The organism is Clostridia bacterium (assembly GCA_035628995.1).
Lineage (GTDB): Bacteria > Bacillota > Clostridia > Lutisporales > Lutisporaceae > BRH-c25.
Genome location: DASPIR010000006.1, coordinates 1 through 57671, shown reverse-complemented (window position 1 = coordinate 57671; position 57671 = coordinate 1). Strand labels below are relative to the sequence as shown.

The following is a 57671-nucleotide window of genomic DNA, read 5'->3' as shown; positions in this document are numbered from 1 at the left end:
AAGGTAAAAAATAAATATACAAATTCGGAGTTTCCCAGGCACTATGTTTAGTTGGTTATTGATAGTAACCCCTTTTAAATCACTCTATTCCCAAAGTGAGTCTGCCAGTTATTATATAGGAGAGTTTTCGTGGTAACACTATGGTAATAACACAAAAAAACTTAAAGGTATATACTAATGCAAATTAAACAATTAACATGCGTTAAGCCATTGTAAAGTCAACATTTCTCAAGTAAACTAAAATTCAATAAACCAATCTAAAAACACCCATACTTACCTGGAAATCGTGTGACTGTTAACGCGGTCCGAGGGTTCGAATCCCTCTCTCTCCGCCATAAAAAGCAAGCAACTCTGAGGATTTTGTCCCCAGAGTTTTTTATATTTCTCAATTAAGTTCTTTTGTTCGGTGCTTGTTACACAAACTAATCAAGAACCGTCCCTTTAAGCATCCCCACTTCTCAGCCACAGCCTGAGCCTTGCACCTGAAGGACCGTGGGGTTCTATTGAAAAATAACTGAGCTGTTTTGTATGCTTCCAGTCAAAAATTTGCGATAAAACTGATGCAAAAGATGCTATGTGTGTAAGAGGTAATTGCAGAAAGGAGCACAAAGCAAAACAAAGTATAATTTTTGCAGAGTCAGATGCATGATCACCAAGATAAAAAGACACTCCCGGTTTTAGTGAACTGCTGGATATTGTCAAGGTTATTCTTCCACCCCTGTAAAACTGGCAGTCACCATAAATCAGTCTTGAAGCTCCGATTAAGGTCTGTGCCCATTCTTTCCCTCCTGATACCTCAATATAATCATATAGACTTTGTATGCTGCATTCCGGCAAAACTATGTAAGCTTTGTATTTACCGGTCTTTGCCCCTGCATACCCGAAAGACATTCCTAAATAATAAGGAAATCCATTGATATTTTTTAAATATTCCGGTTCATTATGTAAATGTTCATCAGTGATACAGAAAGAAAAGCATGTTTTTTTTATACGTCCTGCAAAATCTGCCATTCCAATGCCAGTCAGAAAATCATATAGTATGCGTGGTCTGAGCTTATTCATGTAAAATGTTCTGTCATCGCCCCTGGCTGCATAGCCTAAGCGAATTAAAGTATTAGGAGCGGGCGATTCATATGCGGCAGCAACAAACCTCTTCACGTTATCCGAAAGCCCGACTTCCCGGGCAATTCCATGAAGATTTTCTTCCAGTCTCTCCGACAGTTTTGAAGCGGGTATTTCCGGGGTCACATATAGGGCCCCGTACTTTCCGCTCAAAGCGTCCACTGACAGCTCGAAAGGTGAAAATAATCCATCTGAAATATTAAATTTGTTATGGTTGTTGTTTAGCAAATACTCTGTTCTATCATTTAATAAGCTTTCTATCATTGACCATGAAGGCATTACCATCAACAACTCCTTAATGGTGACTATTTACTAAGATATCCGTCAGTGGCACTTGCACCGAAATAACCTCCAGGGCCGGAGCTTTTCAATGAAACTGGGCTATCTGTCTTGCCTTTGTTTTTTGGCCCAAAAAGAACAAATTCATCTGTACCATATCCTAATCCTATAGAGCCATGCATAGCACGACCTTCAAAATCACTAAGACTGAGATAATCACCTGTATGGAATTTAGTCCAGTCACTTAGTCCGCATAACGAGCCTACGCCGGCAGATACTCCGATACCCGCTCCTGCATAGGTGAACATTGCAGTACTACCGGGAGCCCTCAGATTTTTAATTTCCAATGTGACTGCTTCTCCCGCAACAGGAGTTATACCAAGTCCACCACCCACGATAGTCCTAAATGCCCAATCCTTTGAGAATTGTTTCGGCATTCCTGCAGTGATGGTGCTTCCTTCAAAATTAAGCGTTTCAGGAGCAAGAACTCTTGCTGACACAGCAACTGCAAACTGTTCACTTGGTTTTATCCTGTCAGGATTATATTTCTGTGAGGCGGATTCATTAACGGGGAAAATTATGTTTCTATCATAAGCACCATAACCCTGCTCCTTGGAGTAGTACTTTCCTAAGCCGAAATCATAGGTAATTTTACTGAGCCATGTACCGGGCTTTGCTTCAACTATCCGGTAGGTCACAGCCATAACCGTGCCGTTTTCCATGGGTATATTCCTGACAATATTTTGTCTGGTATCTATATATTCACCCTTATATTTTGTCGCTGATTTACCTACAGGGTCAACCAGTGTCACAGGATTATTCAAAGCATAGGCGTAAACATTTAGCCCCTGAGGATTTTTAATCAGCTTCTCCGGCTCACTGTATATTGCGGGGTCTATGGATGCCCATCTTCCTACCAGGGGAATATAGTATCTTGCTCCAAAGTTCACAAGACCAAGCTCGTTATCTGTTTCCTTCCCATTGTAGCGATATCTGAAACTGCTGCATACGGTCGAATTCATTTCCTCACCGAAGGGTTTATAACGCAACACCCCAAGGCTATTTCCGCTTTTATCACAGATTGCGGAAGCACTTCCCAGGTGGTCTGCATGGATGTATTCTACAATGTTTCCCTTTGCATCAAGCTCTGCAATTCGCTTGTTCTCATCAAAAACATACAGACGGAAAGCACTCCAGCTAGTCTGACCGGCAGAATGCTCCAACACAACCCATCTTCCAATATACCTTGTTTCCGAGATTAGCTTGCCGGTGGATAGCTCTTTCACAAGTTTGCTGATTCTCTCACCTTCATAGTCATATGTAATCTCAATAACCTGGTCATTGTCAAATTGTTCAATTCTTGTCAGCCTGCCCTCGCAATCATAGAAGTAACTATCTTCAACAGCAGGGTTGGCACTTGTCGATCTTTTTTCCGAAAGTCGCCCCGCTTTATCAAATATGTACTCGCAGCCTCCTGCTGCAAAGTTTGCGGAAACAGTACCTGACGCTTGAGCATATTTATAGGCCCCTATACCGCCTAATTCTAGAATATCTCCTATGGGAGAGTATTTGTATGACAATGCCGGTGTGTTTAATGAGCTGAGCTTTTTCAACAATGCGGTATAATCTTTGGGCATAGTACCCAATTGGGAAACCTGAGCTTCTGTAAAGGATACAAGCCTATAAAGTGCGTCATAACCGTATATATCTGCATTATCCGAGCATTTGTCCAACCTGGCAATCAAGTTACCCTCTAAATCATGGTAATATTCGAGATCCTGCAATACGGAGTTCCCGGGATTATGGGTCTTAAGCCCTGAAAGCCAAAGGTTATTCTCGTCGTAATTAAATTCTGTAACAAGCCCGCTTCCGAATTCTACAAGCTTTCGCATTCCTCTTGCATCGTAATCAATGTTTTTGACCAGGGTATTTGTTTGTAAAGCACATACATACTCTATGGATTCAAGCAAGTTACCAGTGCCATGTTTGCTATATACAGAAATTCTGTCTTTTCCTCCGTTAAGCGAAGGATATATTGTACGTATAAGCCTGTCGGCAGAATCATATCTGAAATCAACACGGTATTCGGCTTTAACTCCTTCTTCATCCCAGGTTCTCAAATGCCTTGTAAGATGTCCTCTGGAATTGTAAGTAAATTCAGCCGTACCAAGAGCATCCCTAACACAGCTGAGCCTGCCAATAAGGTTAGTTCCCCTGGGGAAAGCAGTGCCTGAATCGATATAAGTATATTGTATCGGCGGTTCAGCAGAGTTTGAAAAGCTTTTTTCAATAATTCGGCCAACCTTGTCAAACTTCTGTATAACAACATTATCAAGACCATTGCATTCGAAAGCTTTAAGCCCCCGCACATCAAAAACAGCCCTAACTGCTCCTCCATGAATATGCTCAGCACGTAAACGGCGTCCAAGCAGGTCATACATATAATTAATTACAGGAGTGCCTGAAGGTCCGCCCTCTGGCTTAATCGCAGTCAGCAAGTTGAGGATGTCGTATTCATAAATCGTATGGATAGTGGAATTATCACTTCTCTGATAGACTTCTACAAGGTTTCCCCTGGTATCATAGACCATTTTTGTCGGAGTGGCATAATGAGAAGATGCACGAAACATATCTTCCCTATCATATTCCTCAACCTCAAAGCCCTTGTATTTCAATACACTTCGTCTCCCGTCAGGATGTACATAGGCTGTCTTCCGGTCAAGAGCATCTATTTTAGTTTTGTAGAATGCTGCCCCTCGTTTTACATCAGAATAATCCATATAATTATCAAAATACGGTACATATTTATCCATAATTCCGCCGCGGAAATTATAAGCGGTACAGCCGCTTACGGTAAATGTGCCATTTTCAGCTTCAAGCCTGTTTTGCAGCTGTCTGCCCCAGCCATCCATATACTCTGTATAATCATGAGTTCCAGGCAAATTTGCTTCTTCGCGCAAGCTTGTTTTCATGCAAATCGGCAATATTGAAGTATGGTACTCGTATTTAATAGTCGGAAAGGCTGTATTATCACCGGGTTTAATAATTTTAACCAGCCTGCCTAGGGCATCATACTCCATATAGGTAGAATTGCCGTTTGCATCGGTAGTAACAGCGCTTTTTGACACTCTGTAATTGAGTTTTGTTAATGTTGAATTGCCGGCGGGATCCTTTTTTGAAACATTACTAAGATGAAAAGCATCCCATTCGAAAAGTGTCTCATTCCCAAAGGCGTCAAGAGATCCGGATATATTTCCATAAGCAATACTGCCATTACCTAGCACGGCATATTTTAACCGGCGGGTGTTTACAAAATATCCGTAACCTTCAGGCAGAAAAACAACAGGCTTCCGGTCTAATGGCGGAAACTTTTCTAGTATCGGCAGTTTCGGTACTCTAATATCAATCGGAGGTTTGAATAATATCCTCTTCCTTTCCCCATACTCCATATATATATAACCTAATGCTGCCATATCAGGAGTGCCCCCCGGTAAATCACTGTATACCTTAAGGTATTGATCCTGTCGAAGAATTAATACTTCCTCCCTTGAAAGGTTACCTCTATCTACAAGTCCCCTAGCAAGTCCAGTATATGCGTTGCCGTCATAATAACGCCGGGTATCCTGAATAACCTTTCCATTTGACCTTGTCAGAATCCTAGCAACAGGAAGCACAATATGTGAAGCTTCCTTCTGCGCATATGCAGTCACAGTTGTTTTCATATCACATTTTTTGCATATTATTTTTAAAGCCCCGACCAAAGCATTTGTGAAGACTGCAGGTGCAACTGTTGCTGAAATGCTGCAAATATTTTCATACCCTGCTACATTGCTTCCTGATATCTTTATGTTGCTTGCTTCAAGCAGCGACATATTGCGTCCGAATATATCCACTTTATTATCCGTGGCTTTATTACTGCTTATTGATGCGTTGCCTCCTAATGACTGGGTCCTGTCCAAGTAAGCATTCGCTGCTGCAGTGTCATAGAATAACTCTAACTCCAGCGCTTCAGAGGCTGAACAAACAGGTTCAGGAATTGCGTTACCGGCAGCATCCCGCTGCGAAAGACCGTTAGCACCGAAGCAATCAGCTCCTGTATTAAAATCCCTGCATACAAAAGGTTCATAAATCCATTCTGCAATTCGATACGGGCGTGAAGTATCTTTTCCGGATATGGCCTGCCAATATGGAAGCCCCGCAAGGACTCTTTCCTTGGCTCGCAGCAGTGGATCTTGAGAACTGTTTTCTCCAAGATGATTCTTTGTAATAGTAATTCGTGTTTCACATGAAGGATCCGGAGTCCCTTCATCTCCAACCTTTTCTTCTTCAACTATTCCAAAACCAAGAAATTCACGTTTCTCTTTATCGTATTTTCCGTCATAGAATCGGTATTTTGTCTTTTCAATATGGGCTGTAATTGTATCCAGCCTTTGAATTTCATTGATAACATAGACTGAAAAAGGTATTCTTGTTGTCCACTCTCTACCATTGGCCCGAGCGGTTGAGGTATAGCTTATAGTGGTTTTTCCGCCCACTCCGTTATCTATACCTGTCAGCAAAAGGGGCTTCTTACCTGCTGTAATATCCATGAACCGTATGGGACATGCATTAGCACTCCACAGTATACCGGGCATTCCCGTACCTAGCATATCCCCTTTCCTTATAGAAGCTCGATTTGTGGTAAGGCTTACAGGGAAACCGTTCTCAGAGAAAATTATTTCATGTATCCCGCTCCATGACCATCCTCCCCGGTTTATCCAATATACTAATCTGTCAGCGTATATATAAACTGCGTCATCAAGACCATCACCATTAATATCCATGAACATAAGCCTTTGTGGCTCCCAATTCATACTGCTTTGGGCAAGAGCCTGACTGTTCTCCATCAATATTGGAGTCATTTGAAACAAAGCTCCCTGGGTGCAGCCAGCGCCTTTATTCAAGTAATACTCAATACGTCCATTCTGTACATGCACAATATCGGAAAGACCATCACCGTTGATATCAGCAAAAGTCCATTCCGGGTTCTGAAAGGATAGTCCCGGTATTGCAGGGGATGTGCCTCTATCCTCGTAGCTTCCGTCCGGCTTATTCAACCAGCATCTGAAGTATCCGTTTTCACATCTAAGCACATCCATTCCGCCTCTTCCTGAGACATCAACCACTCTGGAATTACCATCATTGAAATTGAAAGGCGGTGGATTGGTGAAGTTGCTTGTATTTCCCCATCTGAGATTGAGAGCCAGAATATCAGAATGAGTCGCATTATAGCTTGGGCTGTCAACTACAGCAGTACCGGTAAGAAGGTCTGCCGACATACGTCCCCTGACATCTGCCAGAAATGCATCCGGCTGCATAATAGAAATATTTGGTGATGATGCCATTGGCGTACCCGGTGCAAAATGCTTGTGGCCTTGTGGAAGAGCTGAGGCTTCCCTCCAGTTATTATTCAACCAAAAGGTATGATTTCCGGGCGTTGTGTTTATTATATCTGGAATTCCATTAGCCGTAAGGTCAACTAATTCAAAATCGCCCTGGGCAAAATCAATTTGTGGTGCACCTTCCAATGTACATAAGCTTGCCTGCGAAGTATCCAGGCTTGAATACTCAAAGGTTACAGGAGGCAAAGAAAGCATGTTGCCATTATCATCATAGCCTTCAACGGTAACTTTTTTTAATAAGGCAAACCCTGTGTGCGGATCTTCATCATATGAAACCAGATAGCTTCTGATCCGCCCGGTGAATTCGCTGCTGATGTCGGCAAAAACGTCTATTCTTGCCAATCGGAAACCTGTATATAGTGGAAATCCTGTCTTATAGGAGAGTTGCGCATCTTCTCTTGCCGGTCCGTTAGGGTCTGAATAATCATATGTAACTTGAATTTTGTGAAGCCATCCGGAGCCATGGGGATTATATTCTATCTTATCAAGATATAATTGTGAGGCCTGAAAGGATAGCCCCTGGGAAGGGGTAATAGTACGCATATCTCTACGGTAGGAGTATTTTATAACATTTCCGTTTGTATCCTCGATACGGCTTATAAGCCATGCAAAAACCTCTGAAGGGTTGGCAGGATTGTATAAGCGTTCTGAATCAGCTTCTCCGAACACATATAATCTTCCCATCCTGTCTCTTGCTTCCCAGGATACGCCATTGTAAGCTATTTTCATAAAATTCTTTTCAATTTTAGCCCGGTATTGTCCGTTTCCGCAAAAAACAAGTTCTTCACCTTGATACGAAAACACATCCTCGCTGTCATTATAAGTGGGAACACCTGTATCTGTTCTCCTGAATATTCGAGGAGTATCCAGATTCCATCCAAGCCCCGCAGCACCAAAGCCTGTTGTGCTGCTGTAATTAAGTCTCAAATCGGAGTTCAGACCTCCCCTGCCGGGTGGAGCCTGTATCGAAACGCTATAGCTCCCGCCACCCCTGCTCATGTCCACAGTCAGAGAATCTGACGATGCCATTGCTGCGCCTCCGCCCTGGGGAAGCGAAACAGCCGTACGGCCGACACCTGATTTATCTTCCAAATTCAACATCCTCCCTCTGATAATTTATTATTTATTAAACTGGCCGAACATTAAAGTAGTCATTTTATGTTAACACCTTGTAGTAACTTATGAACTATAATTATAGATAAAGCAAAACGCTACATAATCCAGTTTTGATATATCAAAGTCAGGGTTCTCATCCAGGTTTATCCTCAGCTTGAATGTTGCGCCTTGATTACCCTGAGGAGTGCTCGTAAGAAGCTTTAACCATGGAGTAGTCTCTACGTCAGTCAATACACTGTCGGTAAAAGAATTCAAAGGATTATCGGATGGACCGCTTTCAAGCATTTGCACAGTAACACTATTGTCCAATTCAAAGGCCTCAGTTGTGCAGACAACGTCAATAGCGTTTCCTGCTGAATTTGTGTATCGGTCACAGGTAATATGGAGACTTATATCCTGAAACGCAGGCTGCCCTTGCTTTGGAACAAAGGCCAAAGAAATACAGGTTAATGTAGGACTATTCCTTTGCTGTATTGGAATATCTATCTCCCTAAGCTGCAAAGAAGCAACTAAGTCCCTTGCAGTATACGGCTGCTGACCGGGAGCAAAATAATTGCCCATCATACCAAGCAGTAAAACTGAACTTCTGAGCAACCCTTGTCTTTGAGAAGCAATTAAATTTTCAAGAGCTGTGCTTTTAAAAATAGCGTATTTGAATCTAACTCCCAGTGATATGATGCTTGTGAAGTCAAGAGTCGGATTTTCAGATTTTTTGATTTCCAAAACCCAATTTTGTGCAAGTCCGTTGTATTCAAAGGGGGCAAGCACAGGTGAAGAAGATGCCGGTCTTATGCTGAAGTCACCGCTTGACTGCAATGTACCTGATAATTCCAACGTCTGTACAGGTTGGTACTTTGATACCAATTTCATTTGCATCCCCTGAGCATTAGAATAATCTATCCAGTCTGTTAAAAGTCCATCTTGTATTTTATTGATAGGGTCATGCATACGTACTACAGAATACGGTGAGTTTTTCAAACTGCCACTTATTTCAACCTGTGAACCCATATTCCCAACTATGCCGAACACCTCGACATCCTCTATCATCTGATGATATGAACCCTCACGAGAAAGATCCAGATCTTCGAGACTTATATCAAACTCCAGCTTGCCTCCATAGCGCTGAAACAGCTTGAACTGCATTGGATAATTTCTCTCCAGGTTGACAGTCGTTGTCAGGCTTTTTGAGTTCTCTCTGCCTTGATAATCATGAGTTGCGAAAAAGGATACCCAGTTTGACTGAATCAAGGCCAGCGCATCCCGAATATGCTGTCCCATTAAATAAGAGCTTTGTGAGGCAAGATTACCTATATTGCTCATATCTTTTGCCGTATCGTGAGGACTATAGTCATACTGTATGACATTCATCTGTTGACCGCTCATAAAATAATAAGCCTGTTGTGCCAGGTAAGTCATCCTCAATCCATTTTGCAGCCTATACTTTACCATGTCTCGCATTTCATCTGCTAGAGCAAACCATGTTGAATAATTGAATTCTCTCCCCGTTTCAAAAGCAAGAGAATTGCTGGCTATATCCTTTTTGAGTCCTGCGAGTACAAGACTTGACCTTGCAGCATCAAGAACCAGCTTCGACACCTCTGTATTCCTTTTTGAAAGATTGTATGAAATATTGAGTTCCTCAACTTGTCTTGCCAATTGTGATCTTTGGAAATCGTCATCAGTCGTCATACTAGTAAAATCAGTGAAATTAGGCATACTTTCACTTACAATGCTTACAAACATGGAAATGATTCCGGCAGTTAGCCTTAAATCGGCATATGATGAAAACTGATTATATGCATCAGTTGCATTTCTCAACCGTTCATAAGCATATTGCACAGTACTTACTGCAACATCATATTCAGCCGAAGTTTTATTGACATTAATAGTGGCAATATCCACTTCAGCCATAGCAGTTTGAAGCATAGCCTGAAGCTCTTGAATTCTCTGCATTGCATCCTCTGCATTTACGCGGAAATTAATATATTTCATCTCTGCGTCATCAAGGAGTGATGCAGCTTCTGTTGCCCTTTGGAAAACCCAGTCATATCTGATAGCGGGGACGAAATTCTCCGGATATCCAAGAGGATTTACCTGTGCATCTATGTTTTTGCAAATATCCACTGCTGTAATCCATATAAGCAATACAACAGGGTTATACTTTAGCTCATTATTCAAATACATGGTAGAAGGGACATAAATCTGGTTTGAAGAACCGAATTTATTGGAGAAAACATTCAGTAAAAGAGAATACGCATAGGACGCATTTCCCCTGTTGTACTCAGATGTCCCCCACTGCAAATATGTCCTTGCAATTCTAAGCCATAGAAATCTTCCGGCGCAAGTGGATACACTTTGGGAAGGAAGATAGTATGCAGCTTGTTGAAACGCAATAAATGCACTGCTATAACAACTATAATCCCAATCAGCCTTCCTAAGATATAACTCTCCCTTACAGGCAGGTATTACAAAACTTCGCAAATAATGCAACATATCCTCAACCGGATTTCCGGCAAAATTGCCGTCAATGATCTTTTTGATTTCAGTCCCCATCATTGCATCCATCATGTCACAGGCTACTGAAGCCCCTAGTAAGCAGAATAATCCAAACACCATGGGGCGCTCCTGCAGCTCATTTAAAGTACTTACAGGCTCAAAAGCATCTCCTGAAACCATAATTCTGTATATGGGGTATTTACCTTCGGGGACAGGCACCTGCGCCATTAAGCTGATTGAATTCATTGTATTCTGAATAAGATTCTCTGCCAGGGCATACTTGCTCAGAGCGAGATTAAACTCCTCATTGCCCAGGTATAAATGTGCTTCACTCAAGGCTTTAAATATTTCCAACATGCACTTCCTAAGATAATGGTAATTCACCCAACCGCTCAAATCATCAATTATCGGAAGTAAACGGCGCATTTCTGTCAGTGTTGTAAGATGTTCCATATATGGAAACTCAGAGGTGTATTGCAGAACATTTTCAACAGGGTTCTGCCATATATCAAGCTTCTGTGTATAAAAACGATAATAGATAGTGCTGGGGATATCGGTCTTGTCAATATAGGATGGAAGATTCATGCCTCTAACTGTTTGGACTAGTTCACTGCCGATTTCACCTGAACATAGATTATTATCATAGCAGTTTTGGACCAAAGCGATATTATCTCTTAAAGAACGCTGCAGGTAGTTTACCTGGGTAAATATTTCATCAATAGTCCCACTGGAAAGCTTTTTGCCCAAATCCCTGATTTTTTTGATACCATAGGTATTATAGAAATTAATCCTCATGCAATAGAATGGCAGCGCTACCTCAAACCCGGCAGAAGGAGTATCTGTCCACTCCAAGGAGCTATCGATGTAGCCGGTAACTGCCCATACATCTTTATGTCCGGCAAGACAATTCTTCTGTGTCATTCTTGTTTCCGGATTGCATGGATTATTACAGGGATCGTTGCAGGATGAATTACGTTGGGAAGTGCAAGCTTTGAGGCTTAACTTCCATGCAGAACATAAACTATTGAGTAACGTGCCTCCTGGAGAGAGGTCTCTCAGTAAATCCGTCATACGGGCTACTTCTGTAGAATACGAAGTAACAGTACTATTATCATCTTGACCTGTGGGCATTACTGTACCATAAAGATTAAAGGTGTTTTCCTTCCACTCTGTATATGGACCGGCAGCCGCAACAGGGTCTTCGGGTATCAGAGAATCCCAGATTTTTTCGAGTGGATCTCCAAAGAAATTAATATCTGAAAGATCAGGAATGATTGCAAGTACCATTTCTCCAAATTCTATTTTAGGGTCAGCAAACATGTTGTACTCCAGGACGTTTTTTATTTTCAATGCATTCGTCTTTTGGTTAAGCTTAACTTTTTTACCATCAACTGTTCCGTCAAAGAGTATCTCCATGTATAGCTCACCGCTGCTGCTATTATCAAACAAGAGCTCGCTGCTTATCTCAAAGGAGACATTCCCATTGGCATCCGGGCGGGCTGTGGCCAGAATAGGTTCATTCTCAGACCGATAACTAAAACCATCCCAGTTGTAAGATGACTCATGTTCCCGCTTTGAATGAATCCGCTCAACTTTTTCCCTCCACTTCAACGGTACACCTTCAAATTTCATTTTATCAATTATGCTGCCAAATGGTGGTTTCTCCTGGACAATGGAATGAATGTCAAGCGTTTCGCTCTCACACTTCAATAAAAGGTTTACCACAGCTGAACTATGCAATGGATGAGCATCACTTTCAGATTGAGACGGCCAAATGGTTTTAAACTTGGCATTGATAGTTACATATTCCCATGCTTCCTCTATAGCCTCAAGTATTTCCTTCAGCCTTTCCGCTTTTTCTCTCCAGCGCGACAAGTAGTCATACTGCAAAATACCGCCAGAGAAAGAAATTCCCTCTTCATCCAGAACTTCCTTAATGCTTATCACAATTTCCGTATACTTGGCCTGTGCTATCTTTTCCAGTGTAAATCCTTTTTTTACCAGGGCAGCCGCCAGAACTGTATTCATACCGTCAAAGGTTGAGAGAATTGCAGTATTTCTCACATTCAGTTGTGTTTTATTATCGACATTAAACTTACCTTTACGGGAATTAACAGGTGCAAAACATACTTCCTCAATCCTTGAGAACCCGGATTTTTTAATATATTCTTCTGCTTTGCTTCCCATTGCTTTGGAAAGCTCCTGAATATTGACTGCCTCTTTCTTTTTGGGTATCCTCGGGGGTAGGTTCACCTGCTTGCAATCGACAACCTCATACTTGCTATTAGAAGTGAGCGGAAACATTTTTTCGAATTTCTCTTTTGCATTTCCTTCGAGTTTTTCCAACACAAAGTTGTAAAGCTCAGAAGGATCAATGTGTTGAGATTCTTCAGCTATATTCAGAAAAACCTTAAGGTCAATGCCTAGAGCTTCTGACAAAGGCTTCCCATTAGCTTTTACAAGCTTTACAAACTCATCAAAGCTTCCTTGCTTTATTGAACCTCTAAATCCGGGAATTTTCTCAAGGGAGCTTGAAACGGTATTAAAGTCTTTTTCTACCGGTCTTTTTGGAATAATATGTGGCTCGTCTGCAGGCTTTTTTATCACATAATTATTTTTTATAAACTCAAACTTTTCTTCATGCATTGGGTTCAGTTTTTCATTGAGTATTATTTGAAGGAGATTCATGTTAAAGTCCTTATCAAGCTTGAACCAATATTCCATGAACTTTTTCAGTGACAATGCTTTACCTTCCAGTGAAGCTTTTAAAGCTGTTTTTGAAGGCCGTATGTACCATGAGATTTTATTTTCCAATGCATACTCTTCAAGCTTTTTAAGGTTCTGGTCAGATACTGATCCGGAATAACGAAATGCCACATGTATAACTTTGTCCTCAAAAGCTTTAAAATGCTTGGACAGATTGAAGTCATCAAGCGCCATATTTAATACCCCCCTTTATATTTTTTATAATATAACCGCGTATGGATATTTATTACAATTTTACTAAATTATATCATTGAAATAAATGGTTTTCTATATCAACTTATTCAAAGATTTATTCTCCTTGAATTTTAGGCATTAAAAAACCCGCCTTTATAGACGGGCTGGAATAAGTATCAAATCTAGAAACCCAAGCATTCTCCAACAAGTATTACTTTAATTCGGCCTTTAGTCATGGACGGTTGCAGAACCTCCGCAAGAAACCATACTGTCTTTGGGTATTATTTCAAGAACTTTTTTTAGCGCATCTTCTCTTGTCTCACAATAAAATCCTTCCATGGAGAAGATCAGCACACTAGAATATTTATATTAACATAACATTATTTACATAATAGCAATTTTTACTTCTCATAAACCTGTATTTATGGTAGAATTGTAATTGTCTCGCGTTTATTACGTTAACTTGCCAAATAGAAACATTTATAAAGTGGCTGTACGCGGGTACATTATATTTTATTATATTATATTTTATTTTATCTATGGGAGGAAAAAATACTATGAAAAATCTACTTAACATGTGGAAGCGTATAAGCTTAGTAAAACAAATAATCATTGGTTTGATTATTGGTATTATCTTAGCTTTAACAGTTCCGGAACAAGCAAAAGCAGTTGTTCTTTTAGGTTCTTTATTCGTAGGTGCATTAAAAGCACTTGCACCAGTACTAGTTTTCTTTATAGTTGGATCAGCTCTTGCCCAACACAAGAGTGGACATCAAACTAATATGAAGCCCATTGTTATGCTTTATGTTGTAGGAACATTCCTAGCAGGAGTTGTAGGTGTTCTTGCAAGCTTCATGTTCCCAATAACATTAACTCTTACAGCAGGCGTACAAGGTGTAGCTGCACCTAGCGGTATTGTAGAAGTTCTGAAGGATTTATTATTGAACTTAGTTGATAACCCAATAAAGGCAATTTATAATGCGAACTATATCGGTATACTAGCTTTTGCTATATTATTCGGTATCTCATTAAGAAATGCCGCTGATTCAACAAAGGCATTTATGTCAAATGTTGCTGATGCATTATCTGAAATGGTTAGAATTGTTATAAACTTTGCACCACTAGGAATCATGGGTCTGGTATTTGACTCAATAGCTACAAATGGTCTAGGAGCGTTACTATCCTATGGACAATTACTTCTTGTTCTAGTTGGCGGTATGGCATTCGTTGCATTTATTTTGAATCCAATCATTGTATTTGTAAAGATTCGTCAAAACCCATATCCACTTGTATTAAAGTGCTTAAAGGAAAGTGGTATTACAGCATTCTTCACACGTAGCTCAGCTGCAAACATTCCTGTAAACATGGGCTTGGCTGAAAGGTTAGGCTTGGATAAGGATACGTATTCAGTGTCTATTCCATTGGGAGCTACAGTTAATATGGCGGGTGCATCCGTTACTATTTCTGTATTGACACTTGCAGCAGCACATACTCTAGGCATTCAAGTAGACTTTATAACAGCAGTTATCCTATGTGTACTTTCAGCAGCAAGTGCTGCAGGTGCTTCAGGTGTAGCAGGTGGATCACTACTATTGATTCCTCTAACAGCAAGCTTATTTGGTATTCCAAATGACATTGCTATGCAAGTTGTTGGTGTAGGTTTCATCATAGGCGTTATACAAGACTCTTGCGAAACTGCTATAAACTCATCAACAGACATATTATTTACAGCAGCAGCTGAATTTGCTGAGTGGAAGAAGCAAGGGAAGAAGATAGATATCAACAAGTAGTAACTAAATTACGGTGTTGTTTTTAAGTGCGGGGACGGTTATTTTTGCTTTCAAGGTTGGCTTCTGGAAGCAAGAATAACCGTCCCTGCTGCTTTTTATTTATTATTGGAATAAAAGAAAATGGAGTATATAATTATATTAATATTCTACTTTTTTAAGGAGTAAACTAAAATGGATTATAGCGTTTTCGATATTATAGGGCCGAGGATGATTGGGCCTTCCAGCTCTCATACCGCTGGAGCGGCCAGACTGGGAAAGGTAGCAAGAAGAATCAGTGGAAATGATGTAGCTAAGGTTACTTTTGTGCTCTACGGTTCTTTTGCCAAAACCTATAAGGGGCATGGCACCGACAGGGCGCTGCTGGCAGGGATCATGGACATGGAGCCCAATGACCCGGACCTAGGTAAGTCTATGGATTTTGCCAAGGCGACCGGCTTGGACTATGAGTTTGTAGTTAATGATGCCGACCCTCCCCATCCTAATACCGTGAAAATGGTGGTAACCAGCAGCAGTGGCAAGATAACAGAAGTGGTGGGTTGTTCCATCGGGGGCGGTAATATCCGGGTGATACAAATCAACGGATTGAATGTGGAGTTTACCGGCGAGTATCCTACATTGGTTATCCGGCATTTTGACCGGCCGGGTGTTATAGCGGAAGTGACCAGTCTTATGGTTCAATTCAATATCAATATTGCCTTTATGCGGGTTTTCAGACAGAGTAAGGGGCAGGATGCCTTCATGATTATTGAAACTGATAATAACATTCCAAAGAAAGTGATTTCCCAGGTTAGGGCTTTGGGTGATGAAATTCAAGATGTATATTTAGTAGAAGCATTATAGCGAAAAGAGGAAGATGCGGATGAGTATCAATTTTACAAGTGGTTCGGAACTCTTGGGCATGTGCAATAAAAGCAATATCAAGATATATGAAATGATGCTGGTGCGAGAGGTCTATATATCGCAAAGAAACAAGGATTTGATTATAAGTGAAATGAAGGAAAACCTGGAGGTAATGAAAAAAGCCATAGAGAGAGGTTTGACTGAGGACATTCGCTCTGTCAGCGGCTTGACCGGAGGAGATGCAAAAAAGCTTAGGCACTATTATGAAAAGGAGCAGATGGTTGCCGGACAGGATTTGAACAAGGCAGTAGCAGCTGCCATGGCTGTATTGGAGGTTAATGCTGCCATGGGGCAGATTGTTGCTGCACCGACAGCCGGATCCAGCGGGATTCTGCCGGGGTCAATCATTACGACAGCTGAACGTTTTGGGAAAAAGGACGAGGATATCATCAATGCCTTATTCACGGCAGCAGCGGTCGGGTATTTGATTACCAGAAATGCTACTGTTGCGGGTGCTGAAGGGGGTTGCCAGGCAGAAACCGGTGCAGCAGCGGCCATGGCGGCAGCGGCCATCGTTGAGATGCTGGGAGGGACTCCTGCACAAGCTTTGGATGCAGCGGCAATGGCTATAAAGAACATTTTAGGCTTGGTATGCGATCCCATTGCAGGGCTGGTTGAGGCACCCTGCATTAAGAGGAATGCCATCGGGACTGCGAATGCTCTTATTTCTGCAGACTTGGCATTAGCAGGCATTACAAGCATAATTCCTTTCGATGAAGTGGTGGAAGCCATGCTGAAGGTGGGGAAATCCCTGCCATGTGAGCTTAGAGAGACAGGTACGGGCGGGTTAGCCTCAACACCCACGGGAAAGCAAATCCATGAAAGGATTTTCGGTAAATCCTGAGCGGATTCCAAGGAAATAATGCTTTTGCATAATATCAAATGAAGCAAGTTAGTTTATCTAACTTGCTTTTTTAAAATTATTTTTTGTAGCAAATAATATCTCTAATTAATACTATGGTAATGATTTCATATTATAGGAGTGAAAACGATAAATGATTAAAAAAGATGACTTTGTAACAGGTTTTGTCCCAAATCACAACCATGGTTCTGTTGATTATACATCTGTTGAAGTTGGGCATGTGCATCAATGTCTCGATGTGACCTCCCCTCCGCTAATAATTAAGGAAGGCTGCCATATCCACCATACGGAAGGATGTGTAGTATTCGAAAATGGTCACGCGCATCACTATAGGGCAGACTCCGGGTCTGCAATTCCCGTTGGCAATGGTATGCATGTTCATTATTATGACTTTTACACATCAGAAAATCTGGGGCATCGTCACCATGTGGTCGGGGTGGATCAACCGGCGCCAGGTAATCTGTAGGAAGTGAATACTTTCTTTGTGGACAAAAACTAAATATTCTGAAAACTCCGTTGCATTTCTGATCTTTTGTGATATAATAGAATTAAGAAGGATGAATGCATCAAGTAGATGTAGAACATCTTTCTGGCAGGCTCTAATTCAACTAATGTGCAACTTTCCCAGTCTATTGTGATTCGTTTAGTTTCGAATTTTGAAAAGGAGTTCATGTAGTTAGTAAATTAGTTTAGAGTTTGGCTGATAAGATCTTTGGTTAAAAAAGGAATGAGGTAATTAACACTTGGTAGATTCAAATGGTATTTCCGTTGAATTAGAGCTTGTTTTTTAAAGTGGTTTGTTTTGAACTCAAAACAAACCACTTTTGCATTTGGTAAGGTATAATATAAATATGTATAAGCGGTCAGATAATACCGAAAGCATAAGAGGATAATCGAGAATCGGAGGTCTACAATGAAGTATAGAGTAGTAGCAAAACAATATAACAGCAGAAAATGTCTGGTATAAAAATGCCTATACATAAAATTGCAGATTTTAATGAACAGAATGAAGAATGGAAGGTAGCGCTATCGGATAAAGATCCTGTTGAAATAGAAATCTAACTGCCAGTATGAATTGGTATTTTCTTTTTTCTTATGGATATACTTCTAAAATGCAACTAAATGAGGAGGGTTATGATGAAGAGTCAAGTTGTTAAGCCGTCTATTTTGCCCGGTTTTATGGAATTATTGCCATATCAGCAGATATCGTTCAATAATATGCTTGATACAATAAGAAGAAACTTTGAAAAATGTGGTTTTTTGCCTATCGATACGCCTATTATTGAAAAGTCGGAAATATTACTGGCAAAAGGGGGCGGTGAAACAGAAAAGCAAATCTATAGATTTAATAAAGGCGATAATGATTTATCCTTGAGATTTGATTTGACAGTACCATTGGCAAGGTATGTTTCCCAATATTTATCATCGCTGACTTTTCCTTTCCGCAGATATCAGATCGGTAAAGTATTTAGGGGCGAAAGAAACCAAAAAGGACGATTCCGTGAGTTTTACCAATGTGATATTGACATTATTGGTAATGGAAAGCTTAGTATTATAAACGATGCAGAGATTCCAAGCATCATTTATTCGACATTTAAGGATCTGGGATTTGACTCGTTTTCAATCCATTTGAATAATAGAAAAGTACTAAACGGTTTTTTCGACTCCCTTGGTGTTGCTAATAAGGCAGAGGTTTTAAGGGTCATCGACAAAATAGATAAGATTGGTCTTGAGTCGATGAAAAAGGAACTGGCCGATATATGTGAAAACGAGCTGGCAGTTGAAAGAATTATTGAATTTGTGAGCATTCAAGGCAGCAATCAATCTATTTTAGAAGCATTATGCCGGCTTGATATAGAGAGCGAAATGTTTAGGGAGGGAATTGATGAATTATCAAAGGTAGTTCGTTTTATTAGCCTCTTTGGTGTACCCGAAAAGAACTATAAAATAGATTTAAAAATAGCCAGGGGGTTGGATTATTACACTGGCACAGTATATGAAACAATTTTAGATGATTATCCCGGCATCGGATCCGTATGCTCTGGCGGGCGATATGATAATCTGGCAGAGTACTATACTGACCAGAAGCTGCCGGGAGTGGGCATATCAATTGGGTTGACAAGATTATTCTATCAGCTGAGGGAAGCGGGCCTTCTTTTGGATAAGGATGTCTCTTCTCTGACTAAGGTTTTAATTGTTCCAATGAACGATGATTTGGAGCATGCAATAACAACTGCAAACCATTTAAGGGCAGAGAGCATCATTGCAGAAGTATATATGGAGGATGCAAAGACTTCCAAGAAGCTTGCATATGCCGACAAACTAGGAATTCCTTATGTTGTTTTAATAGGAGATGAAGAGATTAATAGTAAATTGCTGACCCTTAAGGATATGAGAGTGGGTGAACAGAATAAGTTATCTCTTGCAGATGTAATAAAACATATCAAATTAGGATAATTAACTTAATGAATATTATCTATTGTTTGATATTAAGCGATTATATCATTGAAATTTCCATATGGATAGTGATGTATGCAATAGAAAATAATGTATGTTAAAGCATAAATAATATTACGACAATATCCGACATATTATACAACATATAATATGAAGGGGGTTGCAAATGTTTAAGAAGTTTACAGTAAAAGCAAAGGGAAATCAAAGTAAGGTACATCAGGATAATGAGACGCTCACAAAGATGCTGCCATTGATTGAAGGTTTGAAGCAGGGAAAAAAATTATATGCAGAGGAAAATGTATTAGGTAGTGGAGAAATATCTGATGCCTGGAATAAAATGGTGGATACAGTGTTCGCAGATAAAAGCAAAAGCATTCTCGCTGTAAACAATATGCTGGGCTTTATAACGGACATGACTTATGTCAAAGATATGGTGAACGAAGTAAGGGCACAAAATGAAGCCTTGCATACAATGTCTGCCAGCAGTGAAGAAATGAGTGCATCAATTGATGATGTGGCAAGCCGGTCACAAAGTGTAGCTGTCTTGGTCAGTGATTCTGTTGGGTTAGTAACCACTGGCAACAACAATATGAAGAATGCCTTTACGTATATACAGCAGTCCTTTGAATCAGTAAAAACTATTAGTAAGGACGTGGATGACCTTGCAGAGAACATGAAACGCACCGAAGAGATAGTTGATATAATCAAAGGAGTAGCAGAGCAGACAAATCTTCTGGCATTGAATGCTGCAATTGAAGCGGCAAGAGCAGGGGAGCAGGGTAAAGGCTTTGCTGTTGTCGCAGGCGAAGTTAAGAAGCTTGCAGAGCATACGAAGGAGTCTGTAGGAAGCATCCAGAGTAATATAGGAAGCTTAAGAAGCAAATTGTCTGAGGTTGTAATGCGTACGGATAAGACAGCTTCTGAGCTTGAGAGCGGAAAGAAGCTCGTGAATGAAGTAATTATATACAATAACCAAGTTGTCAATGCAGTGCAGAAAGTAAATGATGAGATTATGCAGATTGCTGCGAATACACAAGAGCAAACAGCAGCTACAGAGGAATTGGCTCAAAGAGTAGGGGAATCATCACAAGCTGCAGACAATCTAATGGTAGAGTGCAATAAAACCGGATCAGGTATTTTTAAACTCAGTCAGATAAACAACGAGTTGAGGTTAGGCATGCTCAGCTACGGGAATGCCCTATCGGAATGTGAAATGCTGGAGATATGCAAAACGGATCATCTTATGTGGAGATGGCGTGTTTATAACATGATAATGGGTTATGAGAAAATTGATATCGATACAATTGGTACTCATATTGGCTGCAGGCTGGGCAAATGGTACTACAGTGTGGACAAAGACCTGCTTGGTCAGAATGGCATATTCAAGTCAATAGAAAGGCCGCATATTGAGCTGCACCAATTGGCTAAGGAAGCAGCAATTGCTTATTCTCAAAATGATATAACAGGGGCAGAGAAATCTTTGAATAAGATGAATGAATGCTCAAGCATGGTAGTTCAAGCTCTGGATAAACTGAAAGAGCATGTTGGGAAGAATAAGTAATATAATATAGAATAAGTATAAGAGGGTTCATCCATATCGATGAACTCTTTTTTACATAGTATCAGGGGTTTTTTCTAAAGAGAGGCCATGCATCTCAAAAGCACCCCTATTATTCACTTATTGCCTTGCATGATTGGCGAATGATAAATTTTGTTTCAAGCAACGTCCGGTGCTCTGGGTTCTTTTCCTCAATTAAATCAAATAACACAGTTGCAGAGACCTTTCCCAGCTGTTGTATCGGAACATCAATAGTAGTCAGCCCGGGGTTCATAATTGCGGCATATTCATAATTATTATGACCAAACAGAGATATATCATCGGGAATTTTTAAATTAAGCTTTCTGATGGCTTTATAAGCGCCAATTGCTTTAACATCGTCCGTAGCAAAAACAGCAGTCGGAGGATTGGGTTTCTGCAACATATTTAATGTAGCCTCATAAGCATCATTTGTAGTATATTGACCATTTTCAACAAGAGAATAATCAATAGGCAGTCCGGCTTCCTTGTGAGCAACGATGTACCCTTCAAGCCTATCCTTGCTTACAACGTATTTTAGAGGAGCATGTATACAACCTATTCTTTTGTGACCTAGTTTTATAAGGTAATTGACTGCATCTTTACAATCATTGAGATTATCCGTGTCAACAGAGTAAACTTCACTTTCAAGTCTTTCATCAAGGACACGTCCTACTACCACAAAGGGTATTTTAATTTGATTCAGCTTTTCTATCAGTCTGTCATTTATTCTTGAACTGAGAAGTATAAGTCCTTGGATGACCTTGCTCTCAATCATTGACAGGCATTTTTCTATTTCCTTATCTTCTGTAAGGGAACTATTAAGAATGATATCATAGTTTTTTTCCTCGGATACTTCGCCAATAGCCTGTATGATCAAGCTAAAGTATGGATTATTAAAAGCTTGCTGTAGAGAACGTGTGGAGACTATACCTATTGCATTGAATGCGCCGCTGCCCAAGCTTTGTGCGATTCTATTCGGTTTGAAATTAAGCTTTGTTATGGCATTCATAACATTTTCCCTCGTTTTGTCGTTGACATTGGAAGCATTGTTTATTACTCTTGAAACTGTTGATATGGATACTTCTGCCAGTTTAGCAACATCTCTGATTGTTGCGCTCATTTTTATCATCTCCAAACATTATCTGCCATCTTACATTTTCCAAGTTTTATCTCGAAAACGCATTACAACATTTATTACTATTATACAATTATAATTCTGATATCGGTAAACGTCAATATTATGTGGAACCGGTTTCATATAATATAAAAAAAATATAAATGGTGATTATGGGAATGGGCGTAAAATGGAGGAAATAAGAGATAACATTCCAATATTTGAAATTTATAATTAAAATATGATATTTGAACATTTTACTAAAACGGTTTCATAGTGGTACAATAGACACAAATGAAAAAGTCTAAATTTTCTTATTTATGACAATTTCTTAAGGCATATCATGTTTTCGTACATGCTAACAAGAAAGAATAAAACGGTTTCACTGCGAAATGCATGGATAAGCAAGAGAATCAAACCACATTTCTATATAAAATTACACGATACTTACAAATTTAATCATAGTTAGAAAAAGTCTAAGGTCCTTTTGTTCTAATACTAAGGAACATGCGGTTGAACTTAGTCTGATATATTGACCCTTATTGGAATTCCTAGACCGGTAAATAGTAAAGTGAATATACTGTATTTCAAAAGCTACAATGTTATACAAAGGCTTTAACAGGTTCATAACTTAGTGTATGATAATAAGGAAATTGTTTACATGAACAATAGATTTATTGTCATATATATTCACATGGATCTGCATTGAATAAGCATTAACCATTATTTATTAAAAGGGGGATTTCAGAATGAAAAAGTTATTAGCACTTGCGACAGCGATGATTTTAGCGGTAAGCGTTGTCGGTTGTACACCAAAGGCACCTGAAGCTGCTGCACCAGCAGCACCAGCAGAAGCGGCTGCGCCGGCTAAAGAAGTGAAAATCCAGTTTATGCACACTATGATTGAGCAGGAAAGACAAGAAATAATTACTGGCATAATAAAGGATTTTGAAGCTAAGAATCCGGGCATAAAAGTTGAACAGATGCCTACAGACGAGGACAGCTATGAAACAAAGATTACTGCATTAGGTGGCAGCGGACAGCTTCCGGCCATTATGGAAATGAGCCAAGACCAAGCAAAGTTAAATGCGAAGAACAAATTCATTGATTTTTCAGCAGTAAAAGAGGTTATTGAATCAAAAGGTGAGAAGGCTTTCTTTGATGGAATTCTAAACGTTATCAAAACTGAAGACGGCGCAAGCTTTACAGGTGTGCCTGTTGGTGGTTGGGTACAAGGAATATGGTATAACAAGGCCGCATTCGAGAAAAAGGGCTTAGCTGCTCCAGATACTTGGGAAAACATAATGGCAGCTGCAAAGGCTTTTTCAGACCCGGGAAACAGAAAATATGGCATAGCAATACCTACTGCCAACGATGGTTTTTCACAGCAAGGTTTTTCACAGTTTGCACTTTCTAACAATGCAAACGTTCTGGATGCAAATGGCAAAGCTGTGTTTAACTCACCGGAAATGATTGAAGCTCTGACATACTACAAGTCATTATATAAGTATACAATGCCAGGCTCAAACGACGTACCGGTTGTAAAGGACGCATTCATGAATGGTGCAGCACCTATGGCAATTTACTCTACATACATGATTCCTTCACTTAACGAAGCGGGCACCATGGGTGATATTGGTTTTGCCGTTCCTAAAAATAAAGTAGGTGCAGCATATGGACACATCGGCTTGGCAACTATAAAGGCTGACATGCCAAAGGAAGAAAGAGACGCAGCTGTTAAGTTTTTAAGTTATATGCTAACAGATGAAGTAAATATTAAGTGGCTGCACATGTCCCCAGGTGGACAACAACCAGTTTTAAAATCTGTAGCAGGCTCAGCTGAATATTTGAATAACCCAGTTATTCAGTCTTTTGCTGGAATCGCAGACGATATTTCGGGTGCTTTCAATAGTTTACAGGCGTTCGGTTCTGTAGACGGCAAAAACTTCTTGGTAATGGGTGATATTACAAGCACAGGGCTTATATCTGATGCTGTAAACAGGGTAACAGTTAAGGGTGAAGATCCAACAAAGGTTGCAAATGACATACAAGCTGAAATAGAAGCTTTATTGAAGTAAGAGAAGTTAATTACAGCATGCAGCTTTCCCCCTACATATTAGATATAGTATGTAGGGGGGGCTCTGCTATAAACCTATTTTTGCCTAACCACTTCAAATATAATAATTAGGAGTATGGCCTGTGAAAAGATTAAAAGACTCACATTTCGGATATCTCTTATTAGCACCTAGTATTTTGCTTGTTATACTATTAATCGGGTATCCCATGATCAACAACATTATTATCAGTTTTCAAAAGATACCGCTGAATCCAAAACTTCCATCGGATTTTATAGGTTTGAAAAATTATACAAGTACATTTTTAGATAAAAATTTTTATTCATCATTAATTACGACAGTGTTGTTTACTGCTACAGTGGTTACACTTAGCACAGCATTAGGGCTGTTTGCTGCTATGTATATAAACAGGGAATTCCGATTTAAAAAATTAGTGAAGGCATTAATTATTTTGCCTTATATCGTTCCGGCGATTTCTTTAATATTCTCTTGGAAGTATATGTTTAACAACACATATGGTGTAATTAACTACATCTTTGTTGACATTTTACATATGTTTAAGGTTGCCCCTCTTTGGTTTGATAACAAGTACAGCTCGTTGGCATTAGTTGTACTATTTTCTGTGTGGAGATTTTTCCCTTATGCGTTTATAGCATTTTATGCAATACTGCAGACTATAGATAATAGTCTATACGAAGCAGCAGAAATTGACGGTGCCAACAGGTGGTATAAGTTCAAATCTATTACAATACCTGAAATAATGCCTGTGCTTGCAACAGTAGTTACCCTTAGGACAATTTGGGTTTTCTATATGTTTACAGAAGTTTTCCTTCTGACAAAGGAAGTCAATACCATAAGCGTTTATCTATATCAGGTTGCATTTGCAAGAAAAGACATGGGCAAGGCAGCCGCTATTTCCATTATTTTATTTGCTATAGTATTTACGATTATACTTAATGGTAGAAAGAGGGTGCTCAAAGATGTCGCCAATGAATAAGAAGGCTTTGAAAAAAATACTATTTTATGTCGGTTTAATAGCATTTTTGGGGGCAATTTTATTTCCTTTCTTTATAATGCTTATGGTTTCCATAAAATCAACAAATGAGGCTATACATTTTCCACCGACATTTCTGCCTAAAAATATAACTCTAGAGCACTATAAGAATATTTTTAATCCGAAAATATTCCCTTTCTTAACATATTTCAAAAACAGTATGTATATTTCTGTTTTGGTATCCACTATATCCGTATCATTTGGGATATTAGGAGGGTATAGCCTATCGAAGCTGAAATTTATGGGGAGAACAGTCATTAACAATAGCTTTTATACAGTATATATGTTTTCCGGTATACTTTTGGTGGTGCCTTTGTTTAAAATAATTTCATCTATAGGATTATACAACCATAGAGAGGCACTCATTATTACAATGATTGTGCAGACGCTTCCGACGGCTGTTTATATGTTAAAAAGCTTTTTTGACACAATACCCGCCGAAATAGAGGAAGCAGGCCGAATTGACGGTCTTAATAGGATGCAGCTTATTACTCATATAATTATTCCGCTCTCATTATCCGGTATCGTTTCAGTTTTCGTGTACGCCTTTATGGTTTCATGGAATGACTATTTGTTTGCATCCATTTTCCTAAGCTCGTCAGATCTGTTTACATTGTCTATAGGCTTAAATTCGTTGTTTAACCGGGCTGATTACATCTGGGGCAGAATGATGGCGTCTTCTATAGTGACTTCAATACCAGTTGTCCTGATGTATGCGGCTAGTGAGCTGCTTATGCGAAAGGGCGCAACAGAGGGCGGAGTAAAGGGTTAAAAAGCAGAAATTTTAAAGCTAAGTACATATATGGAGGATTTTTTATGAAGAGCTTAAGACTAACATCAAATGAGGATGCTAAGCTGTATTTATTGGAAGAAGAGGTAGGGGAGCCAACCAATACACAGGTTCAAGTGGAAGTAACAGCATCTGTAGTAAGTCCCGGTACCGAAAGAGCTTTTATATTGAGTATGGAAAACACCGATAGAAACTATCCAAGAACACTTGGCTACAGCGTTGCAGGCATAGTCACGAAAGTAGGCAGTGACGTTGCAGGGTTTAAAGCAGGGGATAGAGTTGCAGGAATACTAGCCCATAGGACTATAGGCAATATAGAGCAGCACAATTTAGTGCATATACCTGATGAAGTAACCTTTGAAGAAGCTGCTTTTGTAAGAATAGGCGTTATTTCCATGCAGGCTATCAGAAAAGCGAGAATAGAGCTGGGCGAAGGAGTTTTGGTTTTTGGTCTGGGACTGATAGGACAAGTTGCCATGCAGCTTGCAAAGGCTAACGGCGCTGTGCCGATAATAGGGATAGATGTAGTAAAGAGCAAGCTTGAATTGGCTAAAAGCAATGGCTGTACATATGTATTTAATGCAAATATGGAAAACCTGGAGCAGGAATTCAAGAAAACAAACAATGGCAATTTGCCCCAGGTAGTAATTGAGTCAACAGGGTTTCCTAAACCTATAGAGCTATCGCTGCAGTATGCACAGAATTTTGGCAGGGTTATAATTTTGGGTAGTACTCGCGGCAACTCGGAAATCAACTTTTACAGAGATGTGCATAAAAAGGGGCTTGTAATTATCGGAGCACACATTTCCACCAATCCAATGGTGCAATCGTATCCGGCACATTGGTCCTTCAGGGATAATGCTACTTGCTTTTTAAACCTTCTAAAAGAAAAAAGAATAAATGTTACCTCTTTGATATCACAAAAGGAAAGCTATGAGAAATTTAACGATATTTATAAAAATGTATTAGGAAAAAATGATGATTATATTACCTCCGTTATTACTTGGAGATAGGAGAAAATGAATATGAAGGAAACTGTAAATTTTGCCATTATTGGCTGTGGCTCAATATCTAAGACACATATTGCGGCATTGAAGGAAATAGGCGAAGCGAAATTAGTCGCCGTATTTGATAGGACCATAGAAAAAGCAGAGGCTGTAGGGGCTTACGAGAATGCAAAGGCTTATAGCGATTTTGACTTATTGCTGGCAGACAAGGATGTTGATGCAGTAATCATTTTAACAGCCAGCGGAATGCACGCAGATATGGGAATAAAAGCAGCTAAGGCAAAAAAGCACGTTATAGTGGAAAAGCCCATTGATATTAATGTCAATAAAGCAAGACTCTTAGTAGATGAATGCAAGAAGAACAACGTTAAGCTAAGCTGTATCTTCCAACATCGCTTTGACGCTGATACTATAGCCCTGAAAAAAGCTATAGAAGAAAACAAGCTGGGGCAGCTAAATTCAGGTTGTTGTCATACAAAATGGTTTCGCTCTCAGGAGTATTACGACGAGGTTGCCTGGAGAGGAACAAAGAAGCTGGACGGCGGTGGTGCACTTATTAATCAGAGCATACATCAGCTGGATTTATTTCAATATTTGATGGGTGATGTAGAAGAGGTTTTCGGCTACGCAGAAACTCGTGCACACGTTAGAATTGACGTGGAGGACGTTGCAATGGCTGTATTGAAATTCAAAAATGGTGCAATAGGAGTTCTGGAGGCTAATGTTTGCGCGTATCCCGGATTTTACACCAGGATAGATGTATGCGGCAGCGACGGTACTGTTATTTTGGAAAACAACACCGTTCAGCAATGGAAGCTGAAAAATGGTGAGGAATATGTAGGCTCAAAAACTGAACTTCCCCACAAAATTCAACTTGAGGAAATTGTTCATGCAATTAAGGAAAACAGAGAACCATTGGTAAACGGTGAGGAAGCGTTGAAATCATTAATATTAGTTGATGCAATATATCAATCAAGTTTGACAGGCAAACCTGCAAAGATTGATTACAATATTTAATAAGAGGTGCTGTATGAAATATTTGGGAAACAGCTGCTCCGATATTAACATTTGTTACATTGGCGGTGGTTCACAAGGCTGGGCATGGAAATTGATGAGTGATTTATACTTGGAGGAAAGCCTGTCTGGTACGGTTAGACTTTACGATATTGATCAAGAATCTGCTAAAACAAATGCCATTATCGGGAATACTATTTCGGGGTATGAGGGGGCAAAGGGTCACTGGGTTTACAAAAGTGTCCCTACGCTGCAGGAAGGCTTGTCAGGGGCCGATTTTGTCATTATCTCCATTTTGCCTGGAACGTTTAAGGAAATGTACTCGGACGTTCACACCCCTGAGAAATATAATATATTTCAGTCTGTAGGCGACACAACAGGACCTGGCGGCTTATTCAGAGCTTTGAGAACAATTCCGATGTATGAGGAAATTGCAAACTCCATTAAGAAATATGCCAAGGATGCATGGGTTATAAATTATACCAACCCTATGTCTATTTGTGTTGGTGCGTTGTATGCTGTTTTTCCGGAGATAAAGGCTTTTGGCTGCTGTCACGAGGTTTTTGGCGCACAAAGGCTGCTGCTGATGGCTTTAAAGGAATTTGAGGGCATAGAGGAAACAGATAGACACAATATAAGGACTAATGTCTTAGGAATCAATCATTTCACATGGATTGATGAGGCCAGCTACAAAACCTATGATTTAATGCCTATTTACGATAAATTCGTACAAAGACATTATAATGAGGGTATTTGTGATAAGGTTACGGATATTCACTTTATGTCCAAAAATCGAGTTAAGTTTGATTTATATAGGAAATATGGCATTATTGCTGCGGCTGGGGATAGACACCTTGCGGAGTTTGTGCCTGATTATATAAGAAATGAAGAAACAGTGCGAGAGTGGGGTTTCAGCCTTACTCCGGTTGATTGGCGCATAGAAAATAAAGCAATGCTTATGAAGCTGAGCAAAGAATATGTAAGTAAAGAGAAAATAATACCTATTGAAGAGTCCGGCGAAGAGGGCGTGCGACAAATAAAAGCACTGCTCGGCTTGGAGGATTTAATAACAAATGTAAACCTGCCTAACGATAATCAGCTGGTTTGTGACAAAGGAGTAGTTGTTGAGACTAATGCGCTGTTTACAAGAAATAAGGTTCGCCCATTGCTGGCAGGGAAACTGCCGGATGAAATCAGTTTGATGATGAACGTTCATATGAATAACCAGAAAATGATACTTAAGGCGGGGCTTGAAAGAGACAAAAAGCTGGCTTTTGCTGCATTTTTAAACGATCCATTAGTTAAGAACATTAGTGTTGACCAGGCAAAAGCGTTATTTAATGAGATGTTTTCAAATACTCGCGAATATTTGGCTGAGTATGACCCTGCTCCGATTAGATAGATATCAGGAACATTAAGGGTGTTAAGGGGGATGCTTCCGGTCGTGTACAGAGATAGAGGAGTGTTTGAAAAATGGAAAATCTGAATCAATTCATCGTAGAAAAAAAGAAACGTCCTATAAAGATACTGCAATTTGGTGATGGCAATTTCTTAAGAGCTTTTGTAGAATGGGTTTTACAATGTGCCAATGATCAAGGATTTATAAATACCAATGTTGCGGTAGTGCGGCCGCTGGAAAGAGGGAAAGTAAAAGTAAGCGACCTTAAACAGCAAGATGGCTTATATACCTTATACCTGCAGGGGATGCAGCAAGGCGAAATGATCAGTCAAAAATCAGTCATTGATGTGCTGGGGGATTTTATCAACCCCTATACAGAATATGAAGGATATCTGAAATACGCAGAGAGTGAAGAGCTTCGTTTCATTATATCCAATACAACAGAAGCAGGTATCGTATTAGATTCAAAGGATACCGTTCTGGATCAATGTCCGAACTCGTTCCCGGGTAAATTATTGGCGCTGCTCTTCAGGAGATATAAGCATTTCAGGGGTGATTACAGCAAGGGTTTAATCCTACTGCCCTGCGAGTTGATTGATCATAACGGAGCTGAACTGAAGAAAGTACTCAATGAACTAGCTGCAATAAACCATTTGGATTCAGAATTTCTGAATTGGTTAAATGAAGCTAATACCTTTTGTGATACCTTGGTTGATAGGATTGTTCCAGGGTATCCCAAAGATGAAATAGAGCAAAGGACAAAAGAACTGGGCTATATCGATTATTTCGTTGTAAAAGGAGAGGTTTTTCATTTATGGGTGATTCAGGCGGGAGACGAGGTAGCCAAAGAATTTCCCGTTAACCGGGCAAATCTAAATATCCTGTTTGTTGAAGATCTTGCGCCCTATAAAGAAAGAAAAGTAAGAATACTTAACGGCGCACATACGGCTTTAGTACCTGTGGCGTATTTATATGGAATTGATACAGTTAAAGAAGCTGTGGAAGATCCGATTGTGGGGACCTTTTTACAGCATATTATATTTCAGGAAATTATTCCAACTTTGAATTTGCCTCAGAATGAGTTAGACCAATTTGCAAAAGATGTTCTGGAACGCTTTAAGAACCCTTTTATCAGACATGAGCTGCTGTCCATAGCCTTAAATGCAACAACAAAATACAAAACAAGAAATTTACCTTCAGTCCTTCAGTATATTGAGAAAAAAGGAAGCTTGCCAAAGGGACTTATATTCTCACTTGCTGCCTTGTTGGTGTTTTTTAAAGGTAAAAGAGGTGAACAGGATATCTTGTTGCAGGATAACCCTGAATTTTTAGAGTTGTATAAAAAGCTATGGGCTAAGTACGATGGTTCTTATACAAGCGTGAAAAAGCTTGTCGAAGAGTTCCTCGGGTTAAAAAGTCATTGGGGAGTGGATTTAAATACTATTGAAGGCTTTAAAGGAGCTGTATCAGAAAATGTATACGCAATTCTAAGTGAAGGAATGGAAACGTCTTTAAAGAGGGTGATTTCATGAACAACTTCCTGAAAATCAATGAAAAAGACAATGTTGTTGTTGCTCTGGTAGACCTTCATGAAGGTGAAACATCAGATGGCATCCTTTTGTTGGAAGAAATAGGTCGTGGTCATAAAATTGCTTGTAAGGACATTGCTGAGGGAGAAGATGTTATTAAGTATGGGGCACCAATCGGTGAAGCACTCTGTGCGATCCAAAAGGGGAACCTGGTACATACACATAATGTAAAGACAAAGTTAGATGCTTCAAATGAATATACTTATCAACCAAAATTTGAACAGAAGAAAAGGGCAATGGAGGAGCAGGAAATCCAAATTTATTACCGCAAAAACGGTGATATTGGAATCCGGAATGAGCTCTGGATTGTGCCAACTGTTGGATGTGTGAACAGTACAGCCTATAAGATAGCGGAGACTTTTAAAAATTCTCAGCCTACGGATGCGATTGACGGTGTTTTTGTTTTTGGACACACCTATGGCTGCTCTCAAATGGGAGACGATCTTGAGAATACAAAAATTTCTTTACAGGGTATAGCGAAGCACCCAAATGCAGGGGGGGTCCTTGTTCTGGGACTTGGCTGTGAAAACAATCAACTTAGCACCTTTATACATACCTTGGGAGATTATGACTCAGAACGCATCAAGTTCTTGGAAAGCCAAGAAGTTGAAGACGAAATACAAGAAGGAGTCCTAATTTTAAAGCAGCTATATGACTTAATGAAAAATGATAAAAGGAAAAGAGGCAAGCTCTCCCAGCTGAAAATAGGACTAAAATGCGGTGGTTCAGATGGCTTCAGTGGGATTACTGCTAATCCTTTGCTTGGAGAGTTTTCGGATTATATAAATAGCTGTGGAGGGACTACTGTTTTAACAGAGGTGCCTGAAATGTTCGGCGCAGAAACAATTTTGATGAGCCGTGCCCAGAATGAAGTTGTTTACAATAACATTGTCAAGATGATCAACGATTTCAAAACCTATTACAAAAATCATGGTCAGGTCATTTATGAAAACCCTTCGCCTGGTAATAAAAAAGGCGGAATTACAACCCTGGAGGATAAATCTTTAGGCTGTACGCAAAAAGCAGGCCACTCAAAGGTCATGGATGTTGTAAGGGTAGGAGATACACTAAAAGTTAAAGGGCTTAACCTATTGAGTGCACCGGGCAATGACTTGGTCGCAACGACCTCTTTAGGAATTGTCGGTTGTCATATGGTTTTGTTCACAACAGGCAGAGGGACACCTTTTGGTGGTTTTATCCCAACTGTTAAGATTTCCACTAACTCAGAATTAGCAGAAAAAAAGAAGCACTGGATTGATTTTGATGCAGGCAAACTCTTCGGAGATAGTACGATGAGCACATTGTTAGAACAATTCATCCAATATATTATTCAAGTCGTGAACGGTGAAAAAACCAGCAACGAAAAAAATGGAGCAAGAGAAATCGCTCTGTTTAAATCAGGGGTGACCCTATAAATCGAGGAAGTATAGTATGAGAAAATTCATGGATCAAGACTTTCTTTTATTCAATGATACAGCGAAAATCCTATATAACAATTATGCAGAAAAGATGCCTATCTGTGACTTTCATTGTCATTTAAGTCCAAAAGAAATAGCAGAGGACAAAAGATATAAGAACATAACAGAGTTATGGCTTGGAGGCGACCATTACAAATGGCGGGTTCTGCGTTCTAATGGTGTCGATGAATCCTTTATTACGGGGAATAAACCCGATAAAGAAAAATTCTTGAAATGGGCAGAAGCTGTTCCTGATACTATCGGTAATCCGGTTTATCATTGGACACATTTAGAACTTAAGAGGTTTTTCGGTATAGACAAATTACTCTCCCCAGACACGGCGGAAGAGATTTGGCAGTTATGCAATGAAAAGCTGCAAAGTGGTGAACTGACCGCAAGGTCTTTCATAATAAAATCTAAAGTTAAGGTCATCTGTACCACGGACGACCCGATTGATTCGTTGGAATACCATAGAGCAATAGCAGAAGACACATCCTTTGACGTGAAAGTGTTACCAACCTTCAGACCGGATAAAGCCATAAATATTGAGCTGGATTGGTTTGGACCATGGATTCAAGAGTTAGAGGCTGTCATCGGGAGGCCTGTGGATACACTGGAAAAGCTGCTGAATGGCTTAAAGGAACGCCTGGTGTGGTTTGAGAAACATGGCTGCTTTATATCTGATCATGCCCTAGATACGGTGCAGTATGAAGAGGGAACCTATGAAGAGGCAGATACCATTTTTAGAAAAGCTCTTAAGAAAGAGCCGCTGTCTCAGCAGGAAGTGAGAAAATACAAGAGTTTCATGCTGTTATTTTTAGGACGTGAATATGCACGGTTAGGTTGGACCATGCAATACCATATCGGTGCCTTACGAAATAATTCTGCACGCATGCTTAAGAGTTTGGGACCGGATACTGGATTTGATTCCATTCATGACAGAAATATGGCACCAGAGCTTTCTAAATTATTAGATATGATGGACAGTACGAATGAATTGCCTAAAACAATCTTATATTGCTTAAACCCTCGGGACAATGAGGTGATAGCTGCCATGACAGGCAATTTTCAAGACGGCAGTGTTGCTGGCAAAATTCAATTCGGATCGGGTTGGTGGTTTAATGATCAAAAGGATGGTATGGAAGGACAAATGGAAGCGTTAAGCCAAATGGGACTATTAAGCCGCTTTGTCGGTATGGTAACGGATTCAAGAAGCTTCGCTTCTTATACGAGACATGAATATTTCAGACGTATTTTATGCAATAAGATCGGTACACTTGTTGAGAATGGGGAATACCCTGCAGACATTGACCGGCTTGGCCAAATTATTCAAAACATATGCTACAACAATGCTGTGCGTTATTTTAACCTGTCGGAATTAGTGGGCTAATTCAATTTATTAGAAAGGTGGTATATTATGCCAAGGCAATTAATTGCTGCTGCGCCATGCGCCGCAGAAATACAGGAGTATAAAGATAGAGGTATTTTACCCAATGAGGTAAAGGTGAAAGTTCAATTCGCTGCTCCGAAGCATGGGACTGAACTGACAGACTTCAAGGGATGCAGTCCCTTTATGAAAGAAAAATACGACAGCGATTTGCAGCTGTTTCTCCCCAGGGAAGAGAATGAAGAATGCGGCGTAAAGTTTGGTGAATGGAACCTTGGAAATCAGTGGGTTGGAAAAATCGTAGAAAAAGGCAGCCAGGTCAAGGATTATGAAGTAGGTGAAGTGGTATGCTCCTATGGAGGCATTAGAGAAACCCATATAGTGAACGCCGTGAATAACTATAGGCTGAGAAAGCTGCCTTCAAATGTATCCTGGAAAAACGCAGTATGTTATGATCCGGCACAGTTTGCATTGGGCGGAGTGCGGGATGCAGGCGTAAGGGCAGGAGACCGGGTCGCAATATTCGGTCTTGGAGCAATAGGGCAGATTGCCGCGCAGATATGCAAGAAGATGGGGGCGAGCCTCGTAGTTGTCATAGATCCAATAGAAAGGAGAAGGCAGATAGCGACAGAAAATGGAGCAGATATTGCTTTGGATACGACCGGCTTAGATGTAGGTATGGAGCTGAAGAAGCTGACAGATAAGCTGGGAGTGGATGCAGTAATTGAGACAAGCGGTCATCCTACTGCTCTTCAAAGTGCATTAAGAGGCTTGGCTTATGGAGGAACTATTGCTTATGTAGCCTTCGGCAAGGAGATTACCTCCTGCCTGAACTTTGGCAGGGAAGCACACTTCAACAACGCCAGAATAGTATTTTCACGTGCAGGCAGTGAGCCAAATCCTGACTATCCTCGCTGGAACAGAAAGAGAATAGAGGATGTCTGCTGGGAGATGCTGACCAATGGTTATTTAAACTGTGATGATATTATAAACCCTGTTGTAGCCTTTGATGACTCAGCAGAAGGATTTATGAAATATGTAGATAGAGAACCTCACTTGAGCATTAAAATGGGGGTGGAGTTTTAACATGAAGCTGGCAACTCAGGACAAACCGTTTTTTCCCGAGAATATAGAAGAAAAACTGCTATATATAAAAGAATTGGGTTTTGATGCTTTTGAGATAGACGGAGCACTTCTGGTGGACAGATTTGATGAAGTAAAAGCAGCAGTCAGGAGCACTGGAGTCGCTGTATCCGGCGTATGCGGAGGGTATAAGGGCTGGATAGGGGATTTTGATGAAAGCAAGCGCATGCAGTGTGTTTCAGATATCAGCAGGATATTGGAATGTGCGGCAGAAGTTGGAGCAAAAGGCATCGTGGTACCTGCTGCATGGGGGATGTTTTCACTTAGACTGCCTCCCATGGTTCCGCCAAGGAGCGCTGAAGAGGACAGACGGGCACTGCTTGATTCCCTTGGAAGGTTGGAGAGTATAGCGGAGACTACAGGTACTTTGGTTTACCTGGAGCCGCTTAATAGATATGAGGACCATATGATAAATACCCTGGATGTGGCTAGGGATATTATCAATGAGGGTGGTTTCAAGAATGTAAAGATAACTGCAGACTTTTTCCATATGAATATAGAAGAGAAAAGTATTGCACAGAGCATTCTTGACAATAAAGAGATTATCGGGCACATACATCTTGCAGACAGCCAAAGGTATCAGCCTGGAGCCGGACATATGGATTTCATAAGCGGGTTTAAGGCTCTTACAGAGATATGTTATGAAGGATATATGGCTTTTGAGTGCAGGGTTTTGGGTGAAAACCCCGCCGAGGAATACAGGAAGTCCGTTAACTACATAAAAGAATGCATTGTCAAGGCAAGGTGAAGAGTATGGGAAAAATCAGAGTAGGGCTGATTGGGGCGGGGCAGATAGTTGAAACAGCACATCTTCCGGCTTACATGAAGCACAAGGATGAAATAGAAATAGCGGCAATATGCGATATCCATATAGATAAAGCAAAGCAGATGGCTGATAAATACGAAATCCCAAAAGTGTATGGAAGCCATACAGAGATGCTTCGGGAGTGCAAGCTTGATGCAGTGAGTGTATGCGTGACAAACAGATTCCACGCAGCTGCAACGATAGATGCTCTAAATGCAGGCTGTCATGTGCTTTGCGAAAAGCCGCCTGCCATGAGCTATGAGGAAGCATTGGCAATGTATGAAGCCTCAAAAAGGAACAATAGGATATTGTCCTTCAACTTTCATTTCAGGCACTCGCAGGAGGTAAAGGCAATTAGAGAGCTTATAGATAACGGTACCTTCGGGGATATTTATGCTGTAAGAGTCCAGGCTTTACGGAGAAGGGGCATACCCGGCTGGGGCAGCTTTATCAACAAGGAAATCCAAGGCGGAGGACCGCTTATTGATATAGGCATTCATATGCTGGACACAGCCTTATACCTTATGGGCTTTCCGGAGCCGGATTATGTTGTTGCAGGAGCTCATCAAAGGATTGGAAATAGGCCTGGAATAGGACTTATGGGTGCTTGGGACCATACTAAGTTTACTGTAGAGGATTCTTTGTTCGGATTCATCCGTTTCAAGAATGGTGCGACCTTGAACCTTGAGACGTCCTTTGCCCTGAATATCAAGGAAGAATCAATTATGAATGTGCATCTGTTCGGAGAAAAAGCAGGGGCGACCTTATTCCCGCTCCAGGTGTTTTCTGAATCGGACACTGCACTGACAGACCTTGAATTCCCTTATCTGCAGGAAATAGATAAAAGATATGAAAGCATTGCGGATTTTATAAATAGTTGTGTTTATAATAGGCAGCCATTGTATAAGGGCGAGGAAAGCCTTGTCATTCAAAGGCTGATTGACGCATTATACAAATCGTCCGAGACTGGACAGCCGGTGAAATGGTAGCGTAGGAGGTCATTATGCTGAGATATGACAAAGGTATAGGGGAATATCAAAACTGGGTTTTGTGTGAGGATAAATATGACTCCAGATACCAGGGCAAGTGCGAAAGCACAATGGCCCTGGGAAATGGCTACCTTGGCGTGCGTTCTGCCTTGGAGGAAACCTATGTAGGACAGACAAGGAACTTTTTTGTTGCGGGTACTTATAATCGTTTTCATCCGGGCGAGGTCACAGAGCTGCCAAATGCCGCTGATTTTACTGAAATACAGATATACCTGAATTCTGAGCTGTTTACAATGGATACAGGCAAAGTAGCGGAGTACGCAAGGTATCTTAATTTGAAGGAAGCGGAGCTAACCAGGGAGGTCCTTTGGGAAAGCCCGGCCAAGGAAGTATATAAGCTTGTGTTCAAACGCTTTGTATCCCTTGAAGATTTGCACGTAATTGCTTTTAAGCTGACTGTCACTCCAATGAGCGGGGATGCCAAGATCAGGATAAAGACGGGCATAGACGGCAGGATGACTAACTCAGGAAGCCAGCACTTCAGTGAAGGTGAGAAGCGGGTCTACAACAGGAAACTCATGCAGCTGGTGCAGACAACCACCGAATCACACATAGATTTTGTTATAAATTGCAGCTGCAAGGGCTATCCGGGGGATAACGACCGCATGGCGGTTTCAGAGGCAGTGGAATACGGGGTTGAACGCAGGAAAATATATGGGATGTATGAATTTGAAGCAAAAAAGGACATGGTTATAACCTTTGAAAAGCTTGCAAATGTATTTACATCAAGGGATAAGGAATATATAAAAGACTGCAAGCTTGAGGAATTGAAAAAGCATTCCCTGGAGCACCTGAAAAGCATCCTTGCATTGGGTTATGATACCCTCTTTGCAAAAAGTAGGGATAAGTGGGCTGCTTATTGGGATGAGGTAAGAATAGACATCGAAAGCAGCAGCAATGAGGATTTACTTGCCTTGAGGTTCGCACAGTACCACTTGCTTATTGCTGCTCCGGTTCACGACGAGAGATTCAGCATCGGGGCAAAGGGGCTGACAGGAGAAGGCTATAAGGCACATGTATTCTGGGATACTGAGATGTTCATGCTCCCATATTTCCAGTACAACTCACCCCAAATAACCAGGCAGCTGCTCACTTACAGATATAACAACCTGGAGGGGGCACGAAAGAAAGCAAAGGATTATGGTTATGAGGGAGCAATGTACCCATGGGAGACAGCATTTACCGGAGATGAAGAAACACCTGAATGGGCCGCATTGAATATTCATACAGGTAAGCCGACCAAGGTATGGGCAGGGGTAAAGGAGCACCATATAACTGCTGATATAGCTTATATGGTTTGGCAGTATTACCTCTCCACAGGAGATACCGATTTCATGGAGAAATACGGCTATGAGATGATTTTCGAGTGTGCATGGTTCTGGTGCAGCCGATTATATTGGAACGACGGGCAAGGAAGGTATGAGTTAAGGGATGTCATAGGTCCCGACGAATATACAGAGCACATCGATAATAATGCATATACAAATTACATGGCTCATTATGTCATATCCATAGCTCTGAAGCTTTATGACACTATGCGCAAGGAACGGCTTCCACTGTTCACACTGTTGGATGAGAAGCTCAGCCTGAGCAAGAGGTATGACACATACCAGTCAGCGGTGGAGAAGCTGTATTTGCCTAAAGAGGGCAAAAACGGGGTTATACCTCAGGATGACACTTTCTTAAACAAGAAGGAAATTGATATAGAAAAATACAGGGATGACGATATAAAGCAGAGCATACTGCTGCACTATTCCAGAAGTCAGATTATCGATATGCAGGTGCTGAAGCAGGCTGATGTGGTTATGCTGCTCTACACCTTGAGGAAGCTCTTTGATAGCAAGACAATCGAAGCTTCATGGGAATATTATGAGAAGCGGACTATCCATGATTCTTCCTTGAGCAGTGCGATTCACAGTATAGTAGCATGCCATTTCCGCAATATCAGCGGTGCTTACAGTTTCTTCAAGGATGCCTGCAGGATTGATATGGGGCAGAGCCCGGTCTCCTCAAATACAGGCATACATACAGCAGCCATGGGCGGGATATGGTTGGCAGTGGTTATGGGCTTCGGAGGCCTTTTCAACAATGAAGGACAGCTGAAGATAGACCCTATGCTGCCGGAGGAGTGGACACGGCTCAACTATGGTATCTACTGGCGGGGCAGAAAAATACGGATAGAAGTCACAACGGGGAATGTCACGATTACTTCACCAAGTCAGGGTGAAACCCTCCTCAAGGTACATGGTCGGGAGTATCTGCTTAGGGAAAGACTTGTGATTGATAAGGAAGAGGTGCTCTATGGTAGCTGATATAGTAAAGGCGAATAAGATTCTTGGGCTTCTTACAACGCTGTATGGAGACAAGAGTCAGGAAATATATAAGGATTTAATAAAGCTTATTGGGAGTTGGAAGTCAAAAGCCGCACATACTGCCAAGAAGGGCTGGGTAAGAGAGAATGACGTCATGATGATTACTTATGGGGACTCCATCTGTGGAAACAGTGAGGCGCCATTGGTTACTCTGAAAAGGTTCGCAGACAGGTACCTCAAGGATACAATAACTGCAGTACACATACTGCCGATGTATCCGTACACCTCAGATGATGGCTTTTCGGTTGTTGACTACTATCGCATCAACGATGAGCTGGGGACTTGGGAGGATGTGAAGAACCTAGCAGAGGATTACGACATGATGTATGACGCGGTTGTGAACCATACATCCAAGTCCAGTGACTGGTTCCAAGGCTTTCTGAGCGGGGAGGGGAAGTATAAGGATTATTTCATAGAGGCTGATCCTGATGATGATTACTCAAAGGTTATAAGGCCAAGAACTCTTCCTCTTCTTACCTGCTTTGATACCAAGGATGGGAAAAAGCATGTCTGGACTACCTTCAGTGATGATCAGATAGACCTGAACTTCAAAAGTCCTGAGCTATTGCTGGAAGTATTGGATGTGCTGCTGCACTATGCCTATAATGGTTCACGTTTCATCAGGCTGGATGCTATAGGCTTTGCCTGGAAGGAAAAAGGCACCTCCTGCATGCATCTTATGCAAACCCATGCTGTTGTTAAATTGATGCGTGCCGTGCTTGATGAGGTTTTTCCAGGGACTATAATTATTACAGAAACCAACGTGCCGCAGGTTGATAATATAAGCTACTTTGGGAATGGATCTGATGAGGCACAAATGGTATACCAGTTCCCACTCCCGCCGCTAGTGTTCTTTTCGTTTATTACGGAAAACGCATTTAAGCTGAGCATGTGGGCTAAGTCATTGGAAGAAACGCCTTTATCCGTGGGCACTGCATATTTCAATTTCTTAGCTTCCCATGATGGCATCGGGATAAGGCCTATAGAAGGAATATTGACTGCCGATGAAAGAGATTTAATGCTTAAAACAGTGGTAAAGCATGGCGGGAGAGTCAGCTTCAAGTCCAACAGCGATGGCTCGAAATCCCCATATGAACTGAACATCAACTATATGGATGCACTGACTGATCCGAATACTGTGGATAATAAAAAGAGAGCGGACAAATTCCTGGCGGCCCAATCCATACTATTGTCGGTAGCAGGAGTACCAGGCATCTATGTACACAGCCTGCTGGGCTCACAGAACTGGTATGAGGGCGTAGAGAAATCAGATATCAACAGGAGGATCAATAGGGAAAAGCTGAACTATGGGAGGCTTTGCAAGGAGCTTGAAGACAGTGGAGATATAAGGAGCATTGTCTTTACGGGATTTTCAAAGCTCATCAGGCTGAGAAGGCAGCAGTCAGCATTTTCGCCAGATGCATCGCAGAAGGTGTTGTTCCTGGATGAAAGAGCCTTTTCCTTTATAAGGCACAATAATAGCACTGATGAGAAAATACTGGTCATAATAAATGTTTCAGACCATGAATATGATATAAAACATGACTGCTGCGGGATTGACATAGTATCGAGAGAGGAAATAAGCCACGGCGGCATTCACATGAAGCCGTACCAGACAAGATGGATAAGATGCTAAATAGAAAAAATGCCTACGCTATATAGCGCAGGCATTTTGGTCTTCATAGTCTTATTTGTATGATATCTAAATAGTCTTCTATTTTCCCATCATTCATGCAGCACTCAATAAGCTTTCTGCCTATTGGATTCAGTCGGCGTGTCAGATACTGATCAAGCTCTGACTTGAAGAAGTTGTTCAATATTTTTGCACCGGCATCATAGCCATCATTGCCTATATCAGACTGATGGTTGGGCTGCAGGTAGCTCTTACGCAGGTACTTTCCGTCAAGCTTCAAGGTTTCCAGTGAGTAGCCCAGAAGCGGACATCGGGATTCAACCAAGTGCTCCGGTCTGAACTTGGCACTGCCGCGTCTTGCCAGGTATTCCCTTGCAATCCACTGAGGCATAAAGCCAACCTTGTAAGAGCCTATATGCTGGTTAGGTATCAGTACATATCGTGTATTTAGTGTATCCAATATCTGCTCTAGCAAGAGGTTTGCCTGGTCTACACGCTTGCCTGTAGCAAAAGGCCAGTAGGAGCCAACACCTTCACTGCTCATTCCTTTGGTATCAGTTATGCTTGGGTTATTGTGGCCTCTCGGAGCTACAAGTCTCCACAACCATGCTAGTCCAGGGGGAAGTATGTGCATCAGGCCGATAATGCCATAGGTGGGGTTTTCCCTTGTACAGGGGGGCGTCCTCACCCCGAAACTTCTGACATCTATTTCTACAGGCTCGTCCACCACATCCGGAACAAACCTTCTGGGCATGATTACCCTTGGGTTGGGACACGGTTTGCCGGGCTCATCCATTGTATGCTCCCATATAAGGCAGGTCGAACCTGGTGCAGCATCAATATTAAGAAATATCAGTGGTTCCTTCGGATGTATGCATAGTCTCTCGTAGTGTGGATCCACGCCATATTTGTTTATATGGTTGATTCTCAAGAACCAACCCTGTTCAGCATCCTTTACCACAAGCCTCTTGCTGTCGTTCTGAAGGGAGGGATGGCATAAAGCCATGTCGTCGGTAACCGGCTGCAGCTCGCAGGTATCGCTTATTTCTATGAAAAATTTCTCTGCATTTACAGTATCCTGAGCCAGTAGGATTCGTCCATCCGGCTCACGGTGGATTTCTTCGAGCATTTCACTCTTTCCGCCGCCACTGGCACCTTCGTGCATTATTGTGATAATATTATCATACGGAGTAATGACCCTCACTGTGGATGCGTGGGCTGTCAGCCAACCTTCGTACTCACCGAAGTTCAGCAATATACTGTAAATACCTTTCTTTGCACTTGGACCTGGATAAAGATTGTATGAAAACAGCTCATGCATGTCTTTTAGTCTGTTGTGCACTACTATCTGCTTTCCTTCAAAATGAGTGTGCCGGAAGGGCGGCGCCAGGTATATGACTGCCTTTGGTGTGAAGTCCTTGGGTATCTCATTCTTTGGGATAAAGCCCTGTATGTCAGCAAGGGCAGCCGCAAAGAAGCCTGCATTGGCAGGAGCTACAAGGATGCTAGGATATCCTAGCTCTTTTCCTCCGGACATAAAAGGCATTATAATAAGTTCTTGTTCTTTAAGCCAATCTAGAGAGGTTTTTCTCAATGGTTCAAAATCCTCTCCGTAGAGGTCTTTATATCTCGGCTTATCGGTGTCCTCATCATCTGCAATTACCATGCATTCAGGATCTCTTCGCCTCATATACATGTCTGTATAATTTATTACTGCACCATTTTTGCATCTTGCTACTGAAGCTTCGACTATCCTTCCATCACCCGGAATATCATAGGCTACTTCATATACCATATTGTCCTTGTCACCAAGCGCAAGCTGGAGCAAATGCTCTCTGCTTTCCGGGATTGTAATACTTGGACTCTGCTCAAGTATGGCTGAAAGCTCTACCGGCAGGTTTGTTTTTTTAAAGACCTTACTTTCCATTGTTACGACTCCTTTATATATAATATTTAAATATAATCGTGTATCTTACTGCATAAAAACATTATATGCTATACTAATCAGCTATAAAAATATGTATATTCAATAGCATAAATATACATTGTGACCAACATTTAGTACCTAATCATAATTTCGAATTACTTGTTATTTTAACACATAGAAAAACAAAAAACAATAAGAGATATCAAAGCCTAACAAAAATCAAACCCGCGTGGACGCATGTTGTCCCTGTACAAAAATCTTATTCTTGCTTAAATAGCTAAAATGCGGATATTTATGCGTATAGTTGTATACAGAATACCAGAATTGATATAATACAGATAAAAAAACCACCGTTCCATTATAAGGAAACGGTGATTCTTAATGCTATAAAATTTATTTAGGCTTGAACTTCCTGTATCTTTACTTTAGTTTCTTCGATTTCAGCATACTTAGATGAAATTTCGCCTCCGAGCTTAGTTACCTGCTCGGTAGGAAACTCAGTATCCTTGGAAAAGGCATCATAAACCAGCTCACCCATATCAAGCTTTAATTTCTTGATATCGCCTTCAAGCTGGGTGATGTGCAGCTTCAGCTTGCCAATCTCCATCATTTCCTGTGATTTATCGCCAACGACCTTGGCTGCAGTAGCGGCTTTTTCCTGTAGATTCTTTAAAAAACTCATATTTCAGCCTCCTTCAATTTTGGACTATATTTGATGACTATTTCGCCAAGTTTTGGGAATATCCTGCTAGTTTGCAAGAATTATCAGATAATTATTAATTTCGCGATGCCCAATATGCCCAATAGAATAAGCATAGGATTGCAACTACTATGAATATGTACCACAACCCTTCAAAAATCAAGCTTGTGCCGAGATACACCGGCAGCAAACTTAAAAGGCCCAGTATCACTATCCAAATCGTCCACATAAGCCTGTTAACCGGCTTGATTTGATTCATCGTTTTCCACAGCCTTATGTTTTCAAGGATAAGGAATACAAACCCGCCGCAGGCCAGCAGATAGATTATAAAAGGAAGCACTGTATTAATGAAGTGATTGATATTGGCTTCAGCAATATCCGGAGACGGGTCATCGACCGTTTGTATGATTTTAGAAAATGACGAGAAAACTTTAACTGCTGTTTGCTCATCGACCTTGTCAAAGGCAGAAGTATTGGGCGCGCTCATGTCAAAAGCAACAAAAACAAGACCGAATATAGTCACAAGAATAAGACATTGGTATGTAAATTCCCTAAGAAACTTCAGATGGATCCCCCCTTTAGTTTAATAAGCATCAGCTTGTACGCTCTGAACAAGTCAAGTGGATAATAAATACTATGAGAATTGTTTGGACATTATTCGCAGCATTGTAATTTTTCTATAACATGTCAAGAATGTGGAGGTAAAATTTGGGAAGCAGCGAATATGAAGAAGGACAAGGAAAGCCTTGACTAATCGGAGTAAATTTGGCACAGTTATACTATATAAAAAGTGTGATGTGGTTGCATAAGTAATGAGAAAGCAGGGAGATAAGAGGGGAGGATTATAATGGAGGATTCAAAAACCAAAAATCAGCGAGGGCAATGGGCATCAGCTTTAGGCTTTGTAATGGCCGCAGCAGGTGCAGCCGTTGGCTTGGGTAATGTATGGAAGTTCCCATATCTGGCCTCAAAATTCGGTGGAGGGACGTTCTTATTCGCTTATATCATAATGCTGCTCGTACTCGGCTTGCCTATTCTCGTTACGGAAATTGTCTTGGGGAGAAGGGGAAAGCTTAACCCTGTAGGCACCTACGCCAAGCTCTCCAATGGAAGCAAATGGTGGAAGTTTGTAGGGTTTGTAGCTGTATCTGTAAACTTTATAGTGCTTTCATACTACAGCGTAGTTGGCGGCTGGATAACTAATTACATGTTCAAGTATATAACAGGAGGAATAAAGGGAGATATACCTGCTTATTTTGGGGGGTTTATCACAAACCCGATTACACCTCTCTTCTGGCACGCCCTTTTCATGGCAGCCACAATTTTCATAGTTGTCAAAGGAATATCCGGTGGTATAGAAAAAGCCAGTAAGATTATGATGCCTGCCCTATTTATATTGTTCCTGGTTTTAGTAGCAAGAGCAGTTACACTGCCGGGAGCCATGAAGGGTATTGCATACTATCTGACACCTGATTTTTCAAAGCTCACAGGTTTAACCTTCCTAATGGCAATGGGTCAGATATTCTTTAGCTTGAATATCGGCGCCGGATGCACCATGACTTATGCAAGCTATCTATCTTCGGATGAAAATATACCGAAGATGTCTGCAATAGTACCCGCAATGGACTTTATGGCCGCATTCCTGGCAGGAATGATAGTTATTCCGGCAGTATTTGCCTTTGGCCTTGATCCTGCTGCAGGACCTCCGCTGCTGTTTATTACCATGCCCCATGTTTTTTCGCAGATGCCTTTAGGGGCACTGTTTGGATTTTTGTTCTTTGTATTGATGTTATTCGCTGCCTTGACGTCATCAATCTCAATGCTAGAGGTTAATGTATCCTTTCTGGTAGATCACTTTAAAAAGGATAGGTTAAAATCAGCAATTTGGGCAGGAGCCATCATATTCCTGGTAGGAATCCCATCGTCCCTTGGCCAGGGGGTTTTCTCCTGGTTTAAGATAGGCGGACTTGACTTCTTAAGCGCGGCAGACTTTTTAGCTTCATATATAATGATGCCATTCGGAGCCTTCATGATGTGCATATTTGTGTCAAGAAGGTTTGGTATAGATGAAGCCATAAAGGAAGCTACAAACAATGGAAAGATAGACTTTAGATTAAAGAATGTCTGGGCGTTCCTAATAAAATATGTAGTACCAATAATAATAATCCTGGTATTCTTAAGCTCCACAGGAATCATGAAATTCTAGCAGTCATATCTCCAAATCCACGTCTGCAAAAATAGTGGTTGACTTGAACTGTTATAGTTTTATACTATAAATATAAAGGGCGATTAGCTCAGCTGGGAGAGCGCTGCGTTCGCAATGCAGAGGTCAGGGGTTCGATCCCCCTATCGTCCACCAAAGTAAGATAATTGAGGAAGACCTTCCTATCATGATGATGGGAAGGTTTTTTTATTTAACCAACTCCAGTTTCTCACACAACCGGTGCAAATAATGTACTCCACGCATTTGATACCGATTTATCTGGTTTAAGTGTGCTTGAAAGTCCTTGGCAATCTTACCGACCTTCATGTCGGAATTTGCCAAATGAAATGTATATACATATTATTACCACATATGTAATAATATGTATACAAAATAAAATTTTAATATTACGATAGATTGTTTCCTAATCAAGATATTGTGTCAATTCTATGAAATCACTTAATGTAATAAACTATTTTTTAAAAAGTGGGGTACATAAAATGCTTTTTGAAAATTTAAGTGGTCCCTTAAGAGTATCCATTAGATTATCAGATTCCCAAAATAATATAGAATCTCAATATATCCAAGATATTTGCAATAGTATGAAGCTTATGAGGGTAAACATAATAACTATGCAAATATATGATCCCAATGCTTACCCATTAATATTTGAATTCATAAAATTGCTGGATTGTAAAATTCACAAAATTTTATCAGTGCAGAATACAAATTTTACAGAGAATTTGTTAGATAGACTAAGAGAGTCTGGTTTAGATACTATGGCATTAGTTTTACGAATTACAAGTTTAGAAGATATACAGAATAAGCTTCAGGAACTGAAAAACAGCGTAAAACTATGTGTGGATGGGGGAATAAAAACCAGTATAGTTGTACCTCTAAACAGTGGCGTTCTCACAGAACTGGATTCTATTCTTGCGATATTGAAAGATATCAACGTAGAGAAGCTCTCTTTTTCTCCTCCTGAAATAAACACAGATGGAATAAGCTCCGAGACGGTATTAGATGCATACACTTTGATAAATGCATTCAATATGGGAAAGCCTGTTATTATTCAGGACCCTCTGGCATCAAAAATTACTGGACAAGACTATGGTCCAACCTTCTTTCCTTCCTGTCCAGCAGGAAGGTCGATGCTTCATATTGAGACAGATGGTACAGTTTATCCTTGTACGAGACTTAAAGTTTCATGTGGCAATATAAAGGAACGCGCGCTGCATGATATTTGGAAAGACTCAGAAGGTTTAAAACAAATAAGAAGTCTGAGAAATGGAGAAACATGTAGCAAATGTGAGCATATATCAAACTGTTTGGGAGGATGTAAAGCACGACTTTATAAATTAAATCAGGATATGAAGTTGCCAGACCCATTGTGCTGGCATGTTCATAAGGGGGTATAGTCTAATATGAAAATAAATTATATTGAAAATGGAGAATTGGATGCTGAGAAAATTGTAAGTATATTTTCTAGTGTAGGATGGAAAAGGGATATAAATACGATATGTAAGGCGTTTAAAGGTTCCTATTATATATTGGCATATAATGGAGAAGATTTGGTAGGCTTTGCTAGAGCTATTTCGGATGACTATTGTTATACCGGAATATATGATGTGATTGTAGTACCGGAGCTTCAAGGCAAAGGAATAGGGAAACAACTGGTTACATTACTTATGGAGAAGTTTAAACATACTACTATTTATCTTACATATACAGAAGAAAAAGATACTTTTTATGAAAAATTCGGATTTCAAAAAATAAATAATGCGATGCGTATGTTAAAAAACTAGTTTGGATAGGAGGACTACAAGTTGCATCAGCTTATTAAAAGTAAAAACCTATTTATATTATCCATTATTTTATTTATCTGGGCTATGTGTGAGGCGATGACGAGGCCTTATCTACCCATATATGTAACTGAGCTTGGGGGTAATATGCTTGCTTTTGGGTTTATGAACAGCTTGAGCACAGCTATTACTATTATCTTTCCCCTAATAGTGGGTATAATTTCTGACAAAAAAGGCAGAAAAAAAGTATTAATTTGGTGTACTGCACTGGAAGTCTTATCTATATTAATTATCGTGCTGAGCAATAATTGGATTCAACTTATTCCAGGCTTTATAATTCTTAATTTTGCAACTATAGTGCGAAAAACCCCTCAAAGCGCATTGATAGTATCAGAAACTCAGGAGGAGTACCGAGGAGCAGTTTTTGGAAGCTTAAATTCTATTCAGGGTATCGGAAAGATAATCGGTCCGCTTATTTCTGCAATCATTGTAGTTGGTTTGTCTACAAAGCTGACATTTGGAATACGTGGCGTACTCCTTGTGATAATACTCCTACTAACTACAAGAATATTTGAGGAAGAACAACAAAATGTAAAGTTTAGCCGCACAACTATATTTAATACCATATCAAAAAGCTTTACAAAAAACTCTGATGTGCGCAAGACATTAGCTCCATTAGCGGCACTTCTCGTGGCAGAGGTAATGATAAGTTTCTTTAATGGTATTTTTTCGCCATTTCTATCTGTGTATGTTAAAACAAAACTCAATTCCACGGCTAGCTTAGGATTCTTTTATGCAATAATGCAAGTAAGTTTTATTCTGACTTCATGGATTGCAGGAAGCATGACGGATAAGATTGGTAGAAAGAAAATGTTAATTGGAAATGGCATTACATCTTTATTAGTATCTTTAGTATTACTTGCAGCAGCTGTTCAATGGCATTTTATTGTAGCTTTTATACTGTGGGGTGTAATGTTAGGACTGGGAATACCAGCTTTTGAAGCCATTGTAGGAGACGCTGTACCTAAAAACAAATGTGGACAAGTATATGGCATATTTACAGCATTAACAACTTTTGCGGTAGTTCCGGCACCGCTTATAGGCGGATTTATTATTGACCGTGCAGGATACGATATACCAATTATTCTAGCAGCAATCGGTGGGATACTTTATGCAGTTATAGTTTCACTTTTCTTAAAAGAAGCTAAAGTAAAGTCTGATAAGGACAGTAAAATTGAAATAATGAGCTAGAGTCTGAAAACTCAACCAAGTATTGAGCGCAGATTTCAGAAGGAAAGTCCTCTATACTCTCCTAAAGGAGGTGAACATAATGGCAAAGGAAAAGAAGAGTAAATTTGTATCTCCGAAGGTAAGAAAAGTAGCTTGCATACCATGCATGAGTCTGGAATAACTAGATAATGTTTTTCAGACTCGGCTCATTATTATATAAATTAATCTCTTGAGTTAGGTAATATATTATGAAAACCTAGCACAACTAGTTAACTTAAAGGGTATATGATTTAAGTACTAAATATATTTGAAAAGAGGTTGAATTATGCATATTGGTAATATTCCTCAGATTAGTGGTGAAATAGAAACCAAAAAGCATCCGGAGTTAATACAGAATACTGACGTACTGTTCCGAGAAGAGGGAGAAGATGTATTACTCATTAATCCTTCTGACCGATCAGTATACCATCTCAATCAAACTGCTGCGGAGCTCTGGAATATTTGTGGGACAGGCCATTCTACTCAGGAAGTAATGGAGGAAATGCGCGAAAGATATGAATTGGATGATGAACAAGAAGCAGATATTATAGAAACTTTAAATGATATGGCTTTAAGTGGGCTTTTAAAAATAAGGGCAAAGGAAAATTGTGATGATGTATATCTTCATAGAATAGGCGCTTCAGATTCTTATGTACTTAATGAATCCTCTGGATTTATTTGGTGCGAGATAGATGGACATAAATCAGTGGAACAAATAATTAATAATTTGTGTAACGAATATGAATTGGACTTTGAAGAAGCAAAGACCCAAACAGAAGAAGTGCTACAATACTTCTTGGATGAAGTATTAATAACTGTTGCCTAAATAAGGGAGGGAAATAAAATGCAGCATTTGAAAAGTCCTACAATGATTGAATGGTTGATTACTTCAACCTGCAATTTGCGCTGTAAGCACTGCTCTACATGGAAGCCCGGACAGAAAAGTGCTCAACTTTCTTTGGAAAAAACCAATGAATTAATCGATGAAATAATTAAGGCAAAAGTATTTTCTTTAATCTTATCAGGAGGAGAGCCCCTTTTAAATGATAATGTATTTTATATCATCAATAGGCTCAGTGATGCAAAAATCAGAGTGAATATGCCTACAAACGGTTTGCTCATAACTAAAGAGGTGGCACAGAAATTAAAGGATGTAGGAGTCAGTACCGTACAGATTAGTATTGACGGAGCATCCTCAGAAACTCATGATGATTTCAGAGGTGTCCCAGGGGCTTTTAATACAGCTGTAGAAGCTATACGTACTCTGAAAAATGCAGGGATAAAAAGGGTTAACGTTTCAACTACAGTAACAAAAAATAACTCAGTAGAAATAAAAGAAATTCTAAAGATGGCACTGGATATGAAGGTAAACTGCTATTCACTGCGTGCTTGTATGCCGTGTGGCAGGGGAAAAAGAAATTATTCGGACTTAAAGCTTTCTCCTGAGCAGTGGAAAGAAGTATTAGAGTTTCTTTTAGAGCAGAAAAAAGAAATTCAGGGGAAAATGGAATTTGTCTCCGTAGAGCCACTTCTTCTAATGCTTGATAAGGATTTGCAGACCAGAACGGAAGATTTCAGTGAAGATAATTTTGCAAGCTGTGGAGCAGGTAAGACTGGCTGCGCAATCTGGCCGGATGGCAAGGTTACTCCTTGTGCATATATAGACCAAGAAGCCGGTAATATACATAATCAGTCACTGACAGATATATGGACAAATTCACCTGTATTTGATATATATAGGGACTACAAAAAATTAGTAAGCGGAAAATGCTTACAATGCGAATGGAAGTATATGTGTACAGGAGGATGTAAAGCAAGATCCTACGGTGAATTTGGAACTCCTTCGGTACCGGATCCATTGTGCTGGATGAAGGATAGAGCGGCCAGAATATGAGTGCTTTATCGCGTTTTGAGGTAAAGGATGGATATTTGAGGGCACCTATTCGAATTAATTATAGAGTTACTAACGAATGTAATCAGTTTTGTAAACATTGCTGGCCTGACTCGGGAAGTAAGAAGTTTCAGGAGTTGGATACTGCTCAGGCTATAACCGCGTTAGATAGGATTGTAGATTTTGGTGCTCTGATGTTCACAATAAATGGTGGTGAGCCAATGCTCCGCCCTGATATTGACAAGATTCTGGAACATTTAAGTAAGAAAAATGTATGGTTTGAAATGACTTCAAGTGGTTGGGGTATAACAAAAGAATGGGCTACATTTTTTAGTAAAATACATATAAAAAGGATATCCATAAGTCTAGAGGGCTCGAATAAAGATTTACATAGAGTTTTGAGACCATTAGAAGATTCATTTGAAACGGCTTTAGGAGCCTTGGAATTGCTGGGAGAATATGATATAACTACAGGGGTATGTACTACGGTTACTGCCTTGAACTATAAACATATACCTGTAATGTGCAATTTTTTAAAGGCACGAAATATAAAAAGCTGGAGTTTGACTGTACTTCTGGCGCTGGGGAGAGGAAAAAACCTCAATAATCTAATATTATCTAAAGAACAGCTTCTGGAATTTTTTGAAATAGTGAATAAATGTAAGAGTGAATACCCTGAAATGGAAATACAATTGCATGATCCGTTATATTCGAAATATGTAGGAGAAAGCTATGGATCAAATCAATTTCCCACTTGCCAGGCAGGTAGGGCGGAGTTGAGCATCTTACCTAATGGTGATTTAATTCCATGCAGATATATGAGCAGTATGGTTTTTGGTAATATTATTACAGACGATATTGCAGAGCTTTGGTGCAACAGTCCTGTTTTGAAAACACTTCGTGATATTAAGCTTGATAATACATGTAAAGAATGTGAAAGCTATAGCCAATGTCTGGGTGGGTGTCGGGCAAGAGCAATAAATCAAGGTCTACCTGTAGATTCCCCGGATCCTCAATGTCTAGAGCTTCTCTAAAAAATGCAGAGGTCAGGGGTTCGATCCCCCTCTCGTCCACCAAAGTAAGATAATTCATGAAAACCTTCCTGTCATAATGATGGGAAGGTCTTTTTTGTCAAAATGCTTCATATACTATGGACATGTGGGGCATCCGATCCATGCTTGGGATAGTTTATATATTAATTTTTTTGAGTACTTGAACAATCCAGTAAATTATGATAAAATTTAGTTAAACGTTTAAATAAAACGTTTAACTAAAACTATTTTTAAGGATTGATATTATGAAATTGACTATTAAGGATATTGCTCGAATGGCTGAAGTATCTACGGCAACTGTTTCAATGATACTTAACAACAAGGATGGCAACATCAGTGCAGTAACTCGAGAAAAGGTTTTGAGAGTAGTAAAAGAAAATAACTATATACCAAACACAATGGCAAGAAGTCTCGTTACTCGGAAGACTAAAACTATCGGCTTAGTAATACCTGATATAGTCAACCCATTTTTTCCGGAATTGGCAAGAGGTGCTGAAGATAAGGCCAGTGAGGCAGGGTATAGCATAATATACTGCAATACGGATGATGATTTGGAAAAGGAAGAAAAATATATAAATATGCTGGCTGAGAAAATGGTTGACGGGATAGTATTTACGCATTCTGCTAAACGAACAAGCGGGCTGTCGCCAATAGACAGAGGAAACATACCGGTAATATTGATAGATAGAGATTTGGAAAGCAGCAATGTTAAAGGGAAAGTATTGGTTGACAATTTAGAGGGCGCCTACAAGGCAGTTAAGCATCTTATTGATAAAGGTTATAAAAAAATTGCATTTATTACTGGAGCTCTTACATCCACTACAGCTAAAGACAGACTTGCAGGCTATAGAAAAGCTCTGGAGGATAGTGGAATCGAATATGATAAAAACTATATAAGAGCAGGGCAGTATAAAAGTGAGTGGGGTTTAACCGCTGCTAAACAGCTTTTGGACGAAGGCTTAGATTTTGATGCGGTTTTCTGTGGTAATGATTTAATTGCAATAAGCGTAATCAAATTATTAAAAAGCAAAGGCTGCAATATTCCAAATGATGTTGGAATAGTCGGTTTTGATGATATTTATATGGCCAGTGTTGTTGAACCGGGACTTACAACAATAAAGCAGCCAAACTATGAAATGGGTTATAAAGCAGTTGAAATGCTTATAGAAGTTTTAGAAAAACCAGAAGAAGCAGCTGAGCAAAAAACAATTATATTAGATACTGAGCTTATTGTAAGAAAATCAACATAATTTTTTTGCTAGTTAGTTAAACGTTTAAGTGACTGCAAAACGGGATTATTATAAAGGGGAGATCACATGATTGCTGTAGTTGGAAGTTTAAATATGGATTTGGTAACTTATACAGGTAGAATGCCTGTAACAGGTGAGACTATAATGGGTAAGAGCTTTAGACAAATACCGGGAGGCAAGGGTGCCAATCAAGCTGATGCTATAGCAAAGCTTGGAGCAGAGGTAAAAATGATAGGCTGTGTAGGCTGTGATGATATGGGCAATACTCTCTTGGAAGCCTTGCAAAATGATGGTGTTGATGTAGCAATGGTTAAAAGAGCAGCTGGCATATCTACAGGTATTGCTTCAATAACCGTAGATGCTAAGGGAAATAACTGCATAATAGTCGTACCCGGTGCTAATTATAGGCTGTCAATTGAGAATCTGCAAGCTTCCTATGAAGTTATTCAGAATTCTGAAGTAGTAGTTGCTCAATTAGAAGTTCCAATTGAAACAGTAAAGTTTGCAATTAAGACCGCGAAGCAGATGGGTAAGCTGACAATATTGAATCCTGCACCAGCCATAGAGCTAGAAGATGAATTCCTTTCAAACGTTGATATTTTGGTGCCAAATGATACAGAGCTTGAGCTGCTTAGCGGAATCCAAGTCAATAAAGAAGGTGACCTGGAAAGTGCAGCACAGATACTCATTAACAAAGGTGTGCGAGAGCTGATTGTAACATTAGGAAGCAAGGGCTGCATCCATATAAACAAGTCTGGCTCAAAAGCATATCCGGCATATAAGGTTAATGCTATAGATACTACTGCTGCCGGTGACAGCTTTATTGGGGCACTTTCAGTAGCAATCAGCGAAGGAAAATCCCTAGAGGAAGCAATAAGTTTTGCTACAGCAGTAGGTGCTCTAACTGTAACAAAGGAAGGTGCACAAAGCTCTTTGCCCTTAAGAGAAGAGGTAGAGGCTTTTATTAGAACTGCCAGACAGAAGTAAAAATATTTTTAGCAAAGTGGAGGTTATTCTATGAAAAAGGGAGTCTTGTTGAACTCTGAAGTTTCCTACATTATTTCAAGGCTTGGACATGGGGACAGTATTGTTATAGGTGATAGCGGGTTACCCGTCCCGGACAACTGCAAAAGGATTGACTTAGCAGTGAGCAGGGGGATACCAAGCTTTTTGGATGTACTGGATGCAGTTCTGGCAGAACAAAGAGTAGAAGAGCTTGTGTTGGCAAAGGAAATAAAAGAAAAAAATACTGTCATATATGAAGGTATTATCAGCAGAATCAAAGAGCTTGAAAATAATGAAGGCTATAAGGTCAAAATAACAGAGGTCAGTCATGAAGAGTTTAAGATTCTGAATAAGGATTCAAAAGCAATAATTCGTACCGGAGAATGTACACCATATGCAAATATCCTTTTGAAATCCGGTGTTGTATTTTAAGGAGTGATGCAAGTGAGTGATTTAATAATCCAAATGAGAGGCATTACAAAGGAATTCCCAGGTGTAAAGGCTTTAAAATCCGTTGGTTTTAATATATACAAAGGCAAAATCATGGCGCTGGTGGGAGAAAATGGTGCAGGAAAATCTACATTAATGAAAATTTTAACGGGTGTTTATGAGAAGACATCAGGTGAAATATTTCTAAATGGAGAGCAGGTGCAAATTAAAAATACGAGAGAAGCTCAAAAAATGGGAATAGCAATTATTCACCAGGAGCTAAACCTGCTTTCAAATCTTTCTATAGGAGAAAACATTTTTTTGGGCAGAGAGCCTGTGAACAGTATAGGGAAAATACAGTGGAGCAAATTGTTTAAAGCTGCAAAGGCAATTATGGACAGACTTGGAATTACCGAAAGACCTGAGACTCTTGTTAGTGAATTAAGCATAGGCAAGCAGCAAATGATTGAAATTGCCAAGGCCCTTTCGTTAAATGCGCAGGTAATTGTCATGGACGAACCAACCGGAGCCTTGACAGAGAAAGAGACAGAAAGCTTGTTTAAAGTAATTAGTGAGCTTAAGGCTGAGGGAAGAAGCATTGTTTATATATCCCATAGACTGAAGGAGATATTCCGGATTTGTGATGACGTTACTGTTATGAGAGATGGTGAGTTTATTGCTGAACATCCGATTCAAGCAGTAAATGAAGATAAAATAATTGAGTTGATGGTAGGCAGAAAACTTAGTGAACAATATCCGCGGGTCACCTGCCAAACTGGTGAGATTCTATTAGAGGTTAAGAACTTAACAAATTCCTATGTAAAGGATATCAGCTTTTCACTGAGAAGCGGTGAAATCGTAGGCTTGGCAGGCTTGATGGGTTCAGGCAGAACCGAGCTGGCCCGTACGATTTATGGAGTATTGGATGAGGACAGCGGAGAAATTATTGTGCAGGGAAAAGCTGTTCATATAAAATCTCCCGGACAGGCGATTAAGAATGGAATATCCTATGTATCGGAGGATCGTAAGGGAAATGGTGTTGTACTTGGTTTGAACATCAAGGAGAATATCAGCTTATCTGTTTTGCAGAAGTTGTCAGGCATGTTTGGAATAATCGATAAAAAGAAGGAAGAAGCTGCTGCCTTGGAATCCATTAAAGGAATGTCAATCAAAACCTCAGGAGTTAAGCAGCTGGTAAAAAACCTAAGTGGAGGAAATCAGCAGAAGGTATCTCTTTCAAAGAGCTTGATGACAAGCCCAAAAATTTTGATATTGGATGAGCCTACCAGAGGTGTAGACGTAGGGGCAAAGAAGGAAATCTATGATATTATAAATCAGTTTAAGAAAGCAGGCATGAGTATATTGATGATATCCTCAGAGATACCGGAAATACTAGGCATGAGCGACAGAGTCATGGTGATGCATGAAGGAAGAATTACAGGATGCCTGGAACACGAAAATGCAAATCAAGAGAGCATTATGCGTCTGGCAGTAGGTCATAGGGAGGTGGAAATGTGAAAACATACTTAAAAGACTTTTTAATAAAAAACAAGTCCTTGGTTCTACTAGTTGTATCTTGCATAGTTATAGCATTTCTTAATCCAAGATTTTTAACAGTCAGCAATATATTGAATATTTTAAGACAAACATCAATTAATTCTATTATTGCTGCCGGAATGACCTTTGTAATACTTACAGGCGGTATTGACTTGTCTGTAGGCTCAACACTGGCTATATCCGGTGCTGCAGCGGCTGCAATGATTGCTCAGGGGACTAATGTGTATTTGGCATTCATAGCAGCTTTAGCCGTAGGAGCAGGTATAGGAGCTTTCAACGGCCTGATAATAAGCAAGGGTAAAATACAGCCCTTTATTGCTACATTAGGGGTTATGACTCTTATTAGAGGTTATACCTTAGTCTTTACAAGCGGAAAGCCAATCAGTGCAGGAAGTTCAGCCAATGCAGCAGCTTTTGCAAATATTGGTGCAGGTTACTTTTTAGGAATTCCATTACCAATATATATTATGGCATTTGTATTTGGATTAGCTTACTACATTTTAAGACATACCAGAACAGGCAGATATGTGTATTCACTGGGCTGCAATGAGGAAGCAACGATATATTCAGGCATAAATACCGATAGAATTAAAATTTTGATATATACGATATCAGGATTTTTGGCAGCCTTAGCCGGAATCATCATTACTGCAAGACTATCATCAGCTCAGCCACAGGCAGGTTCAGGATATGAGCTGGATGCTATTGCGGCTGTAGTATTGGGTGGCACCAGCTTAGCGGGTGGTATCGGAGGTATATTCGGTACAATTATTGGTGCTTTGATAATAGGTGTTTTAAACAATGCGCTAAATCTTATGGATGTATCCTCTTACTATCAGCTGCTGCTGAAAGGACTTGTAATATTAATAGCAGTTTTACTGGATCGCAAACAAAAAAGATAGAGTTGGATTTAATGTGCAAATTTAGCACATAAATTATAAACCAAATTAATGGAGGGGTATTAATGAAAAAGTTATTAGTCATTACATTGGTAGTAATCATGGTAGCAGGCCTGTTTGTAGGCTGTTCAGCACCAAGCACTACTCAACCGGAGCCACAGAAGGAAGAAGCTAAAAAAATCGGTTTGGTAATTTCAACACTTAACAATCCATTCTTCGTTTCTTTGAAGGAAGGAGCAGAAGCAAAGGCAAAAGAGCTTGGCTACGAGCTGGTAGTATTGGATTCACAGAATGACCCTGCAAAGGAAATGTCAAATGTAGAAGACCTAATAACAAAGAATGTAGCTGTTATACTTATCAACCCGACTGATTCTGATGCAGTTGGAAACGCAGTAAAAGCAGCTAACGACAAGAAAATACCTGTAATCACATTAGACCGTGGTGCAAACTCAGGTGATGTTGTTGCTCATATAGCTTCTGATAACGTAGCAGGCGGCAAAATGGCAGGTGATTACGTTATCGATAAGCTTGGCGGCAAGGGTAAGGTAGTAGAACTGGAAGGTATAGCTGGTACTTCAGCAGCTAGAGACAGAGGCCAAGGCTTCAATGATGCTATAAAAACATCAAGCATAGAAGTAGTTGCAAAGCAAACTGCTGACTTTGACAGAACTAAAGGCTTATCAGTTATGGAGAATATCCTTCAAGCACAACCGGAAATCAATGCAGTTTTCGCTCATAATGACGAAATGGCATTAGGCGCATTACAAGCTATAAAGGCTTCAGGAAAGACAATAATGGTAGTTGGCTTTGACGCAAC

41 protein-coding genes and 1 tRNA gene are annotated in these 57671 nt (G+C 40.1%); 34 read left to right on the top strand and 8 right to left on the bottom strand.

Going from position 1 to position 57671, the window contains the following annotated elements; translation table 11 throughout:
• Positions 1-441: 441 nt before the first annotated feature.
• From VEB00_01400 to VEB00_01385, 4 genes are all read right to left on the bottom strand, one after another.
• Entirely contained in the window at positions 442-1407 is a 966-nt protein-coding gene (locus VEB00_01400) for a hypothetical protein (protein HYF81673.1), read from the bottom strand.
• A gap of 20 nt (positions 1408-1427) precedes the next feature.
• Positions 1428-7934 (bottom strand): SpvB/TcaC N-terminal domain-containing protein, encoded by a 6507-nt coding sequence (locus tag VEB00_01395; GenBank protein ID HYF81672.1) that lies wholly within the window; start codon positions 7932-7934, stop codon positions 1428-1430.
• An 87-nt stretch (positions 7935-8021) separates the two neighbouring features.
• Positions 8022-13394: a hypothetical protein gene (locus tag VEB00_01390; protein HYF81671.1), complete on the bottom strand. Its 5373-nt coding sequence runs from the start codon at positions 13392-13394 to the stop codon at positions 8022-8024.
• 228 nt (positions 13395-13622) lie between these two features.
• Positions 13623-13733: an LUD domain-containing protein gene (locus tag VEB00_01385; protein ID HYF81670.1), complete on the bottom strand. Its 111-nt coding sequence runs from the start codon at positions 13731-13733 to the stop codon at positions 13623-13625.
• A gap of 218 nt (positions 13734-13951) precedes the next feature.
• Between VEB00_01385 and sstT the strand changes: the two genes are divergently transcribed.
• The 6 genes from sstT to VEB00_01355 all read left to right on the top strand — a co-directional run bounded on the left by sstT (position 13952) and on the right by VEB00_01355 (position 20964).
• Positions 13952-15184, top strand: a complete 1233-nt coding sequence (gene sstT / locus VEB00_01380; GenBank protein ID HYF81669.1) for a serine/threonine transporter SstT — start codon at positions 13952-13954, stop codon at positions 15182-15184.
• A gap of 171 nt (positions 15185-15355) precedes the next feature.
• Positions 15356-16024 (top strand): L-serine ammonia-lyase, iron-sulfur-dependent subunit beta, encoded by a 669-nt coding sequence (gene sdaAB, locus VEB00_01375; GenBank protein HYF81668.1) that lies wholly within the window; start codon positions 15356-15358, stop codon positions 16022-16024.
• Between the two features lie 19 nt (positions 16025-16043).
• The gene (gene sdaAA / locus VEB00_01370; protein ID HYF81667.1) at positions 16044-16928 is read left to right on the top strand and encodes an L-serine ammonia-lyase, iron-sulfur-dependent, subunit alpha; all 885 of its coding nucleotides are present in this window, start codon (positions 16044-16046) and stop codon (positions 16926-16928) included.
• Positions 16929-17079: 151 nt separating this feature from the next.
• Positions 17080-17412 carry a YmaF family protein gene (locus tag VEB00_01365; GenBank protein ID HYF81666.1) on the top strand — a complete coding sequence of 111 codons (333 nt, stop codon included), beginning with the start codon at positions 17080-17082 and terminating at the stop codon, positions 17410-17412.
• Positions 17413-18083: 671 nt separating this feature from the next.
• The gene (hisS, locus tag VEB00_01360; protein ID HYF81665.1) at positions 18084-19403 is read left to right on the top strand and encodes a histidine--tRNA ligase; all 1320 of its coding nucleotides are present in this window, start codon (positions 18084-18086) and stop codon (positions 19401-19403) included.
• Between the two features lie 166 nt (positions 19404-19569).
• Positions 19570-20964 carry a methyl-accepting chemotaxis protein gene (locus VEB00_01355; protein HYF81664.1) on the top strand — a complete coding sequence of 465 codons (1395 nt, stop codon included), beginning with the start codon at positions 19570-19572 and terminating at the stop codon, positions 20962-20964.
• A gap of 109 nt (positions 20965-21073) precedes the next feature.
• On the opposite strand, the gene VEB00_01350 is transcribed toward VEB00_01355, so the two are convergent.
• Positions 21074-22102: a LacI family DNA-binding transcriptional regulator gene (locus VEB00_01350; protein ID HYF81663.1), complete on the bottom strand. Its 1029-nt coding sequence runs from the start codon at positions 22100-22102 to the stop codon at positions 21074-21076.
• A gap of 743 nt (positions 22103-22845) precedes the next feature.
• Here VEB00_01350 and VEB00_01345 point away from each other — a divergent pair.
• The 14 genes from VEB00_01345 (at position 22846) to VEB00_01280 (ending at position 40873) form a co-directional block, all read left to right on the top strand.
• A complete protein-coding gene (locus tag VEB00_01345; GenBank protein ID HYF81662.1) occupies positions 22846-24174 on the top strand; it encodes a sugar ABC transporter substrate-binding protein in 1329 nt (442 codons plus the stop codon).
• A gap of 121 nt (positions 24175-24295) precedes the next feature.
• Entirely contained in the window at positions 24296-25168 is an 873-nt protein-coding gene (locus VEB00_01340) for a sugar ABC transporter permease (GenBank protein HYF81661.1), read from the top strand.
• Positions 25152-25997 (top strand): carbohydrate ABC transporter permease, encoded by an 846-nt coding sequence (locus tag VEB00_01335; GenBank protein HYF81660.1) that lies wholly within the window; start codon positions 25152-25154, stop codon positions 25995-25997. The genes VEB00_01340 and VEB00_01335 overlap by 17 nt, the downstream gene beginning before the upstream one ends.
• Before the next feature lie 44 nt (positions 25998-26041).
• Entirely contained in the window at positions 26042-27028 is a 987-nt protein-coding gene (locus tag VEB00_01330; GenBank protein ID HYF81659.1) for a zinc-binding alcohol dehydrogenase, read from the top strand.
• Positions 27029-27040: 12 nt separating this feature from the next.
• A complete protein-coding gene (locus VEB00_01325; protein ID HYF81658.1) occupies positions 27041-28039 on the top strand; it encodes a Gfo/Idh/MocA family oxidoreductase in 999 nt (332 codons plus the stop codon).
• Between the two features lie 13 nt (positions 28040-28052).
• On the top strand, positions 28053-29438 hold the full coding sequence (locus tag VEB00_01320; protein ID HYF81657.1) for an alpha-glucosidase/alpha-galactosidase: 1386 nt from the start codon (positions 28053-28055) through the stop codon (positions 29436-29438).
• A gap of 71 nt (positions 29439-29509) precedes the next feature.
• Complete coding sequence (locus VEB00_01315) at positions 29510-30967, top strand: tagaturonate reductase (protein ID HYF81656.1); 1458 nt, start codon at positions 29510-29512, stop codon at positions 30965-30967.
• Positions 30964-32439 (top strand): altronate dehydratase family protein, encoded by a 1476-nt coding sequence (locus tag VEB00_01310; GenBank protein ID HYF81655.1) that lies wholly within the window; start codon positions 30964-30966, stop codon positions 32437-32439. Before VEB00_01315 ends, VEB00_01310 begins: the two co-directional genes overlap by 4 nt.
• Positions 32440-32455: 16 nt before the next feature.
• Positions 32456-33871: a glucuronate isomerase gene (gene uxaC, locus VEB00_01305; GenBank protein ID HYF81654.1), complete on the top strand. Its 1416-nt coding sequence runs from the start codon at positions 32456-32458 to the stop codon at positions 33869-33871.
• A gap of 27 nt (positions 33872-33898) precedes the next feature.
• Positions 33899-34954, top strand: coding sequence for a zinc-binding alcohol dehydrogenase (locus VEB00_01300; GenBank protein HYF81653.1), 1056 nt, complete (start codon positions 33899-33901; stop codon positions 34952-34954).
• A gap of 1 nt (position 34955) precedes the next feature.
• Positions 34956-35759: a sugar phosphate isomerase/epimerase gene (locus tag VEB00_01295; protein HYF81652.1), complete on the top strand. Its 804-nt coding sequence runs from the start codon at positions 34956-34958 to the stop codon at positions 35757-35759.
• A gap of 5 nt (positions 35760-35764) precedes the next feature.
• Positions 35765-36805, top strand: a complete 1041-nt coding sequence (locus VEB00_01290) for a Gfo/Idh/MocA family oxidoreductase (protein HYF81651.1) — start codon at positions 35765-35767, stop codon at positions 36803-36805.
• Positions 36806-36819: 14 nt separating this feature from the next.
• Positions 36820-39177, top strand: a complete 2358-nt coding sequence (locus tag VEB00_01285; protein HYF81650.1) for a glycosyl hydrolase family 65 protein — start codon at positions 36820-36822, stop codon at positions 39175-39177.
• Complete coding sequence (locus tag VEB00_01280; GenBank protein HYF81649.1) at positions 39167-40873, top strand: sugar phosphorylase; 1707 nt, start codon at positions 39167-39169, stop codon at positions 40871-40873. The genes VEB00_01285 and VEB00_01280 overlap by 11 nt, the downstream gene beginning before the upstream one ends.
• A 43-nt stretch (positions 40874-40916) precedes the next feature.
• Here VEB00_01280 and VEB00_01275 read toward each other — a convergent pair whose 3' ends face one another.
• The 3 genes from VEB00_01275 to VEB00_01265 all read right to left on the bottom strand — a co-directional run bounded on the left by VEB00_01275 (position 40917) and on the right by VEB00_01265 (position 44020).
• Positions 40917-42797 (bottom strand): DUF4914 family protein, encoded by a 1881-nt coding sequence (locus VEB00_01275; protein HYF81648.1) that lies wholly within the window; start codon positions 42795-42797, stop codon positions 40917-40919.
• Positions 42798-43194: 397 nt separating this feature from the next.
• Positions 43195-43479, bottom strand: coding sequence for a hypothetical protein (locus VEB00_01270; protein ID HYF81647.1), 285 nt, complete (start codon positions 43477-43479; stop codon positions 43195-43197).
• A 94-nt stretch (positions 43480-43573) separates the two neighbouring features.
• Positions 43574-44020, bottom strand: coding sequence for a hypothetical protein (locus VEB00_01265; GenBank protein HYF81646.1), 447 nt, complete (start codon positions 44018-44020; stop codon positions 43574-43576).
• A 324-nt stretch (positions 44021-44344) separates the two neighbouring features.
• Here VEB00_01265 and VEB00_01260 point away from each other — a divergent pair, with 324 nt between their 5' ends.
• The 14 genes from VEB00_01260 to rbsB all read left to right on the top strand — a co-directional run.
• Positions 44345-45703 (top strand): sodium-dependent transporter, encoded by a 1359-nt coding sequence (locus VEB00_01260; GenBank protein ID HYF81645.1) that lies wholly within the window; start codon positions 44345-44347, stop codon positions 45701-45703.
• Positions 45704-45780: 77 nt separating this feature from the next.
• Positions 45781-45856 (top strand) — tRNA-Ala (locus VEB00_01255).
• A 344-nt stretch (positions 45857-46200) separates the two neighbouring features.
• Positions 46201-47118 carry a radical SAM/SPASM domain-containing protein gene (locus tag VEB00_01250; GenBank protein ID HYF81644.1) on the top strand — a complete coding sequence of 306 codons (918 nt, stop codon included), beginning with the start codon at positions 46201-46203 and terminating at the stop codon, positions 47116-47118.
• 6 nt (positions 47119-47124) lie between these two features.
• Positions 47125-47505: a GNAT family N-acetyltransferase gene (locus tag VEB00_01245; GenBank protein ID HYF81643.1), complete on the top strand. Its 381-nt coding sequence runs from the start codon at positions 47125-47127 to the stop codon at positions 47503-47505.
• A gap of 21 nt (positions 47506-47526) precedes the next feature.
• Positions 47527-48753, top strand: coding sequence for an MFS transporter (locus VEB00_01240; protein ID HYF81642.1), 1227 nt, complete (start codon positions 47527-47529; stop codon positions 48751-48753).
• Positions 48754-49057: 304 nt separating this feature from the next.
• On the top strand, positions 49058-49597 hold the full coding sequence (locus VEB00_01235) for a PqqD family protein (GenBank protein ID HYF81641.1): 540 nt from the start codon (positions 49058-49060) through the stop codon (positions 49595-49597).
• Between the two features lie 18 nt (positions 49598-49615).
• Positions 49616-50665, top strand: coding sequence for a radical SAM protein (locus VEB00_01230; protein ID HYF81640.1), 1050 nt, complete (start codon positions 49616-49618; stop codon positions 50663-50665).
• A complete protein-coding gene (locus VEB00_01225; protein ID HYF81639.1) occupies positions 50662-51696 on the top strand; it encodes a radical SAM protein in 1035 nt (344 codons plus the stop codon). Before VEB00_01230 ends, VEB00_01225 begins: the two co-directional genes overlap by 4 nt.
• 263 nt (positions 51697-51959) lie before the next feature.
• Positions 51960-52964: a LacI family DNA-binding transcriptional regulator gene (locus tag VEB00_01220; GenBank protein HYF81638.1), complete on the top strand. Its 1005-nt coding sequence runs from the start codon at positions 51960-51962 to the stop codon at positions 52962-52964.
• A gap of 66 nt (positions 52965-53030) precedes the next feature.
• Positions 53031-53951 (top strand): ribokinase, encoded by a 921-nt coding sequence (gene rbsK, locus VEB00_01215; GenBank protein HYF81637.1) that lies wholly within the window; start codon positions 53031-53033, stop codon positions 53949-53951.
• Between the two features lie 30 nt (positions 53952-53981).
• Positions 53982-54401: a D-ribose pyranase gene (gene rbsD / locus VEB00_01210; protein ID HYF81636.1), complete on the top strand. Its 420-nt coding sequence runs from the start codon at positions 53982-53984 to the stop codon at positions 54399-54401.
• Between the two features lie 6 nt (positions 54402-54407).
• The gene (locus tag VEB00_01205) at positions 54408-55916 is read left to right on the top strand and encodes an ATP-binding cassette domain-containing protein (protein HYF81635.1); all 1509 of its coding nucleotides are present in this window, start codon (positions 54408-54410) and stop codon (positions 55914-55916) included.
• The gene (gene rbsC, locus VEB00_01200) at positions 55913-56857 is read left to right on the top strand and encodes a ribose ABC transporter permease (protein HYF81634.1); all 945 of its coding nucleotides are present in this window, start codon (positions 55913-55915) and stop codon (positions 56855-56857) included. Before VEB00_01205 ends, rbsC begins: the two co-directional genes overlap by 4 nt.
• 98 nt (positions 56858-56955) lie before the next feature.
• The coding region (gene rbsB / locus VEB00_01195; protein ID HYF81633.1) for a ribose ABC transporter substrate-binding protein RbsB at positions 56956-57671 on the top strand (716 nt) is incomplete at its 3' end.

What these genes read in the sequence shown, in the direction of transcription:
- VEB00_01280 (HYF81649.1), top strand. Translation starts at nt 39,167, where the DNA reads ATGGTAGCTGATATAGTAAAGGCGAATAAGATTCTTGGGCTTCTTACA.
- VEB00_01355 (HYF81664.1), top strand. Translation starts at nt 19,570, where the DNA reads ATGTTTAAGAAGTTTACAGTAAAAGCAAAGGGAAATCAAAGTAAGGTA.
- VEB00_01335 (HYF81660.1), top strand. Translation starts at nt 25,152, where the DNA reads ATGTCGCCAATGAATAAGAAGGCTTTGAAAAAAATACTATTTTATGTC.
- VEB00_01235 (HYF81641.1), top strand. Translation starts at nt 49,058, where the DNA reads ATGCATATTGGTAATATTCCTCAGATTAGTGGTGAAATAGAAACCAAA.
- VEB00_01320 (HYF81657.1), top strand. Translation starts at nt 28,053, where the DNA reads ATGAAATATTTGGGAAACAGCTGCTCCGATATTAACATTTGTTACATT.
- VEB00_01205 (HYF81635.1), top strand. Translation starts at nt 54,408, where the DNA reads ATGCAAGTGAGTGATTTAATAATCCAAATGAGAGGCATTACAAAGGAA.
- VEB00_01245 (HYF81643.1), top strand. Translation starts at nt 47,125, where the DNA reads ATGAAAATAAATTATATTGAAAATGGAGAATTGGATGCTGAGAAAATT.
- sdaAA (HYF81667.1), top strand. Translation starts at nt 16,044, where the DNA reads ATGAGTATCAATTTTACAAGTGGTTCGGAACTCTTGGGCATGTGCAAT.
- VEB00_01225 (HYF81639.1), top strand. Translation starts at nt 50,662, where the DNA reads ATGAGTGCTTTATCGCGTTTTGAGGTAAAGGATGGATATTTGAGGGCA.
- VEB00_01365 (HYF81666.1), top strand. Translation starts at nt 17,080, where the DNA reads ATGATTAAAAAAGATGACTTTGTAACAGGTTTTGTCCCAAATCACAAC.
- VEB00_01325 (HYF81658.1), top strand. Translation starts at nt 27,041, where the DNA reads ATGAAGGAAACTGTAAATTTTGCCATTATTGGCTGTGGCTCAATATCT.
- sstT (HYF81669.1), top strand. Translation starts at nt 13,952, where the DNA reads ATGAAAAATCTACTTAACATGTGGAAGCGTATAAGCTTAGTAAAACAA.
- VEB00_01300 (HYF81653.1), top strand. Translation starts at nt 33,899, where the DNA reads ATGCCAAGGCAATTAATTGCTGCTGCGCCATGCGCCGCAGAAATACAG.
- VEB00_01390 (HYF81671.1), bottom strand. Translation starts at nt 13,394, where the DNA reads ATGGCGCTTGATGACTTCAATCTGTCCAAGCATTTTAAAGCTTTTGAG.
- VEB00_01330 (HYF81659.1), top strand. Translation starts at nt 26,042, where the DNA reads ATGAAGAGCTTAAGACTAACATCAAATGAGGATGCTAAGCTGTATTTA.
- VEB00_01385 (HYF81670.1), bottom strand. Translation starts at nt 13,733, where the DNA reads ATGGAAGGATTTTATTGTGAGACAAGAGAAGATGCGCTAAAAAAAGTT.
- VEB00_01275 (HYF81648.1), bottom strand. Translation starts at nt 42,797, where the DNA reads ATGGAAAGTAAGGTCTTTAAAAAAACAAACCTGCCGGTAGAGCTTTCA.
- VEB00_01250 (HYF81644.1), top strand. Translation starts at nt 46,201, where the DNA reads ATGCTTTTTGAAAATTTAAGTGGTCCCTTAAGAGTATCCATTAGATTA.
- VEB00_01400 (HYF81673.1), bottom strand. Translation starts at nt 1,407, where the DNA reads ATGGTAATGCCTTCATGGTCAATGATAGAAAGCTTATTAAATGATAGA.
- VEB00_01230 (HYF81640.1), top strand. Translation starts at nt 49,616, where the DNA reads ATGCAGCATTTGAAAAGTCCTACAATGATTGAATGGTTGATTACTTCA.
- VEB00_01285 (HYF81650.1), top strand. Translation starts at nt 36,820, where the DNA reads ATGCTGAGATATGACAAAGGTATAGGGGAATATCAAAACTGGGTTTTG.
- rbsD (HYF81636.1), top strand. Translation starts at nt 53,982, where the DNA reads ATGAAAAAGGGAGTCTTGTTGAACTCTGAAGTTTCCTACATTATTTCA.
- rbsK (HYF81637.1), top strand. Translation starts at nt 53,031, where the DNA reads ATGATTGCTGTAGTTGGAAGTTTAAATATGGATTTGGTAACTTATACA.
- sdaAB (HYF81668.1), top strand. Translation starts at nt 15,356, where the DNA reads ATGGATTATAGCGTTTTCGATATTATAGGGCCGAGGATGATTGGGCCT.
- VEB00_01310 (HYF81655.1), top strand. Translation starts at nt 30,964, where the DNA reads ATGAACAACTTCCTGAAAATCAATGAAAAAGACAATGTTGTTGTTGCT.
- VEB00_01350 (HYF81663.1), bottom strand. Translation starts at nt 22,102, where the DNA reads ATGAGCGCAACAATCAGAGATGTTGCTAAACTGGCAGAAGTATCCATA.
- VEB00_01345 (HYF81662.1), top strand. Translation starts at nt 22,846, where the DNA reads ATGAAAAAGTTATTAGCACTTGCGACAGCGATGATTTTAGCGGTAAGC.
- hisS (HYF81665.1), top strand. Translation starts at nt 18,084, where the DNA reads ATGAAGAGTCAAGTTGTTAAGCCGTCTATTTTGCCCGGTTTTATGGAA.
- VEB00_01290 (HYF81651.1), top strand. Translation starts at nt 35,765, where the DNA reads ATGGGAAAAATCAGAGTAGGGCTGATTGGGGCGGGGCAGATAGTTGAA.
- VEB00_01295 (HYF81652.1), top strand. Translation starts at nt 34,956, where the DNA reads ATGAAGCTGGCAACTCAGGACAAACCGTTTTTTCCCGAGAATATAGAA.
- uxaC (HYF81654.1), top strand. Translation starts at nt 32,456, where the DNA reads ATGAGAAAATTCATGGATCAAGACTTTCTTTTATTCAATGATACAGCG.
- VEB00_01220 (HYF81638.1), top strand. Translation starts at nt 51,960, where the DNA reads ATGAAATTGACTATTAAGGATATTGCTCGAATGGCTGAAGTATCTACG.
- VEB00_01260 (HYF81645.1), top strand. Translation starts at nt 44,345, where the DNA reads ATGGAGGATTCAAAAACCAAAAATCAGCGAGGGCAATGGGCATCAGCT.
- VEB00_01270 (HYF81647.1), bottom strand. Translation starts at nt 43,479, where the DNA reads ATGAGTTTTTTAAAGAATCTACAGGAAAAAGCCGCTACTGCAGCCAAG.
- VEB00_01315 (HYF81656.1), top strand. Translation starts at nt 29,510, where the DNA reads ATGGAAAATCTGAATCAATTCATCGTAGAAAAAAAGAAACGTCCTATA.